48 protein-coding genes and 5 pseudogenes (1 of these 53 running past the window's edge) are annotated in these 57,671 nt (G+C 70.0%); 17 read left to right on the top strand and 36 right to left on the bottom strand.

What is annotated here, in order from left to right; translation table 11 throughout:
* Positions 1-883: the 3' portion of a glycosyltransferase gene (locus WH07_RS05075; RefSeq protein WP_046495816.1), read on the top strand. The gene continues 104 nt to the left of window position 1, outside the view; only the last 883 of its 987 coding nucleotides appear in the window; the start codon falls outside the window, past its left edge; the stop codon is at positions 881-883.
* Between the two features lie 7 nt (positions 884-890).
* Here the strand turns inward: WH07_RS05075 and gltX are convergent, their stop codons facing one another.
* On the bottom strand, positions 891-2,267 hold the full coding sequence (gene gltX, locus WH07_RS05070; RefSeq protein WP_232788724.1) for a glutamate--tRNA ligase: 1,377 nt from the start codon (positions 2,265-2,267) through the stop codon (positions 891-893).
* Between the two features lie 703 nt (positions 2,268-2,970).
* On the opposite strand from gltX, the gene WH07_RS05060 reads away from it, so the two are divergent.
* Positions 2,971-6,009: an N-6 DNA methylase gene (locus WH07_RS05060; protein ID WP_232788721.1), complete on the top strand. Its 3,039-nt coding sequence runs from the start codon at positions 2,971-2,973 to the stop codon at positions 6,007-6,009.
* 665 nt (positions 6,010-6,674) lie between these two features.
* Here the strand turns inward: WH07_RS05060 and WH07_RS05055 are convergent.
* Both WH07_RS05055 and WH07_RS05050 read right to left on the bottom strand, forming a co-directional pair.
* Positions 6,675-8,288, bottom strand: coding sequence for a site-specific integrase (locus WH07_RS05055; protein WP_046495808.1), 1,614 nt, complete (start codon positions 8,286-8,288; stop codon positions 6,675-6,677).
* Positions 8,285-8,938: a helix-turn-helix domain-containing protein gene (locus WH07_RS05050; protein ID WP_046495806.1), complete on the bottom strand. Its 654-nt coding sequence runs from the start codon at positions 8,936-8,938 to the stop codon at positions 8,285-8,287. Before WH07_RS05050 ends, WH07_RS05055 begins: the two co-directional genes overlap by 4 nt.
* 51 nt (positions 8,939-8,989) lie before the next feature.
* Between WH07_RS05050 and WH07_RS40845 the strand changes: the two genes are divergently transcribed.
* Positions 8,990-9,319 (top strand): hypothetical protein, encoded by a 330-nt coding sequence (locus WH07_RS40845; RefSeq protein ID WP_046495803.1) that lies wholly within the window; start codon positions 8,990-8,992, stop codon positions 9,317-9,319.
* A gap of 8 nt (positions 9,320-9,327) precedes the next feature.
* On the opposite strand, the pseudogene WH07_RS40220 reads toward WH07_RS40845, so the two are convergent.
* Positions 9,328-9,414: pseudogene (locus WH07_RS40220) on the bottom strand (IS5/IS1182 family transposase); the annotation flags it as partial.
* A gap of 110 nt (positions 9,415-9,524) precedes the next feature.
* On the bottom strand, positions 9,525-9,902 hold the full coding sequence (locus WH07_RS05040; RefSeq protein ID WP_046495801.1) for a hypothetical protein: 378 nt from the start codon (positions 9,900-9,902) through the stop codon (positions 9,525-9,527).
* Between the two features lie 705 nt (positions 9,903-10,607).
* Here WH07_RS05040 and WH07_RS37080 point away from each other — a divergent pair.
* Positions 10,608-10,813: pseudogene (locus WH07_RS37080) on the top strand (thiamine pyrophosphate-requiring protein); the annotation flags it as partial.
* A gap of 43 nt (positions 10,814-10,856) precedes the next feature.
* On the opposite strand, the gene WH07_RS05035 reads toward WH07_RS37080, so the two are convergent.
* The 3 genes from WH07_RS05035 to WH07_RS05025 all read right to left on the bottom strand — a co-directional run bounded on the left by WH07_RS05035 (position 10,857) and on the right by WH07_RS05025 (position 14,136).
* Positions 10,857-12,596: a SpoIIE family protein phosphatase gene (locus tag WH07_RS05035; RefSeq protein WP_052744250.1), complete on the bottom strand. Its 1,740-nt coding sequence runs from the start codon at positions 12,594-12,596 to the stop codon at positions 10,857-10,859.
* Between the two features lie 669 nt (positions 12,597-13,265).
* Positions 13,266-13,637: a PRC-barrel domain-containing protein gene (locus tag WH07_RS05030; protein WP_046495799.1), complete on the bottom strand. Its 372-nt coding sequence runs from the start codon at positions 13,635-13,637 to the stop codon at positions 13,266-13,268.
* A 337-nt stretch (positions 13,638-13,974) separates the two neighbouring features.
* Positions 13,975-14,136, bottom strand: a complete 162-nt coding sequence (locus tag WH07_RS05025; RefSeq protein ID WP_046495796.1) for a hypothetical protein — start codon at positions 14,134-14,136, stop codon at positions 13,975-13,977.
* Between the two features lie 194 nt (positions 14,137-14,330).
* On the opposite strand from WH07_RS05025, the gene WH07_RS37075 reads away from it, so the two are divergent.
* Positions 14,331-14,504, top strand: a complete 174-nt coding sequence (locus WH07_RS37075; RefSeq protein ID WP_079022950.1) for a CsbD family protein — start codon at positions 14,331-14,333, stop codon at positions 14,502-14,504.
* A 203-nt stretch (positions 14,505-14,707) separates the two neighbouring features.
* Here WH07_RS37075 and WH07_RS05020 read toward each other — a convergent pair whose 3' ends face one another.
* The gene (locus WH07_RS05020) at positions 14,708-14,935 is read right to left on the bottom strand and encodes a DUF5133 domain-containing protein (protein WP_046495794.1); all 228 of its coding nucleotides are present in this window, start codon (positions 14,933-14,935) and stop codon (positions 14,708-14,710) included.
* A 207-nt stretch (positions 14,936-15,142) separates the two neighbouring features.
* Here WH07_RS05020 and WH07_RS41700 point away from each other — a divergent pair, with 207 nt between their 5' ends.
* Together WH07_RS41700 and WH07_RS38665 are read left to right on the top strand one after the other, a co-directional pair.
* Positions 15,143-15,271 carry a hypothetical protein gene (locus tag WH07_RS41700; RefSeq protein WP_269801351.1) on the top strand — a complete coding sequence of 43 codons (129 nt, stop codon included), beginning with the start codon at positions 15,143-15,145 and terminating at the stop codon, positions 15,269-15,271.
* Positions 15,272-15,730: 459 nt separating this feature from the next.
* Positions 15,731-16,550, top strand: a protein-coding gene (locus WH07_RS38665) for an IS5 family transposase (RefSeq protein ID WP_106409506.1) whose coding sequence is annotated in 2 segments (ribosomal slippage) — positions 15,731-16,072 and positions 16,074-16,550 — 819 coding nt in all. Because the reading frame shifts where the segments join, the coding sequence is not laid out codon by codon here.
* Between the two features lie 333 nt (positions 16,551-16,883).
* Here the strand turns inward: WH07_RS38665 and WH07_RS05010 are convergent.
* Positions 16,884-17,598: pseudogene (locus WH07_RS05010) on the bottom strand (IS701 family transposase); the annotation flags it as partial.
* A gap of 332 nt (positions 17,599-17,930) precedes the next feature.
* Between WH07_RS05010 and WH07_RS05005 the strand changes: the two are divergent.
* Complete coding sequence (locus WH07_RS05005) at positions 17,931-18,923, top strand: NmrA family NAD(P)-binding protein (protein ID WP_079022948.1); 993 nt, start codon at positions 17,931-17,933, stop codon at positions 18,921-18,923.
* A 603-nt stretch (positions 18,924-19,526) separates the two neighbouring features.
* Here the strand turns inward: WH07_RS05005 and WH07_RS05000 are convergent.
* The 13 genes and pseudogenes from WH07_RS05000 to WH07_RS04935 form a co-directional block, all read right to left on the bottom strand.
* Positions 19,527-22,979, bottom strand: a complete 3,453-nt coding sequence (locus WH07_RS05000) for a serine hydrolase (protein WP_046495788.1) — start codon at positions 22,977-22,979, stop codon at positions 19,527-19,529.
* On the bottom strand, positions 22,976-23,974 hold the full coding sequence (locus tag WH07_RS04995) for an ABC transporter ATP-binding protein (RefSeq protein ID WP_046495785.1): 999 nt from the start codon (positions 23,972-23,974) through the stop codon (positions 22,976-22,978). Before WH07_RS04995 ends, WH07_RS05000 begins: the two co-directional genes overlap by 4 nt.
* Complete coding sequence (locus WH07_RS04990; protein ID WP_046495783.1) at positions 23,971-25,929, bottom strand: dipeptide/oligopeptide/nickel ABC transporter permease/ATP-binding protein; 1,959 nt, start codon at positions 25,927-25,929, stop codon at positions 23,971-23,973. The genes WH07_RS04995 and WH07_RS04990 overlap by 4 nt, the downstream gene beginning before the upstream one ends.
* A 1-nt stretch (position 25,930) precedes the next feature.
* Positions 25,931-26,926 carry an ABC transporter permease gene (locus WH07_RS04985; RefSeq protein WP_046495780.1) on the bottom strand — a complete coding sequence of 332 codons (996 nt, stop codon included), beginning with the start codon at positions 26,924-26,926 and terminating at the stop codon, positions 25,931-25,933.
* Complete coding sequence (locus tag WH07_RS04980; protein ID WP_232788720.1) at positions 26,923-28,551, bottom strand: ABC transporter substrate-binding protein; 1,629 nt, start codon at positions 28,549-28,551, stop codon at positions 26,923-26,925. The genes WH07_RS04985 and WH07_RS04980 overlap by 4 nt, the downstream gene beginning before the upstream one ends.
* On the bottom strand, positions 28,548-29,957 hold the full coding sequence (locus WH07_RS04975; protein WP_046495778.1) for a serine hydrolase domain-containing protein: 1,410 nt from the start codon (positions 29,955-29,957) through the stop codon (positions 28,548-28,550). Before WH07_RS04975 ends, WH07_RS04980 begins: the two co-directional genes overlap by 4 nt.
* A gap of 181 nt (positions 29,958-30,138) precedes the next feature.
* A pseudogene (locus WH07_RS04970) lies at positions 30,139-30,979 on the bottom strand (serine hydrolase).
* Positions 30,980-31,248: 269 nt separating this feature from the next.
* Positions 31,249-32,922, bottom strand: a complete 1,674-nt coding sequence (locus WH07_RS04965; protein ID WP_046495776.1) for a PucR family transcriptional regulator — start codon at positions 32,920-32,922, stop codon at positions 31,249-31,251.
* A gap of 100 nt (positions 32,923-33,022) precedes the next feature.
* A complete protein-coding gene (gene menC / locus WH07_RS04960) occupies positions 33,023-34,129 on the bottom strand; it encodes an o-succinylbenzoate synthase (protein WP_046495774.1) in 1,107 nt (368 codons plus the stop codon).
* The gene (locus WH07_RS04955; protein ID WP_046495772.1) at positions 34,126-35,022 is read right to left on the bottom strand and encodes a hypothetical protein; all 897 of its coding nucleotides are present in this window, start codon (positions 35,020-35,022) and stop codon (positions 34,126-34,128) included. The genes menC and WH07_RS04955 overlap by 4 nt, the downstream gene beginning before the upstream one ends.
* Positions 35,023-35,107: 85 nt before the next feature.
* Positions 35,108-36,220: a M20 family metallopeptidase gene (locus WH07_RS04950; protein ID WP_198533719.1), complete on the bottom strand. Its 1,113-nt coding sequence runs from the start codon at positions 36,218-36,220 to the stop codon at positions 35,108-35,110.
* Positions 36,217-37,692: an amidohydrolase family protein gene (locus WH07_RS04945; RefSeq protein WP_046495770.1), complete on the bottom strand. Its 1,476-nt coding sequence runs from the start codon at positions 37,690-37,692 to the stop codon at positions 36,217-36,219. Before WH07_RS04945 ends, WH07_RS04950 begins: the two co-directional genes overlap by 4 nt.
* A gap of 223 nt (positions 37,693-37,915) precedes the next feature.
* Positions 37,916-38,221: pseudogene (locus WH07_RS04935) on the bottom strand (NAD(P)/FAD-dependent oxidoreductase); the annotation flags it as partial.
* Positions 38,222-38,342: 121 nt separating this feature from the next.
* On the opposite strand from WH07_RS04935, the gene WH07_RS04930 reads away from it, so the two are divergent.
* Together WH07_RS04930 and WH07_RS40835 are read left to right on the top strand one after the other, a co-directional pair.
* Positions 38,343-38,579, top strand: a complete 237-nt coding sequence (locus WH07_RS04930; RefSeq protein WP_408645802.1) for a hypothetical protein — start codon at positions 38,343-38,345, stop codon at positions 38,577-38,579.
* 241 nt (positions 38,580-38,820) lie between these two features.
* Positions 38,821-38,997 (top strand): hypothetical protein, encoded by a 177-nt coding sequence (locus WH07_RS40835; RefSeq protein ID WP_232788719.1) that lies wholly within the window; start codon positions 38,821-38,823, stop codon positions 38,995-38,997.
* A 278-nt stretch (positions 38,998-39,275) separates the two neighbouring features.
* Here WH07_RS40835 and WH07_RS04920 read toward each other — a convergent pair whose 3' ends face one another.
* From WH07_RS04920 to WH07_RS04910, 3 genes are all read right to left on the bottom strand, one after another.
* Entirely contained in the window at positions 39,276-40,004 is a 729-nt protein-coding gene (locus WH07_RS04920; RefSeq protein WP_046495761.1) for an MBL fold metallo-hydrolase, read from the bottom strand.
* Positions 40,005-40,517, bottom strand: a complete 513-nt coding sequence (locus WH07_RS04915) for an MFS transporter (RefSeq protein WP_332836341.1) — start codon at positions 40,515-40,517, stop codon at positions 40,005-40,007. It abuts the gene before it with no gap.
* Positions 40,518-40,670: 153 nt separating this feature from the next.
* Complete coding sequence (locus tag WH07_RS04910) at positions 40,671-41,039, bottom strand: VOC family protein (RefSeq protein ID WP_046495755.1); 369 nt, start codon at positions 41,037-41,039, stop codon at positions 40,671-40,673.
* Positions 41,040-41,102: 63 nt separating this feature from the next.
* Here WH07_RS04910 and WH07_RS04905 point away from each other — a divergent pair, with 63 nt between their 5' ends.
* Positions 41,103-41,564 (top strand): MarR family winged helix-turn-helix transcriptional regulator, encoded by a 462-nt coding sequence (locus WH07_RS04905; RefSeq protein WP_046495752.1) that lies wholly within the window; start codon positions 41,103-41,105, stop codon positions 41,562-41,564.
* Between the two features lie 12 nt (positions 41,565-41,576).
* Here the strand turns inward: WH07_RS04905 and WH07_RS39570 are convergent, their stop codons facing one another.
* From WH07_RS39570 to WH07_RS04895, 3 genes are all read right to left on the bottom strand, one after another.
* Positions 41,577-41,714 carry a hypothetical protein gene (locus WH07_RS39570; RefSeq protein ID WP_157877225.1) on the bottom strand — a complete coding sequence of 46 codons (138 nt, stop codon included), beginning with the start codon at positions 41,712-41,714 and terminating at the stop codon, positions 41,577-41,579.
* A gap of 105 nt (positions 41,715-41,819) precedes the next feature.
* A complete protein-coding gene (locus tag WH07_RS04900) occupies positions 41,820-42,164 on the bottom strand; it encodes a hypothetical protein (RefSeq protein WP_052744248.1) in 345 nt (114 codons plus the stop codon).
* Positions 42,161-42,622 carry a cupin domain-containing protein gene (locus WH07_RS04895; RefSeq protein ID WP_046495750.1) on the bottom strand — a complete coding sequence of 154 codons (462 nt, stop codon included), beginning with the start codon at positions 42,620-42,622 and terminating at the stop codon, positions 42,161-42,163. Before WH07_RS04895 ends, WH07_RS04900 begins: the two co-directional genes overlap by 4 nt.
* 144 nt (positions 42,623-42,766) lie before the next feature.
* On the opposite strand from WH07_RS04895, the gene WH07_RS04890 reads away from it, so the two are divergent.
* Positions 42,767-43,387: a TetR/AcrR family transcriptional regulator gene (locus tag WH07_RS04890; protein WP_046495858.1), complete on the top strand. Its 621-nt coding sequence runs from the start codon at positions 42,767-42,769 to the stop codon at positions 43,385-43,387.
* Positions 43,388-43,769: 382 nt separating this feature from the next.
* On the top strand, positions 43,770-43,901 hold the full coding sequence (locus WH07_RS41690) for a hypothetical protein (RefSeq protein WP_269801347.1): 132 nt from the start codon (positions 43,770-43,772) through the stop codon (positions 43,899-43,901).
* A gap of 125 nt (positions 43,902-44,026) precedes the next feature.
* Here WH07_RS41690 and WH07_RS04885 read toward each other — a convergent pair whose 3' ends face one another.
* Positions 44,027-44,722 carry a recombinase family protein gene (locus WH07_RS04885; RefSeq protein WP_232788722.1) on the bottom strand — a complete coding sequence of 232 codons (696 nt, stop codon included), beginning with the start codon at positions 44,720-44,722 and terminating at the stop codon, positions 44,027-44,029.
* A gap of 56 nt (positions 44,723-44,778) precedes the next feature.
* Positions 44,779-45,171 carry an ATP-binding protein gene (locus WH07_RS04880; protein ID WP_046495852.1) on the bottom strand — a complete coding sequence of 131 codons (393 nt, stop codon included), beginning with the start codon at positions 45,169-45,171 and terminating at the stop codon, positions 44,779-44,781.
* Positions 45,172-45,996: 825 nt separating this feature from the next.
* Between WH07_RS04880 and WH07_RS04875 the strand changes: the two genes are divergently transcribed.
* The gene (locus tag WH07_RS04875; protein WP_046495747.1) at positions 45,997-46,335 is read left to right on the top strand and encodes a helix-turn-helix domain-containing protein; all 339 of its coding nucleotides are present in this window, start codon (positions 45,997-45,999) and stop codon (positions 46,333-46,335) included.
* A 130-nt stretch (positions 46,336-46,465) separates the two neighbouring features.
* Here the strand turns inward: WH07_RS04875 and WH07_RS04870 are convergent, their stop codons facing one another.
* Together WH07_RS04870 and WH07_RS04865 are read right to left on the bottom strand one after the other, a co-directional pair.
* Complete coding sequence (locus WH07_RS04870) at positions 46,466-47,239, bottom strand: Tn3 family transposase (protein ID WP_106409505.1); 774 nt, start codon at positions 47,237-47,239, stop codon at positions 46,466-46,468.
* A gap of 90 nt (positions 47,240-47,329) precedes the next feature.
* Positions 47,330-47,734: a DUF4158 domain-containing protein gene (locus WH07_RS04865; RefSeq protein WP_052744247.1), complete on the bottom strand. Its 405-nt coding sequence runs from the start codon at positions 47,732-47,734 to the stop codon at positions 47,330-47,332.
* A gap of 516 nt (positions 47,735-48,250) precedes the next feature.
* Between WH07_RS04865 and WH07_RS04860 the strand changes: the two genes are divergently transcribed.
* Complete coding sequence (locus tag WH07_RS04860) at positions 48,251-51,760, top strand: AfsR/SARP family transcriptional regulator (protein WP_046495745.1); 3,510 nt, start codon at positions 48,251-48,253, stop codon at positions 51,758-51,760.
* 87 nt (positions 51,761-51,847) lie between these two features.
* Here WH07_RS04860 and WH07_RS04855 read toward each other — a convergent pair whose 3' ends face one another.
* The 3 genes from WH07_RS04855 to panB form a co-directional block, all read right to left on the bottom strand.
* Positions 51,848-52,702: an ABC transporter permease gene (locus WH07_RS04855; RefSeq protein ID WP_046495742.1), complete on the bottom strand. Its 855-nt coding sequence runs from the start codon at positions 52,700-52,702 to the stop codon at positions 51,848-51,850.
* A complete protein-coding gene (locus tag WH07_RS04850) occupies positions 52,699-53,724 on the bottom strand; it encodes an ATP-binding cassette domain-containing protein (protein ID WP_046495739.1) in 1,026 nt (341 codons plus the stop codon). The genes WH07_RS04855 and WH07_RS04850 overlap by 4 nt, the downstream gene beginning before the upstream one ends.
* 254 nt (positions 53,725-53,978) lie before the next feature.
* Positions 53,979-54,854 carry a 3-methyl-2-oxobutanoate hydroxymethyltransferase gene (gene panB / locus WH07_RS04845; protein ID WP_046495737.1) on the bottom strand — a complete coding sequence of 292 codons (876 nt, stop codon included), beginning with the start codon at positions 54,852-54,854 and terminating at the stop codon, positions 53,979-53,981.
* Between the two features lie 248 nt (positions 54,855-55,102).
* Between panB and WH07_RS04840 the strand changes: the two genes are divergently transcribed.
* Entirely contained in the window at positions 55,103-56,749 is a 1,647-nt protein-coding gene (locus WH07_RS04840) for an MFS transporter (RefSeq protein ID WP_046495734.1), read from the top strand.
* Between the two features lie 309 nt (positions 56,750-57,058).
* On the top strand, positions 57,059-57,664 hold the full coding sequence (locus tag WH07_RS04835; protein WP_046495846.1) for a TetR/AcrR family transcriptional regulator: 606 nt from the start codon (positions 57,059-57,061) through the stop codon (positions 57,662-57,664).
* Positions 57,665-57,671 lie beyond the last annotated feature (7 nt).

Below are 57,671 nucleotides of genomic sequence, written 5' to 3'. Positions count from 1 at the left end.
GGTCCCGGACCACAAGCGCACCTATCGCGTCCGCCGCTGGCGCAAGCTCCGCCACCTCGCCCGCCTGGCCCCGACGGTCCGAGCGCTGGACGGCACCACCGGCACCTTCGTGTGGGACGACCTGAGCTTGCTGCTCTTCACGCCGGAGATGCGGGCCCGCACGGTGTTCCTCCTCCACCACTACGAGCCGCTGCAGCACGACTCCGCTCCCGTCGAGGCCATGCTCTGGGAGCACCTGTTCCGAGTCCTGCCCCAGTGCGCCGCCGTGGTCTGTGTAGCCCCGTACTGGGCGGACTTCCTCCGGGCCCGAGGCGTCGACAACGTGCGGGTGATCTACAACGCCTTCGACATGACCGAGGTCGAGCGGGCCCGCGGCTTCGACCGAACCGAATGCCGCAACGAATTCGGTCTGGCCCCGAACATGATCGGCGTGTACGCGGGCAAGGCCGTGCACTGGAAGGGCACCGAGGAGGTCTCGGCAGCTCTGGTCGAAACTCAGGGGATACGGGTGATCACCAGCGGCAGCAACACCATCGGCTTCGACGGCGCCCACTTCGACGTGGAGCGCGAGCGGTACCTGCGGCTGCTGCGCGCCTGCGACGTCGGCGTCTTCCTCCCCCGGATGCGGGAGGGCTGGAGCCGCTGCGCGGCCGAAGCCCTACTGCTCGGCCTGCCCTGCCTGATCCGCCCGGTGGCGGGTCTGGGCGACCTTGCCGCACTGACCGGCCAGTCGGCCCCGGACCTCGGCCGCCTGCCAACGCAGGTCCGGGAACGCGCGGCAGCGCGCAAGACCGAGGCCAAGGCCGCGTACGAGGCGCTGGCCCGGTTCGATCTGAACTACTTCGGCAACGCCTGGGGCGACCTTCTCGCGAAGGTCGCCTGACCGGCGGCTACGCCTGCGCGGCGGCCAGCTTCTTGGCCGCCGCGTCCAGACGGGCCAGCACACGGTCCCGGCCGAGCAGCTCCATGGACTCGAACAGCGGGAGTCCGATTGTCCGGCCAGTGACCGCGACCCGGATGGGCGCCTGGGCCTTGCCCAGCTTGAGGCCATGCTTCTCGCCGACGGCAAGCAGAACGCCCTTCAGATCGTCCGCCTTCCAGTCCGCGACGGTGGCCAGCTCGGCACGGGCGTCGGACAGGATGTCGTCGGCACCGGCCTTCATCGCCTTGTTCCATGACGCCTCGTCCTCGACCGGCTCGTCAAGGAACAGGAAGTCCACGTAGCTGGTGATCTCCGACAGCAGCGCCAGTCGGGTCTGGGCCAGCGAGGCGGCCACCTCGAAGAGGTCCTTGTCGAACGCCTCCGGGGCCCATGGCGCATACGGGGCGACGAGCCACGGCGTGCAGGCATTGGCGAACTGCTCGGGGGACAGCGCGCGGATGTAGTCGCCGTTGAACGCCGTCAGCTTCTTCACGTCGAAGAAGGCCGGCGCGGTGTTGACGTCCTCGATGCGGAAGAGCTGCTCCAGCTCCTCGTACGGCATGATCTCCCGGTCGCCGCCGGGGCCCCAGCCCAGAAGCATGAGGTAGTTCACCATCGCCTCGGGCAGGAAGCCCTCCGCGAGGTAGTCCTCCAGAGCGACCTTGTCGCGGCGCTTCGAAAGCTTCTGCCGCTTCTCGTTCACGATCACCGGCAGGTGCGCCCACACCGGCGGCTGGGCGCCGAGCGCCTCCCACAGCAGCTGCTGCTTCGGCGTGTTCGACAGGTGCTCCTCGCCCCGGATGACCTGCGTGATTCCCTCGTCCAGGTCATCAACCACGTTGGCGATCAAGAAGACCGGAGACCCGTCGCCACGGGCGATCACAAAGTCCTCGATCGCGCTGTTCGGGAACGCCGGCTCGCCGCGGACCAGGTCGAGCACCACGGTCTCACCCTCGTCCGGCGTCCGGAACCGCAGCGCCCGCCCCTCCTCGAAGGCCAGCCCCCGCTCCCGGCAGAACCCGTCGTACCCGAGATGCTCCGACCCCGTGCGCTCCTTCAACTGCTCCCGGGTGCAGTCGCAGTAGTACGCCCGCCCGGCCGCGAAGAGCTGCAGGCCCGCTTCCCTGTGCCGGTCGGCGTTGTGCGACTGGAAGTACGGCCCCTCGAAGGCCGCGTCCTCACCGTGGATGCCGATCGCCGCGAGCGCGCTGATGATCCCGTCGATCCACTCCGGCTTGTTCCGGGCCGCGTCGGTGTCCTCGATCCGGAGGACGAACGTGCCGCCGGACTGTCGTGCCACGGCCCAGTTATAGAGAGCGGACCGCGCACCACCAACATGGAACATGCCGGTCGGAGACGGGGCGAAACGAACGCGAACCGGGGCAGTAGACATGCGCTCCAGGGTACCGACGCCGGACACCCGCCCTGGTCACTCCACCTACCTCAGTGCCGACGTTTTCCGGACGTCCCAGTCCGTGGCAGACACGGCACGCAGGCTCGGCACCGTCGGAGGCTAGAGTCCGTCACCGAGAACGAGCACGAAGCGTAGATGGCCCACCGCGCGGTAGCGGGTGTATTTTTCTTCGATGGCGTCGACCGAGTGCTGCTTACAGGGCCCTCATGTGCACGACTGCCGCCATATCCGCGCATCCCCGCCGGATACGTCGAGCAGGGTGAGTCTTTCTACAAGCCAGCATGTGCGAGGTCCATGGGGACCTGGCTGTCATGCCGGCCATCGGCTGCCCACTCGTCGTGGACCGGGCACAAACTCGGGAGAAGGGGACGAGGTCCTTCAACCTCTTCGATGGTGGTCGTTTCAACGCGGATGAGCGCTGCAGCAGCGTGCTGCAGGCCGACGAGCCGTGAGAAGCGTGCTGAACCAGGGTGACAGCGCGGCTCCGCCCAGCAAAGACTGTGCTGGCTCGTACCACCTGCACAACAATGGCCAACGGGACCAGACGTCCCTTCGCTGCCCTACACACCTTGACGCTCCTGGAGCTCTCGCCGTGACGCTCTCAGTCCCTCCTTCGCCTACTGCGCTTGAAACCGTGTTCAAGCGGGTCATCGAGCGCAAGGCTGTCCGCGCCGAAGCGACACTGCAGGCAGACATTCGCCAGTTCCTGCTGGATGCGGACCTCAATCTCGGCGAGCAGGATCTTTTGACTCCCGTGCTGGAAGCGCAGGTGGGTGGCGGCACTGGTCACCGCATTGACATTGAGATGGGCGCGACCGTAATAGAGGTCAAGAAGGACATTAGCCGCCCAAAGATTCGCAAGGACGCGGTCCCGCAACTGGCGAAGTATGTGCGGGCCCGTACCGAGCAACGTGAGCGGCGGCACGTCGGCATCCTCACCGACGGCGCTGACTGGCGTGCTTACACGCTGGTCAACAACGAGCTGAACGAGGTTAGCCATTTCGATGCGCGGGAGCGCAACGTCAAGGCGCTGGACCTGGTCCGGTGGCTCGAAGGTGTCCTGGCGACGTCCGAGGGCGCGGCACCCACGCCGGACGCCATCGCAACCCGCCTTGGAGCGGACAGCGTCGCCCACTCCATCGACAAGACGGTACTGGCCGCGTTGTACGAGGAAAACAAGAGTCTGCCGACCGTCCAGCTGAAGCGCGATCTGTGGTCACGGCTGCTGCGCAGTGCCCTGGGCGCTCAGTTCGAGGACAGCGACGATCTGTTCATCGAGCACACGCTCCTCGTGAATACCGCCTCGATCATCGCCCACGCGGTGATGGGCATCGACGTGAAGGACACCCCGCCAGCCTCGCTAGTCAACGGTCAGCTGTTCACACAGGCACGGATCTCGGGTGTGGTCGAGTCGGACTTCTTCGGCTGGCCGCTTGAGATTGAGGGCGGCGAGGGATTTGTCCAAGACCTGTCTCGTCGCCTCGCAGGCTTCGACTGGTCAAGGGTCGAGCATGACGTACTGAAGGTTCTGTACGAGTCGGTCATCGCCGCGGAGACCCGCAAGAAGCAGGGCGAGTACTACACGCCAGACTGGTTGGCGGAAGCGACGGTGGCCGAGGCGGTCCCCGATCCGCTGAACCTGCGGATCATGGACCCGTCGTGTGGTTCCGGCACGTTCCTCTTCCACGGCGTCCGCCGCTATCTGGCGGCCGCGCGGGACAACGGACTGCCGCTGAGAGAGGCGCTGGACGGGCTCCACGACCATGTTGCAGGCATCGATCTCCACCCTGTCGCCGTAGCCCTTGCCCGCGTCACCTATCTCCTCGCTATCGGCCGCGAAACGCTTACCTCTGAGGAGCGCGGCCCGATAAGCGTCCCCGTCTACCTGGGCGACAGCCTCCAGTGGGACCAGCGCACTGACCTCATCGACCATGGCCACCTCGTCATCCAGACCGGCACGGGCAACCAGCTCTTCACCAACGAACTTCGCTTCTCCGAAGCCTTGTTGCAAGATGCCAGCCGCTTTGACTCGATCGTCAACGAGCTCGCTGACAAGGCAGCTGACCCGCACCGAGCTGAAGGCAAGTTGCCCTCCCTCAGCGCCCTCTTCAACCGACACGGGGTCTCCGGCGTGGACGACCGGGAAGAGCTGACGGACAACTTCCGTGTCCTGTGTGACTTGGTCGACGAGGGCCGCAACCACATTTGGTCCTACTACGTTCGCAACCTGGCCCGCCCCATGTGGCTGTCCCGCGCCGAGAACCGTGTTGACGTCCTCGTCGGCAATCCGCCGTGGCTTTCCTACCGGCACATGCCGAGCGACATGCAGACGACCTTCAAGGAGATGATGCAGGCCCGCGGCCTGTGGAAGGGCTTTGAGGTCGCTACCCATCAGGATCTTTCTGGCCTGTTCATCGCTCGCGCTGTCCAGCAGTACCTACGGGATGGCGGTTCTTTCGCCTTCGTCGTCCCCAATCCCGTGCTGGATCGTCCCTACTGGACCGGCTTCCGCAGCGGAGAATGGAGCGACCCCGACCACCCCGTCAAGGTCAACTTCACCGGCTCCTGGGACCTGCGTCGGCTACGTCCGCACTTCTTCCCCCGTGCTGCCGCCGTCATCTTCGGTCGCCGCCGCTCGCTCGCCATCGGTCAGCAGGGCAACAGCGCCGTCGCTCTGCCTAAGCAGACTGAAATCTGGACGGGGAAGATCGCCAAGAGCGCCGCTCGTTGGGAACGCGCCAGGGGCTGGATCACCCGGAAGGCAGGTGAGCTGCGCTACCCCAAGGACGGGCTGATCAGTTCGCCGTACCGGGACCGGTTTGGGCAGGGGGCTACCGTCGTTCCCAAGGTCCTCTTTTTCGTCCAGGAACAGGCTGCCAGTCCCCTCGGGCTCGGCGGCGGTCGTGTCTCGGTCCGCTCACAGCGCAGCGCTATGGAGAAGAAGCCTTGGAAGGAACTCTCCGACCGGGAAGGAACGGTCGAGAAGCAATTCGTTCGGCCCATCTTGCTCGGGGAGCACGTCGTTCCCTACAGGATCATCGGTGCCGACAAGGTCGTCCTGCCCATCGAGGGGACGAATACCATCATGGATGGTGAGCATGACCACCTCGACCGATACCCGGACCTGGCGAAATGGTGGCGCGACGCCGAACGACTCTGGGATGACAACCGCTCCAGTGCCCGGCTTTCCCTGGCCGAACAGCTCAACTTCCGGAAGAAGCTGACCGAGCAGCTTCCCGGCGCGCCTCTACGCGTGGTCTACGGTGCCTCTGGAATGCACATGTCCGCCGCGCTGGTGGACGATCCGAACGCAGTTATTGAGCACGCGCTGTACTGGGCTACGGTCGCCACCCGGCAGGAGGGCATGTACCTCCTTGCGCTACTCAATACCCCACGCCTCACCGAAGCCGTGCGCCCGTTGATGTCCTACGGCAAGGACGAACGGCATATCGACAAGGCCGTATGGGAGCTGCCCATCCCGGACTTCGACCCGGTCGACGTCAAGCACGCACGAATCGCGGAGATCGGTGAGCTGGAGGCACGGCGGATCGCGGAGCTGAAGTTCGAGGGCGGCAAGAGCTACATCCAGATCCGCCGAGCCCTGCGCGACTTTCTCCTCAGCTCTACCGACGCCGAAGAACTGGATCAACTGGTCACCGAACTAATCGGCTGAGAAGCAGCGTCCCGCTTCAATCGTTTGACTCTCTTCCTCGTCTCCAGCCCTGGCGGCGAGGAAGAGAGGGGCCCTGCGGGCCTAACTTGCGTGAGCGCTGCGTGAGCGGACCCGCTGGCATTCGGGCGGACACAGTGTCACGCGAATCGTGGCTGAATCCTCCTGAGCAGCGGAAACGAGATGCTGCGGCATCACGCGACACCGTCTGGGATGATCTTGCAAGCGCTCGTAATGCGTAGGTCTCGGGTTCGAATCCCGAAGGCGGCTCCAAAGAGGCCCAGGTCAGATACTCGCTGACCTGGGCCTTTTGCCTTTCCGTGATCCTTCCTCGGGAACGACGGAGGGCTCGGGAGCCTGCAGACGGCGATGTGCGGCCGAGGTGCGGCCATTTCTGCAGAGCCGCTGCACGGGTGTGGCCAGCGCTGGTGAGCAGCAGTTCGGCGCGTAGGCAGCAGGTTTGTGCGATACCCCCAAATCGGTGTGGCGCTCTGTGCGGTTGCATCGCGAGGGCGACGACGCTGTCGTGTTGACCGCCAGGTGAGTGGCGCTGAGCCCCCGAAGCGGATTGCAGGGGCCGGACAGAGAGGTGTTCGACAGCGCGGTGGGGAAACGCCGAGGGGCTCCAGTCAGATACCCGCTGACCGGAGCCCCTTGTCGCATAGTTGTCAGGCGGTGCCCTTCTCTTCCCTGACCGAGGGGCGCTTTGGAGGGTGCATCCTCGGCAGGGCACGGGACGCGTCGACTGGCTGCTTGTCCGGAACTGCGGTCGGGTGGGAGCGCGTGCGGGGCACGAGTTGGACGACCTTCTCGGCTGCGTCGTGTGCGAGGTCGTCCAGGACCGCCTGGTAGATGTCGCGAGTGATGCGGGTGTCGGAGTGGCCGAGTGTCTCGCTGACGACCTTGATGTCCACTCCCGCCGCGAGCATGAGCGTGGCGGCGACGTGCCGGAGATCGTGAAGCCGGATCGGCGGCAGGCCGGCGGCGGTGACCAGACGCTCGAAGAGGTCGCTGACCTTGCCGGGGTGGAGAAGGGAGCCGTCCTCCTGGGTGAAGATGCGCCCGGTGTCCTGCCAGCCCTCGCCCCACGCCTCCCGCTCCCGCTGCTGGCGTGCCTTGTGCGAGAGAAGCACCTCGTTGGTCTCGTCGTCGAGGGCTATGAGGCGGAAGCCGCTGTCGGTCTTGGGAGCGCCCTCGTGGACGTCCCAGCCGTCTTGGATGAGCTGCGTGGCGATGGCCAGTGAGCGGGCCTTGGCGGAGTGGTCCTCCCAGCGGACGCCGCAGCTTTCGCCCCGGCGCGTACCCCGGAAGGCGATGATCCGCCAGAGCATGTAGAGGCGATCCTGCGCGACGAAGTCAAGGAAGGTGCCAGCCTGCTCGGGGGTCCAGACCATGACGGGCGAGGGCTTCTCGCCGGTCTCTTGCCAGCGGGCGATGCGTTCGTCGGTCCAGATGAGGGCCTTCGGTTTGGTGCCGGGAAGGAGTTCGACGTGCTCGGCGGGGTTGAAGGGGGACATCACCTGCTGGGCGATGGCCACGTTCAGGGCGGCCCTGAGCGTGGCCCTGATGTGCGGCTGGGTGTTGAGGCCGGTGATCCGGCGGAACGCGGGCATGGAGTCGAGCTGGGCCCTGAGCGATGCCCTGCGGGCCCGGTTCTCGGCGCCCTTGTTCGGGGTCGCGTTGAGTTCGGCCTGGAGCGCCTTGCGCTGGGTGTTCTGTTCCTGGATCTCGATGTTGCGCTCGTTGATCGCGTCGAACATCGCGTTCAGGTGGTGGACCCTCAGCTTGTCCAGCCGGATGCTGCCCAGATGGGGCTTGAGGTGGACGCGGACGTCGCAGGCGTAGCGCTTGTAGCCGGTGACGCGAAGACGCTTGCGCCCGGCGAGCCAGGTGTCGAGCCAGTCTCCGACGGTCGTTTTCGAATTGAGCGTCTGGCCGGTCTTGAAGCGACGCAGAATCTCATCGTAATCCGGCAGGGGCTCCTTGGCCGCCGCGCAGGCTTCGAGGAGATCATTGATGACGAGTTGGCCGGCCGGGTCGTCCTCGTCAGGTATCGCCATGAGCGCCGCGACTTTGGACAGCTCATTCTTCGCGTCGGTCGCGGTTTCGAACCCGCCCCGGCGGTAACGGTGGCGGGTGCCGTCCTGCCGGGGGACAAGCTCCTGAATGACGTACCAGAGGCCGTGCCGGGTGTTGGATGCCTTCGGACATGCCGTCCCGTACGGCTTGCCCGTGGCTGGGTTGCGGCAGGCGCAGCGCCTGGAGACCGTGCCCTTCTTCACTCGTTGTCCTCGGATTGGTTCTCGGGGTCGTCGACATGCGCCAGTTCAGCGGGGAGCGCAGGCGGTACCAGGTCGCGGTCACGCATGCGTTCGCGGAAGGCCCGCAGTTCGGCGCAGTCTTCGAATGCGTGCTCCTCGTAGCCGCTGGCCCGTTCCAGGAGAGCGGCCCGGCGTGACCGGTCCAGGGTGGTGCTGGCCTGGCGGCGTCTCTCCGTGGCCAATGCGGTGGACGTCCTTGCGGCGGCTACCAGGTAGCTGTGGTTCCGGAAGGTGTCGAGGACCTCGCGGGGTGTGCCTTCGGGGGCAGGCTGGTGCAAGGGCGTCTCGCCGGTGAACCACGCGAGCGTGTCCCATGTGGACTCCTCGCGTCCCGGGAGGACCTCCACGGTGGAGGAGGCCCCGAGGGGAAAGAGGAGGGTCACTGGGGGGGCGCCCAGGACGTCGGCCAGCACCACGAAGTCCGCGATGGTGAGACTCGCCTTGCGGCCGGATTCCAGGTTCTTCATGGAGTGCTCGCTGATCTCAGGCAGGCCGCGGTCGGCGCAGCCCTGCGCGACCTCGGCCATGGTGAGGCCGGCTACCTTCCGCGCCTCCCGCATTGCTTGGGCGACCCGAGCGGTGAACGCTGTCGGCCATTGATTTGGTGTCATGGCGACACTTTAAGCTCGAAAAAGAGGCCGCTGCAACTACGTGGTACATCTATGGCGGCATGGAAACACCAATGGTCAACGCTAGGGGTTGTCGTGACTGCACCTGCTTCTTCCCGCGAGCCGCGAGGGCTGACGAGCGACGGGCTACTAGCTCTCCCGGCGGTGATCGACCTCGACACCTCGAACCGGGCGCTGATGATCGGACGATCCACCGGGTACGGGCTCGCCAAGCAGGGGGTGTACCCGGTCAGGGTGCTTCGGCTCGGGAACGCCTACCGAGTTGTGACTGCTGACCTACTGAAGCTGCTCGGGTTGGAACGCCGGCAGTTGGAGGGTGACCAGATCGAAGCCGGGGGCGATCTCCATAGCCTGTGCGCTTAGGCGGTGTCCTATGTGGTGAGGCGGAGGAGTCGTTTGTAGCAGCAGAGGGCGGCGGCGAGGCCGGGGAAGGCCAGGTAGTTGCGGGGGCGGCGTTCCTACTCACTACATGGACACCGTCTTGGCTGAGCTTCCGAAACCGGGGCAAACGTTGGCGAGCCCGGACCGATGCGGTCCGAGCTCGCGTTGCGCGTACGGCGGTCGGTGGTCAGCCGGCCCAGACTCCGGTGTTCGCCGAGGTGTGACCGAAGTCGAAGATGAAGCGGGTGTTGTCCAAGACGTCGGTGGCGACCACAGTCCACTGGCCCGCCGGGGCGGTCTTGAACGAAGTCTGGCAGGACCAGCCGCCGGAGGACGGAAGGAAACAGACCGCGATCGTGGTGGTCGTGTTGGGCTTGATGTTGATGTCGTTGCAGTTGCTCGTCGTCAGGAACGAAGTGGATCCGTTGTTCGGGACCCACCGATCGCCCGCCGGCTTGGAGTAGGACTTCGCGCTGCCGTAGCAGGACTGGGCCGTCTGAGGCCCGGCTGCCGCAGTGGACGCGGACGCGGCGCTGAGCTCGCCGGCCGCTAAGGCGGCGGCCACGGTACGGGGCGTGCGTGAACGATTCCCCCTGTGAAACGCGCCGGTGCTTCCGGCGCTCCACCGAAGGTAAGAACCGGCACGCCCATCTGAATAGCCCTGTTCTAGTCAACATTGGTTGAACCATGGCAAATTCCTTGTCGGTGCCCACAAATCGGGTGAATCCGGACTCACCGATGCAGCCGCGGGGCTGGGGTAGCGCTTCCAGGGGCCCGTTTGTCTGCGTCCGCCGCGCACCCCGTGTAGTCGCACGGGAACGCACCCCGGAGACGGGCCACTGGCCGGGGACGCAGTCCTGGCGAGGTCAGTCGGCGGGTTCTCCTGGCGGGGCGGGAGCTCGGCGATCGCCGCGTACAGGCCGCGGAGCTCCGCCCGGGCCAGGGCGGCGGGGACGTCGGCGGTCCAGGCGGCCGTCAGTCTGGATGAGGCGGTGCAGCACGATCGCGTAGCCGTCGGCGCTGGCGTCCTCGACGGCAGGCAGGGCGACGGCTTCGAGCGGGCCGGCCGGTGGCGGCCAGCTCCAGCACGGTTCTCCTCCTTGGCGATGACGGTGCGCCGGGGCGGACGGGGTCGCGGCCCACTCGGCGATGCTCCAGCAGTTCCTGCACGGCGAGCATGGTCACACCCGCATCCCGACACGACACAGCCCCCACCCCGAGCGATCCAGGCCGGGGCCGACGGCGTACGGGCTGCGGACGCCTGGACCGGATCGGCTTCCGGACCGACCCCGCCGTACCGCCGGTCCTGCCCCACGCCGAGCTGGACCAGATCGAGGCCGCGCGGTTTCCGCCGTCGTGCTCGGTGACAGCGATCGCGGCTCCATGGTCAAGCAGGTCCTCAAGGCCAAGACGCAGGAGATGCTCCCGGGCGGGCGGCACCGGGACGGCGGCCACCACGGCAGCACCGACGACTGAGCCGGGCGCCCTCCGCATGCCGCCGACGTGCGGAGGGCGCCTGTCAGGCATCCGGCGGCGTCGCGTCCTGCTCGGGTGTACGCAGGGTCAGGATAGCGATGTCGTCGTCGTTCCTCTCACTGATGGGTCTGAGGCGTTCCAGAAGCAGATCGGTGAAGGCGGCCAGGGGCCGATGGGCCAGCGAGGCGGCGTGTCTGCTCAGCTGTTCCAGGCCGACGTCGATCGGGCGGTCGCGGGTCTCGACGAGTCCGTCGGTGTAGAGGACGAGTGTCGACCGGGGCGGGAGCATTATGCTCGCGTCGTCGCGTGCGGGCCCCGCCGGGCTGGCGCCCAGCAGCAGCCCGTGTCCGTCGGTGAGGTAGCGGGCCTGGCCGTCGTGGGTGATGAGCAGCGGTGGCGGGTGGCCGGCGTTCGTCCAGGTCAGATGCCAGGTTCCGGCGGCGGTCCGCTTCACCTTTCCGAAGACCAGCGTCGCCATGGGTACGCTGGTGAGGTGGGTGAGCGATCCGTCCAGCCGGTGCACGATCGCGCTGGGCGGCTCGTGGCGTGTCCACGCGTAGGCGCGGAGCATGCTGCGGGCCTGGGCCATGCCCGCGGCGGCGTCCAGGTCGTGGCCGACCACGTCGCCGATCGCGACGGCTGTGGTTCCGTCGGCGACGGTGAAGGCGTCGTACCAGTCTCCGCCGACCTGTGAGTCGTCGGGCGCGGGCAGGTAACGCGCGGCCATCTGAAGGCCCGGCACCGAGGGCAGCTGCGGCAGCAGGTGACGCTGCATGGTCTCGGCGACTTTGCGCTGGCGCTGGTAGAGCCGGGCGTTGTCCAGGGCGAGGCCGGTGCGGCGGGTGAGGTCCTCCAGCAGCGACAGGTCGGCGGCGGTCAGCGGTTCACGGTGTCCTGACCGGCCCAGGGTCAGTGCGCCGAGTACGTCGCGCACTCCTCGTATCGGTGCGATCGCCGCCGAGTCCATGCCGGTGGCTTCGAAGAGGCGTCGCTGCTCGATGGCGATACCGGAGTCCGGTGGCCCGTGGTACGTCTCCGGTGTCACCAGCGTGGAGGCCGCGCCGCGCAGCGCCCGTGACAGCGGCATCGGGGAGTCCTCCGGAACCGGTGGCATCGGGCCCTGCAAGTCCTCCCGGGCGACGAACGCGCCCTCTTCGTGGTGCACTACGATGACCCGCTCGACCTCGTCGTGCTCCGTGATCAGATCGACCACCGCCCAGTCCGCGATCCTGGGGACCACCAGCCGCACCAGCCTGCGCAGCGCCTCGTCACTGTCGAGGGTCGAGGTCAGCTGCGTGGTTGTCTCGGCCAGCAGCTCCAGCCGCTCCAACTCCGGCAGCGCTGAGCTGGGCGCGGGCGGCCGTTCGGTGAGATCCGGGCCGCGGTCCGGATCGGTGAAGACGACCATCGTGTCCGTGTGATCACTCGCGCAGGCGCACGGCGCGACGAGCCAGGCGAGATGCACCAGTGATCCGTCGCCGCGCTCGAACCAGCCGACGCCGGCTTGCGCCTTGCGGGCCAGGAACGCCTCGATCATCCGGCACCGGGATCTGGCCAGCGGCTGGCCGTGCTGGTCACGGTGCAGCAGCTGATGCGCGTTCCGGCCGACGAGATCGGCGGCGTTCCTGCCCAGCAGCCGCTGGGCGAGCGCGTTTGCCGAGGTGATCGTCCCGCTTTCGTCCACTACGCACACCGCTGCCTCAATGTCGGGTGTGCCGGCCGGAGGGGCCGGCCTCGGCACCGACACCGGCACGTCGGCGACCCCGGGCTCTATCTTGGGCATGATCTCCCGCGCCTCCAGGTCCTCATTTCCGCGGGCCACCCTCTCATGAGCGGCGGCGTTCGCCGTGTGCCCCGCGATCCGTCCGCCGCACAGTTCCCGGCCCGGCGGCCCGTACTTGAGCCGGCGCTTTACTTCTCGCCGACAGGAGTAGTTCCGGGGACCCGGCGCCGTGAGGGGCTCCTTGTGGGCATGGTGGAGGGGAGGAGTTTCCTTCCCGGCCTCGGGCCCGCCTGACCGCCGAAGCGGGTTTCATTCGCCTCCCCCGCCGGAATTTCACCGGCGGGGGCATTGGGCGCGGGAGAACCCGGCCCGTTTCCGTCGCTTGCGCGTGAAGGGGGAGTCCCCGCATCGCGAGAGGGACGCGGTCACAACGGCCGAGGCGGGGGCTGTGTTCCCTCGTCTGTGTCGGGGCGTGGTGTCGCCTCGTGGCGGTGGGCCGTGTCGGGGGTTGTCCTGCCGGCTGTCTCGCCGGGCGGGGTGGCGGGGTGACGGCGTCTTCTGCTTCGCGTCGGGCTTCGTCGTCGCCGGCCTCGCCCGGGGGCTTGTGAGGGAGGTGTCGGGGTGTGGCGCTTGTGTTCGCTCATGTCGGGTCCTCGCCTTGGGAAGGTGTATTCGTGTGCGGCCTTTCGCCGTCGCTGCAGCGACGGGGCAGCGAGGGGGGCCGCCCCGTCAGAGGGGTCGGCCGTCGAAGGGGGTGCCGCCGGTGCCGTAGTAGGTGCCCAGTTCGTCGGTGTAGGCCGGGTTGTGGAGGTGCTTGTCCCGGTGGAACTCGGGAGCGTTCTTGATCTGTTCCTTGGTGCGGTCCACGTAGATCTTCCGGTCGTCGGTGTCGATACGGGTGACCGTGCCGACGGGAAGGAGGACTTCCTTGCCCAAGATCCACGGGCCGGTGTCGACGACGATGTACGAGGAGTCGACCTTGTCGGAGTGCTTGTCGACCTCGCCGATGGAGCCGTCCGTCGCCTCGACCTTGTAGCCCGTCAGATCGCTGTCGGCCAGGCGGCCGGACGTCTCGTGGTAGCCCCATATGCTGTCGGACACTGAGACCAACCCCTTTCACAGGTGGTGATACCAGCGGGCGCTTTCCCGCCCGGTTTCACGTATTCGGGAATCGGGCGGGTGCGGAACCCGCCGCGAGAATTCGCCTGCCCCCGCAGAACCCTTCCACACATTCGGACCCGCGAATTAGTCTTGGGTGGGCAAAACGGCAGCCGGGCTATGGAGGCAACCGGTTCCCGACTGCGCCACGGCTGCCGTTCCGCCGCACACCGCGTGTGCCCGGAGAATTCCCGCTCCATCAGGGGACGTTCGGGCGCAGCGGTGGGGCCCGCCGAAAGGGCGGGCCCCACCGCTGCGCCAGGGGTGACGGAAGGCCCGTCTACCAGCGGTACCAGCGTCCGCTGCCGCCCTTCGGGCGGGCCACGAACCCGATCAGCCACAGCACCAGAACCGCGATCGCGACCCACCACAGGACCTTCACCGCGAAACCGGCACCGAAGAGAATCAGAGCGAGCAGAAGAACAAGAAGCAGGGGAACCATAGTTATCAACCTCCGGAAAGCCGTGTGCCCCGACCACCGGCACCCATGCACCCGAATTTACGCGTTTCTTATCCGCACTGGCGGCAAGCCGTGCGGGCCGCGTCCCCTTGTGCAGTCACAGCCCGCGTGTCTATATCTCCGGGGCCAGGGCAGACGCGCTTTGTAAGCTTTTTCGACTGCTTGGAGTGATAACCGTGTCGAGTGAAGAGAAGACTCAGGCCAGGGCCGAGCAGGCCAAGGGCAAGGCCAAGAAGACCGCTGGCCGCCTCACGGGGAACGAGCGTCTCACCGCCGAGGGCCGCACGGAGCAGGCCAAGGGGGATGCCCGTCAGGCCAAGGAGAAGGTCAAGGACGTTTTCAAGGACTGACCGCACGGCATGCGTCCTGGGGCGACCCGGTTTCCGGGTCGCCCCAGGACATGTCGGAGACAGGAGATCAGAAGGCATCTGCGGGACCGCGCGGAGGACCTGATCAGGGATGCTCCCGGATTCGACAGGCGCCTCATACGCCGGTACCTCTGTCACATGCCTTGGCAAAGCACGGCCGCGCAGCCGGTCCGCGGTGGCGGGTGTCAGAGAGGGACGAGCGTGTCGTCTTCGGTGGGGGCATCGGGCAGCTGGTGGCGGGCTACGGCGAGGGCGGCGCCGATGTCGCGGGTGCCCGTCGACACGCACAAGGTGTAGGAGACATCGTCCATGCGCCGGCGTGCTTCGGGGCCGCTGGTCTCGGCGTGCAGGGCCGAGAGTGTTTCGTACTGATCGATGAGACCTCTCAGGACTGCGGGGTGCGCCATCAGCATCGGAATCTCCCTCGTCGCCGCTGTACATGGCCCATGCATCCCCCGGGTACCCCGCACTCGACCCGCCATTCGGCTCCGCCGCCGGGGGCTCTGGGACAGGTCGGCTCCGGTTGTCCACGCCTGGTCCGCCCAGCGTCGGGAAGCGTACGCAGCAAGGCGGATCAGGACCCCAGCACCTGGCTGCCCCCGCGGGTCGACGCTCGCTGTATGTACCTGGCGGACTGGGTGTCCACGAAACTGCGCTGGGCTCTGACGGTCGACTCGGCGGAGCGGGCAGCGCTGCACCGTGCTGCGGCCGGCTGCGAAGAACCGGTGGAGTACGAACCCGCGCTGTAGCCAGAGGGCCGCACCCCCCTCATCGTGAAGGCGAGCGACAGAGAAGGCCGGTGTGGGGCCGTACGTACGGCCCCACACCGGCTGTTCCAGATCACCGGCGGAAGGAGGCGAGCACCACCGGCGCAGCACCATCAGCACAAGCCCGGCCGCCGCCAAGGGCTCTTTCGCACTGGGATGGGCGTAGACGAGATACGCGGCGCCTGCCGCCGCCAGGAGCAGCACCACGACCGCGAGCACCACCACGGCGGTGACAGGCGCCCCCTGCGGGGCGACCGGGGCTCGCGGCTGCGGCCCGGCGGGCGGCTGGATAGGTGGGTCGGTTGGGATGGTCGGAGCAGACATGACGGCGATTCCTTAGGTCGGGGCGTGCAAGGAAGCACACGCGGAGCGACTGTGTCCCCTGTTGTTATGTGGGGGTTAAGACCGTGTCCTATGTGGAGATGGTTCGTTGGGCTGTGTATGGGGCGGGGTACGTGGAGTTGGATTGTTCCGGACGGGCTGTGGGAGATTGCGGAGCCGCTGATCCCGCCGTCGAAAGTCCGGCGACAGGGTGGCGGGACGCAGGACACGCCTGATGAGACGCTGTTCGCGGCGATCGTCTATGTGCTGGTGAGCGGGTGTGCGTGGCGGGCGCTGCCGCCGTGCTTCGGGATCTCGAGGTCGACCGCTCACCGGCGGTTCACGATCTGGTCCAGGGCCGGCGTCTGGGGGCGGCTGCACGAGGCTGTTATCGACCGTATCGACGAGTGCGGTCTGCTCGACCTCTCCCGCGTGGTCCTCGACTCCGCGCACGTGCGGGCCAAAAAAAGGGGGCGAACTCACAGGCCCGTCGCCCGTGGACCGGGGCAAACCGGGTTCCAAGATGCACGTCCTGTCGGACGCGGCCGGACTGCCCCTGGTCGTCGGCGTCTCCGCGGCCAGCACCCACGACAGCCACGGACTGAAGCCCATGGTGGCCGGTCTCCAAACGAGACACGACCCCGAGAACGGCTGGCACTACAAGCCCGGCAAACTCCACGCCGACAAAGCATACGATGTCCCTGACCTGCGGAAATGGCTTGGCCGTAAACGCGTCGGCGTCCGCATCGCCCGCAAAGGCATCGAATCCGGCGAACGACTGGGACGTCGAAGGTGGGTGATCGAACGCACGATGTCGTGGCTGACCGGCTACCGCAGACTCAACCACCGCTACGAACGCCACCCCCGCAACTACCTGGCGTTCCTCGGCCTCGCCGCCGTCCTCTGCTGCTACAAACGACTCGTCCGCCTCACCACATAGGACACCGTCTTAGTACTCCAGTTGCACTTCTCCATTTGTCCTGGTCACAGTGCCTTTTGAGAGTCTAGCGAGCTGGCGCTCCGTCAGGGTGGTGGTGGTTCGTGACTCACCCGATCGGGGTGCGTGCGGCGCTGGTAGTGGCTGTGGCGGGCGATGGCCTGGTGGCGTCGGCGCCAGTGGGACCAGCGGAGCCGGTGCGCGGGTGGCCGATGCCGGGCCGCGGAGGGACGGGCAAGGTCCAGGAGTCGCCGGACTTCTGCCACGGAGAGGGGAACGAGGCCGCTCGAACCGTTTCTTCGGCCCCCCTTTCGAGAGCGTGGGCGGTCATGGCTGCCAGGAAGGCGTGCGCGAGCATGGCAAGGGTGATGTGGCGGTACCAGCCGACGTAGCGACGGACTTCGTACTGGTCCAGGCCGCATTCGTTTTTCGCTGCCTGGAAACACTCCTCGATGGCCCACCGGGCGCCGGCCACCCGGACCAACTCCGCGACGGTGGTGTCAGCCGGGGCGAACGCGAGGTAGTAGGCGACCTCCTCAGGACGGGCCAGGCTGCGGCGGGCCAGCACCCATCGGTGGTGGGCAGGGTCTGAGCCCTCGATGGTGGGCAGCTTGGCCGCGGCCCAGTCGTAGACCCGCGGCCCCTTCGCGCCGTCCCCGCAGGAGATTCGCTCCCACGCCTCGGGCGGGGCGCCGGTCAGGACATGGTCGATACGCCAGCTCCCCGCGGGCGACTTGACCTGCTGCGACTTGGGCACGGCCAGCACATAGCCGACACCGGCTTCCTCCAGCATCCGCCGGAAGTGCCACTCCTGCCCGTAGGCCGCATCCGCGGTCACCCAGGCAATCGGCAGGGCAGAGTCCAGCGCCCGCTGAACCATGACGCGTGCCAGCTCCGGTTTGGTAGCGAAGGACTTCTCCTCGGGGATCCGGGCCGCGCGGCACCGATCGGGATCCTGGGTCCAGGACTTGGGCAGGTAGAGCTCGCGGTCCACCAGCGCCCGGCCCCTGGCAGAAGCGTAGGCGGCGAATACCCCGATCTGGCAATTCTCTGTGGCGAGGAAGGCGTGGGCGAGCATGGCCAGAGTGATGTGCCAGTACCGGGGCGGGTAGCGGCGGACCTCGTACTGGTCCAAGCCGCACTCGTTCTTCGCGCTTTGGAAGCAGGCTTCGGTGGACCAGCGGCTTCCTCCGACCTTGACCAGTTGGTCGACGGCCGTCCCGGTGGGGGCATGAACATGAGGCGGCTAGTAGGCCGATCTCGTCGGCCGGGCGTTGCTGCGGCGGGCCATGACCCACCGCCGGTGGGGGCGGATCCAAGACGTACCGCAGTCCGGCCAGATCGACCGATCTTGCCTAGGTGGGATGAGATCCGGCCTGGGCCGTGCACACCGGTGCCGAGACCAGAGTGCTGCCGGGCCGTCCTCCCCCAGCATTCCGCACCGGCCAAGCCCGGCGCCCGCGCGCTGGCCTAGGCAGGCGCCCAGGTGATGACCGGCGATCTGACCGCCTCCGACGATGTCCGCCGCGCGGTTCACGGAGCGGACGCCGTCTTCGCGGTCCCCGTGGGCGGGCCCGAGGAGGCCGCAAGGCCCGCAACGGCCGACTGCTCGTCAAGGCGGCTCAGGTGAGCGGTGTGCGCCACTTTGTGCAGTCCTCCGTCGCCTCCCTCCCCGAACACCTGGGTTTCGGCGACCCCGGCACCGGATACAGCAACGAGCCCTACGCACGCGTGCGCCTGGAGATCGAGGAGACGGTGCGCGCGGCCGGGTTCCGCCACTGGACGATCCTGCAACCGGCGGCGTTCATGGAGAACTTCGCGGGGACCAAGGCGCGGCACATGTATCCGGGAATGCCCTCCGGCCGTCTGGACTCCACGCGCCCCGGCGACGCCCGCGTCCAGCACATCTCCGTCCGGGATATCGCCGCCTTCGCCGTGGCCGCGGTCGACGACCCGGAGCGGTTCACCCGTCACAGCATCGAGCTGGCCGCGCAGGCCCTGACCATGGGTGAGATCGCCGCCGCGCTCAGCGCGGAGACCGGCCACCCCTACACCCACCGCACCCTCACACTGGCCGAGGCCCAGGGCGCCGGCATGTCCCCGGGCGTGCTGCACAGCCAACTGTGGGACAGCCGGATCGGCTATCACGCACCGCTGGCGGACGACCTGGAGAAGCAGTGGGGCATCCGCCCCATCACCTTCAGCCAGTGGGCACGGGAGGACCGGGACGCGATCCCCGGACCGGCAGCACCTGCTCCTTGCGGGCACTCCACCGACGCCCCCAAGTGCCTGCCCCGCAGCGCCAAGGAGCGCGCGGAGGCTGTGCGCCGGCTGCGGCTACGGCGGGATCTTCCGCACCAGCGGCCGGCCCCCTGAGGGCGGGCTCCTGTGCCGGACCTGCTGGGCCAAGCATCCAGCCGCCCACCGTCCCTGCACTCGGTGCGGTTCCGTCGAACGCCTCGAACGCGAGGCCGAACGCTTCCTCGTCTTCGCCGGTACAGCCGCGTCCCTTTTCGGCTGCCGCCGGTTGGCGGTTCCGCAGCCAAAAGAAGCGGCCTCCAGGTGGACGACTTCTTGGCGTGGGCGCACCCGTGCGCAGGACTTCTCGGTGCTCGCCGCGGCGGCCCCGGGCCGGGTCGCCGGTATGAACGCGCTCTGGTCCCGGCTGCATCCGCAACTGGACGTACATATCCGGGCTTTGAGACGGACACCGATCCGGCGCGTCTGTCCGACGCCTTTCCGGAACCGGTTCTGGCCCGGCTGCGCGGCCTGGAGGCCGAGTGGGATCCGGACGACATCCTCGACCGGAACGTCACCATCACACCGGCGCCATAGCAGCAGGGCCTCGCTCGTACCGGCGGCGGAGCAGAACGGACCGGGCACCGCTGGGGTGCCCGGTCCGTCCTCATTGCCGGCGGAGAGCCGGCCGGCGGTCCCTGCCCCACCCCGGCAGGTGCCGCACCGGTCGGCCCCCGAAGGTCAGGAGACCTTCGGGGTCGCCCGCACACCGAGGTGTACGTACGGTTCTCCGGTCGGCAACGAGTAGAAGGTCACCGAGGTCCAGCCTTCGGTCCCGGGCGCCCGGATCGCGAAGAGTGTGTCGGAGACCGGCACCAGGTCGTACTCCTGGCTCTGCTCCGGGAGCAGGTCGGCGAGCGGACCGGTCATGGTCTGGCGTATGCGCAGTCCGCCCTCGCCGCGGAGCACCTCCAGGCGCATCGAGGCACGCTCGTACACGCCGAGGTGCCGTGTCGCGTCGACGGCGGGCGGTTCGGCGGCCGGCTCCAGCGAGTGCGGTACGGGGACTCCGGCCAGTTCGGCGAAGATCTCCCGGAACAGCCCGTCGTACAGGTCGCGCGGGTTCCCGCCATTGGTGAGCAGCGTGACCGCGAGTCCCTGCTCGGGGAGCAGCCGCAGGAACGCCGACTGCCCGATGGTGCCGCCGTCGTGGCCGACGACCCGGTGGCCGTCCCAGTCGAACCGGATCCAGCCGAGGCCCCACGAGTCACCGAGGCCGTGCTTGTCGGGCAGGTCGGTCTGCAGGGCCGCCATCGCGTCGGCCGACGCCCGGGACAGCACCCGCTCGCCGTCCGGGCCCAGACCGCCGGTCAGGTGCAGGCGGGCGAACGCCAGGACGTCCCCGGTCGCTGCGGTGACCAGCCCGGCCGGACCCGCCGTGCGCGGCAGCACCCAGACGGGCGCGGGCCGTGGCTCCTCCTCGCCCGCCGCGACATGGCCGACCGCGGCGCGGAACAGCAGCGCCTCCTCCGGCAGTGTGACCGTGTGGTGCAGGCCGAGCGGTATGAACAGCCGCTCGCGCAGGGCGGCGTCCCAGGTCTTGCCGGTCAGTTTCTCGATCACCCGGCCGGCCAGGGTGAATCCGGAGTTGCAGTACGAGAACGTCGCGCCCAGAGGGTGGTTCTGCCCGACGTCCTTGAGGAGGTCGGCATAGAGCTCCAGGCAGTCGTCGCCGCGGCCGGTGTCGGTGAACACGTCGCCGTCGATGCCGCTGGTGTGGGTCAGCAGATGCCGCATGGTCACCCGCTTGGTGACGTCCGGGTCGGAGAGCCGCAGTTCGGGCAGGGCGTCCACGAGGGGCGCGTCGAGGTCGAGCAGGCCCTCGTCGACCAGTTGCATCACGACGGTCGTCGTCCACACCTTGGTGATCGAGCCGATCTGGAAGAGCGAGTCGTCGGTGACCTCGACACCGGTGCGCTTGTTCAGGACGCCGTGGCTCGCCCGTACCAGCTCGTCGGCGCCGCCGCCGGAGCCGTCGCCGAGCCGCAGGATGCCCAGTGCCGCGCCGGGCACGCGGTACCGCCGCGACAGCTCGTCCAGCCGGCGCTGCCAGTGCGCCGCGTCGATGGGTACCCGTGGTGCGCTCCCGCGCGGACCCGCGTACTGCTCGACCCAGTCGACGACGCGGCGGTTGTAGTCCGCGCGGTGCGAGGGCGGCCCGTTGAGGATGACCAGGTGCGAACTGCCGGGGTAGAGCACCAGCCGGGCCGGTACGCCCCGCTCGCGCAGTGCGGTGAACCACTGCTCGGCCTGCCCGACGGGACAGCGCATGTCGTCGGCGCCGTGCACGATCAGTGTGGGTGTCCGCACCTGGTCGACCCGGGTGAGCGGTGACTGCGCCGCGTAGTCCTCCGTCGCCGCCCATGGTGTGCTGCCCAGTTCGCCGACAGCGAGGTAGTGCCCGCTGTCGGAGGTGCCCGCCATGCTCGTCAGGTCACTTGCCACCCCGCCCGCGACGGCCGCGGCGAAGCGGTTGTCGCGGCTGGTCAGATAGCAGGTCATGTATCCGCCGTAGCTGTAGCCGGCGACGGCCAGCCGCTCCGCGTCGGCGACGCCCTCGGCGACGAGCCGGTCCAGCGGCTCCAGGAAGTCGGGGGCGTCGGCCACGCCCCACGCGCCGATCGCTCCGGTGAAGAACTTTTCGCCGTAGCCGTCGCTGCCGCGCGGGTTGAGCAGCAGCACCGCCCAGCCGCGCGCGGCCAGCACCTGGTGGTACAGGTGGGCGGAGTCGGCCGTACCGCTCCAGGCGTTGTGCGGGCCGCCGTGGATGTCCAGCAGCAGCGGCAGGGGCCCGGTGCGCGCGGGGTCGCGCACCAGCCAGCCCTGTGCGACGGTGCCGTCGGAGATGGTGAACTCGCGCTCCTCGCGTACGAAGAGCTCGACGTCGGCGCCGCTCGCGCCGTGCCGCGTCAGCACGGAGACCGTCCCCTCGGCCGTCACCCCGGCCGGCTCCTCGGCAGCCTCCCCGGCCGTCGCCTCTGCCGACTCCCCGGCCGGAGGAACCGTCGGGGACAGGGTCACGGTCGCGATCTCGCCGTACGACGTCGGAGTGGCGAGGACGACCGCCACCGTGCCGCCCGCGATGGACAGGTCCGAGACGGTGTTCCCCGCGCCGCCGGCCACGAGCCGCGGCACGCCGTCGGCGGGGTCGACGGCGTACAGATGGGTGCACCCCCGGTCGCGCGCGCAGAACAGCACATGACCCGCGTCGGTCTGCGCGGGCAGCCCGCCGGGGTAGCCGGGGCCGCCCCGCATCACATTGCGGTTGAGGGCCGCCGTCAGGTCGACGGTGCCGGTCCCGTCCAGTGGTACCCGCAGCAGGCCGCTGTGCCCGAGCCGGGTGTCCCGGCGGCCGACGACGAGGAGCGCCGCGCCGTCGGCGGTCCAGCCGACAGCACCGACGATCCCCTCGCCCGAGCCGGTCGGGCGCGGCTTCGCGGAACGCTCGGCCAGATCGACGACATAGGCGCCCGACCGGAAGGTGAGGTCGGCGTCGGCGTCCGGCGCGCCAGGGAAGGCCAGCAGGCCGCCGTCGGGCGACCAGGCGGGCCGACCGGCGTGCCAGTCCCCCGAGGTGATCTGACGGATCTCCCCGGTTTCGAGGTCGAGGACGTGTACGTGGGTGCGTACGGTACGCAGCAGCCCGGCGCCGTCGCCCTTGAAGTCCAGCCGGTCGGCCACCACCGGGGCCTTCGCCCTGCGGGTACGGGCGGCGTCGTCCTCACCGTCCGCCGCGTGGAGGTCGACCGGCGCCGTGAACGCGATGCGGTCGCCGTCCGGGCTCCAGACCGGCGTGCCCGCCCCCAGCGGGAGCGTGGTGAGCTGTTCGGCCTCGCCGCCCGCCACGGGCAGGACCCAGAGCTGCGGCGCCGAGCCCCGCGCCCGCAGGAACGCGATCCGGCCGCCGTCCGGCGACCACGCCGGGTCGGTGTCGGCCGTGCCCCGGGTGAGCTGCCGGGCCTCGCCGCCCGCGGCGGCGATCTCCCAGAGCGCGAGCGTGTCCTTGTCCGCCGCGCGGTCCGCGGCCCGCAGGACGTAGACGATCCGGCTGCCGTCCGGTGAGACCGCGGGTTTCTCCGGAATCCTGAAGTCGTACAGGTCGTCGATGCCCTGGCGTCGGGTCTGTCGGCTCATAGCGGACCGTCTCCTTTGGACATGGCGGATATGCCGGGATGTTCGCTGTCGCCTTCGGCGAAGTGGCAGGCCGCTCGATGGCGACGGCGGATCGCGCCGTCGGCCGGATCGGTCGTGGCGCAGACGGTCCGCTCCGCGTTGGTGAGCGGGCCGATCGGGCAGCGGGTGTGGTAGCGGCAGCCCGAGGGCGGGTGGTGCGGGTCGGGCGGTTCGATGTCGGCGGGGCCGCCGTCGTCGCCCGTGCCGTCGGCGCCCATGGAGGGCGCGGCGGCGAGCAGGTCCCGCGTGTAGGGGTGCTGAGGGTCGGTGAGGACCTGCTCGGCGGGACCCGTTTCGACGATGCGGCCGAGATACATGACGGCGACCACATCGCTGATGTAGCGGACCACGGCGAGGTTGTGCGAGATGAACAGCATCGACAGATCGAGCCGCCGCCGCACGGAACGGACCAGATTGAGTACGGCGCCCTGCACCGAGACGTCCAGCGCGGATGTGATCTCGTCGGCGATGAGCACCTCCGGCTGCCCAGCCAGAGCGCGGGCCAGCGCCACACGCTGACGCTGGCCGCCGGAGAGCTGCCCGGGCAGCATGCCGGCGCGACCAGGATCCAGGTTGACCAGCTCCAGCAGCCGGGCCACCTCGGCGCGCCTGCCGGCCCTCCCCGGGTGTGCGCCGCGCGGCATGGCCTCACTGATCGACTCGCCGACGCTCATGCGCGGATCGAGGGAGGAGTACGGGTCCTGGAACACCATCTGGAGCGGCCGTCTCTGCGGCAGGCGCCGTACGTCGACACCGTCGAGCAGTACCCGGCCGGCAGTGACCGGCGACAGACCGACCGCGGCCCGCGCCAGCGTCGACTTGCCCGAACCCGACTCGCCGACCAGTCCGACCACCTGTCCCGCGGGTACGGTCAGGCTGACGCGGTCGACCGCGGTCAGGCCGCCGCGCCTGCCGCCGTACCGCACACTCACGTCGTCGAACACCAGCTCGCTCATTCGGCACCTCCGGAGGCGACGGCTTCCCGGCCGGACTCGCGCCCGGTGTCCTCGTACGGATGCCAGCAGGCGACCCGGTGCCCCGGCCCGACGAGCGCCGGCACCGGGTCCTCGGCCAGGCACCGGTCCGCGGCCCGGGGGCAGCGGGCGGCAAACGCGCAGCCCACGGGCACTTCGGACGGCTCGGGCGGGCGACCGGGGATCACCGCCAGCGGCGCGTCACGGTCGGTGTCCAGCTCCAGCGTCGCGGCGAGCAGGGCCCGCGTGTAGGGGTGCCGCGGAGCGGACGTCAGATCGGCGGTCGGCAGGTCCTCCACGATGCGCCCGGCGTACATCACCAGTACCCGGTCGCAGTTCTGCGCGACAACCGTGATGTCGTGGCTGATCAGCAGGATCGCCGCGTTCTCGGCGTCCCTCGTCCGTGCCAGCAGGCGCAGCAACTGACGCTGCACGGTGACATCCAGGGCCGTCGTGGGCTCGTCGGCGACGATCAGCCGCGGCTGCCCCATCAGTCCCATGCCGATCATCGCGCGCTGCCGCATCCCACCGGAGAACTCGTGCGGATATTGCCGCGCCCGCCGCTCCGCGGCCGGGATCCGCACTGCGCGCAGCCGGTCGACCGCGCGGGCCAGCGCCCGGCTCCGTGACAGCCCCTGGTGCTGCTCGGACACCTCCGCCAGTTGCCGCCCGATACGCCGGGTCGGGTTGAAGGAGGTCATCGGGTCCTGGAACACCATCGCGAGCGAGGTGCCGAGCAGGGGGCGCAGCTCCCGCTCCGACGTCGTCAGCAGCGGCGTTCCGGCGAAGTCGAGCCGGTCCGCGGTCACCACCCCGGGCGCCTCGATCAGCCGCGACACGGCCAGCCCGGTCAGACTCTTGCCCGACCCGGACTCACCGACGACACCGATCGCCTCGCCCACACGCACGGTGAAGCTCACCCCGCGCACCGGCGTCGTCCACCCGGCCGGGCCCGGGAACGCCACCTGGAGGTTCTCCACCACCAGCAGCGACTCGTCGCCGGTCTCCCCGGCCGCCGCCGTACGGACGGGCGGCACCGGCCGGTCCCGTACCTTCGCCGACCGCGTACGCACCCCGACGACCGCCGCGACGGTCTCTCCCACCAGGTTGAACGCCAGCCCCGCGAGGACCACCGCCACCCCCGGCGCGAGCGCGACGGCCGGGTTCACATAGATCCCGTCCAGGCCCTCCCGGAGCAGCCGCCCCCAGTCGTAGTCGGGCGCCTGCACGCCGATGCCGAGGAACGACAGCCCGGAGAAGGCGAGCAGGGCGGCGCCCGCGCCGATGGTCGCGTTCACCACCAGCGGCTCGCCGATATTGGGCAGTACGTGCCGGACGAGCAGCCGGAACCGGCCGACCCCCGCGATCCGCGCGGCGGAGACGAAGTCCCGCCCCACCACCCCGGCGGCGAGTGTCTGCGCCAGCCGTGCGAAGCCCGGGGCCAGTGCGAACGCGATCGCGAGCGTCGCGCCGCGGGTGCCGACGCCGAAGATGACGGCGAAGAACAGCGCCAGCAGCAGACCGGGGAACGCCACGGCGATGTTCACCGCGGCCGTCACCAGCCGGCCCGCCGGGCGCGGCAGCACCGAAGGAAGCGTGCCCAGCACCAGCCCGGCCGTCACGCCGATCACGGTGGAGACCACCGCGAGCCCGACGGAGAGCCGGGTCGCCACCAGCGTCCGGTAGAAGATGTCGCGGCCGAGGGAGTCCGTCCCCAGCAGGTGCGCCCCGGACGGGCCCTGGCCGATCGCGTTCGTGTCGACCGTGGCGGCCCGGTCGCCCCACACGAGCGGTGCCAGGACGGCCAGCAGGACCACCGCCGCCAGCAGGACCGCGGAGCACGCGCCCACCGGTGTTCGTACGGCCGCCAGCCAGGGACTGCCGCGCCCCGTCTTCTCCGGCACCGCCGCCGCCGTTGCCGCCGTCGTCGCCGTCATGTCAGTTCTCTCGAATCGTCGAACGCGGGTCGAGCAGCGCCAGCACCACGTCGACCAGCAGATTCACCAGCAGCACCCCGACGCCGTACATCAGCACGACGCCCTGCACCAGCGGGTAGTCCTTCTGGAGGATCGACTGCACGATGGTCGAACCGAGGCCGGGCCAGGCGAAGACGTTCTCCACCAGGACCGTCCCGGCGACCATCGAGGTGAGCAGCAGCCCGCCGATCGTCAGCGCGGCGGTCAGCGCGTTCGGCAGCGCGTGCCGTACGTACACCAGCCGGCGGGGAAGCCGCTTCGCCCGCGCGGTACGGATGAAGTCGTCGCCGAGCACCGACAGCATCTCCACCCGCACGATCCGCGCCAGTACCGCGGCCGGGCCGATCGCCAGCGCCGCCACGGGCAGCACGAACGCGCTGGCGCCGTCGCTGCCCGCGACCGGGAACCAGCCCAGCCGCACGGACAGCAGCGCGACCAGCCCCACCGCGACCAGGAACTCCGGTACGGCGGCGAGGAACACGCTCACCGAGGTGAACGCCAGCTCGGCGCCGCGCCGCCGGCCGCCCCTGGTCAGCACCGCGAACAGCACACCGAGCGGGACGGACAGGACGGCCACCACGGCGAACGCCGGCAGCGCCAGCTCCAGCGTCGCGGGCAGCCGGTCCCCGATCACCTGGGACACCGGCTGCCCGCTGCCCATCGACGTCCCGAAGTCGCCGGTGAACAGACCGCCCAGATAGTGGCCGTACCGCACCCACACCGGGTCGTTGAGGCCCAGCGCCTCCCGCCGGGCCTCGACCAGTTCGACGGGCGCCGTCAGGCCCAGCGAGGCCCGGACCGGATCGCCCGGGACCAACTGGATCATCAGGAACGCCGTGGTCACCAGCGCCCACAGGGAGACGAGGAACCGTGTCAGCCTGCGCCGGGCGAAGGAGAGCCAGGGGCTGGTGCCCCGGACCCCGGCGCGCGGGCCGGGTGCCACGGCCAGGGTGGTCATCGTGCGTACATCCTGATCGTCGACGGGACGACGGAGCCCTCGCTGATCTCGAACCGCGCGTCTTTGCCGAAGACCGGTGTGACGGCGTCCATGTACGGCACCACGTCCACGTCCTTGATCAGCGCTTTCTCGGCCGCGAGCCAGGCGGGGCAGCTCGCCTCGCCGGTCAGCGCCGCCGCCTTGCGGATCTGTGCCGTGTACTCGGCGTTCTCCAGGTGTGCGAAGTTCGTGCCGTCCGGCGGCTTCGGCCCCGACAGGAACGGCACCCCCTGGCTCGGCAGCGCGAACCCCACCGGGTTCAGCGAGATGTCCCAGTCGCCGGTGCCGAACAGCACCTGGCTGATGCCCGGACCGTCGACGGGCTTCAGCGTGATGTCGGCGCCGATCTCCTTCCACGTCCGCTGCACCAGCTCGGCGGTGGGTGCCGCCGTCGGGCCGAGCTGGGACGGGTAGACCGTGGTGAGGGCGAGCCGCTTGCCGTCCTTGACGCGTACGCCGTCCGGGCCCGCGCGCCAGCCGGCCGCGTCCAGCGCCGCCTTGGCCGCGCCGACGTCGTAGGCGGGCAGGTTGCCCGTCACGGCGTCGCCGGAGCAGGCGAGGGGTTCGGCCGTGACCAGCCCGGTGGCGGGCTTGCCGGTGCCGCTGGTGAGCACCTTGCCGATCTTCGGCAGATCGAGCGCCTGAGCCAGGGCACGGCGGACCTCCTCGTCCTTGCCCACCCGGCCGGGGGCCTGGTTGAAGAACACCTGACCCGCTGCCAGGGAGTAGTCCGCGTGGAACAGCTTCTGGGCGGTCAGCCGCTTCTGGTCGGGGCCGTAGATCGCGGCGGCGCTGAGCTCCCCGGACAACAGCAGGTTCGACGCGGTTGTGGCATTCGGGATGACGCGCAGGACCACCTTGCCGGGCAGCCCCCGCTGGTCCGCCTTCCACTCACCGGGACCCCAGGTGTAGTCCTTGCGGCGGGTGAGCGTGTAGTGGTCGTTCGGCACGGCTTCGGTGAGCGTGAACATGCCGGTGCCAGCCCCGCCCTTGGCGAGCAGCGATCGGTCCTTCAGACCCGCGGGGCACACGATCGCCAGGCTGCCCGCGTTACGGAGCAGGAAGGCGTCCGGCGCGCCGCTGGTCACGGTGACGGTGCGGGTCGCGGCGTCGGCCGTCGCCTTCGTCCCCGGCACGATGGTCACACCGGCCATCGGCGACTTGTTCGCCGGATCACCCACGAAGTTGATGTTCGCCGCGACGTCCTCGGCCGTCAGGGGCGTGCCGTTGGCGCAGGTGATCCCGGGCCGCAGGGTGAAGGCGGCCTTCGTCGTCGTGGCCTCCCACTTCTCCGCGAGTCCCGCCACCGGCTTGCCGTCCGGGGCCAGGCCGAGCAGTGAGTCGTAGAGGTACTTGTCGGCCTGGAGAGCGACTGCCAGGACCGTCATATGCGGATCGAGCGTGCCGGGGTCGCTCGTGAGCGCCTGGGTGAACGTCCTGCCGTCCGCGAGTTGCCGGTTCCCGTCCGCGCCCTGCCCGGACCCGGAACCTCCGCTGCACGCGCTCGCGGTGAGTGCCACGGCGCCGACCAGCATGACGGTGTGCCGCAGCCCCGTCCGGGCGGCCGTGCCGCGGGCGGCACTCACTGCTTCACCCGCCGGTCGGCGCGGCCGGTGTGCAGGAACAGCGCGTGGCCCTCTCCGTCGTCGCCGACGAAGACGTACGGGAGGTGCAACCCCTGGATCGGCTCCGTCGCGATCAGTGTGTCGCCGTCGTAGGCGACCAGTTCGACCTTCTCGGGTGCTTCCGCGGCCACTGAGCTGAGCGCGCCCTTGGGGATGCGTTCGGCCCACAGCCGGCCGTCGGGGTCCTGGCTGATCACGGTGTCGAAGACGGATGACGCGTATGCGCCCACGAACCGGGACGCCCCGGCATCCGCCGCCTGCGCGCCCGGCGTCGATCGCGCGCCGGGGACCGGCAGCGCAGGCATCTCGACTCCGGCCAGCTCGCGCAGAACGCGTCCGACGAGTCCGCTGAAGAGCGGGAACGTGTCGCCGCCGTTGGTCAGCAGCGCCACCGCGACATCGTGTTCCGGCACCACCCGCAGGAACGCCGACTGGCCGATCGTACCGCCGTCGTGGCCGACGACCGCGCCGCCCGGCCAGTCGAACAGCGACCAGCCCAGCCCCCAGGCCGGACCCATGTACCCGAGTTTCGGTACCTTCACCTGGCTCTGCCGCATGGCGAGCGTGCTCTCCGCCGAGAGGACCCGGGTCCCGTCCGGGCCCAGGCCGCCGTCGATGTGCGTGCGCGCGAAGGTGATCAGGTCGCCCGACGACATCGCCAGCATCGAACCGGCGGGTGCGTTCGACCGGACCAGCGCCCAGACCGGCGCCGGGACCGGCCCGTCGCCCGCCGGAGAGGGGAGGTGGCCGGTCGCGGCGCGATGCATGACCGCTTCGTACGGGGAGGGGGCCGCGTGCGTCAGGCCGAGGGGCTTGATCAGATGCTCTCCCAGGCACGCGTCATAGGGCTTGTCCCGCAGCACCTCGACGAGACGGCCGAGCACGCAGTAAGCGGCGTTGTTGTACGAGAACATCTCGCCCGGCGCGAACAGTTGGGGCACGTCGGCGAGCAGCGGCATCAGCTTGCTCACCGCGTCGTCGCCCCGTCCGGTGTCGGGGAAGACATCGCCCTCGAATCCGCTGGTGTGGCACAGGAGCTGCCGCACGGTGATCTCCGCCGCGGCCTTGCCGTCGGCGAGGGCGAACTCCGGGAGATATGTCCGGACCGGCGTGTCGAGGTCCACCGTGCCCTCGTCCACGAGCTGCATCACCAGCGTGGCCGTCCAGACCTTGGTGATCGAGCCGATCTGGAACACGGAGTCCGTGGTCGCCTCGACACCGGTGTTCTTGTTCAGGACGCCGGCCGCCCGAGTGATGACCTCACCGTGCGCGTACACCGCGATTGACGCGGCGGGGACGTGGTGTTCGGCCAGCAGCCGGGGGAGGCGTTCTTCCAGCCAGGCGTCGAGTTCGTTGAGTTTCGACATGCGCACCTCGTGGTCTCGGAGAAGGGAGAACGGGCGATTTCGGGGATGGTAGGACCCGCGCCGTCACCCCCGATTCGTGAAGGACGACGAGAACGGGCAGAACATTCATCGCGCCGGACGAACCGTCCGGGCGCCGGGGGCGGTCACCGGCTGAACCGGCGTTCGCCCCCGGATCCGGCGGTCACCGCCGGAGCCACTCCACGGCCCGGGCGGCGGCGAACCCGATGAAGGCGTCACGCTCGGGGACGATCAACCGGGCGTCGTCGGCCCGGGTGAACACGGCGACCGCGTACCGGCCGCCGTCCGGGTACTCCACGACGCCGGTCTCATTGCGCACGGAGGGCAGGGTTCCCGTCTTGCCGCTGACCTTGACGCCGTCGTCCGGGAAGCCGGAGCGCAGCCGGTGCGGCCCCCTGGAACTCCAGCCAGCGCCGTACATCGGCGCACGCCGCCGGGGGCGCGGCCTCGTCCCGCCAGATCAGGCCGAGCAGCCGGGTGCTCTCGGCGGCGGTGGTACGGCAGGTCCGCTCGGGCACCAGCACACGCAGCCTGGCGAGTTGCGCGGGTGACAGCCCCGCCATGGCCCGTTCCTCGTCCCCGTGGCCCGTCCCGGGATCCCCGCCGTGCGCCAGGTCCTCCCCGAGGACGCGGATCAGTTCCGCGCAGTTCTGCGGGACCGCCGTGTGCGGGAGGCCGGGCCGCCGCAGCGACTCGGCGACCGCGGGCTTCCCCACCTTCCCGAGGATCAGGTCGGTAGCGACGTTGTCACTGACGCCGATCATCAGGACGGCCAGGTCGAACCAGGACATCGTGGCGTCATGGCGGAACGTCGCCAGACCGTACGAACGGGGTTCCGGGGGTCCCGGCGGTACGGTGATCCGCTCGCCGAGGCCGAGTTCGCCGGCCGCGCCCTGGCGGGCCAGTTCCACCGACACGGGAACCTTGAACACGGACGCCGAGACCACGGGCTCGTCGGCGCCGATGCCCACCTGCCGGGGGCCGTCCAGATCCGCCGCGTGCATCCGGACCTGGACGCCCACCTCGGCCGCGCGGCCGTTGATCGTCTCGACCAGCTCCGACGACGACTCCGATTCGATGACCATGAAACGCACGCTCCCGTCTGTCCGCCTTCGCGATCAGCGTCGCCGCGTCGGGGCGATTGGTGCTGTCGCGTTGGTGTTCCATCCTGAACATCCGGTGACGGAACGGGTTCGTGGAGTTCCACAAAGCTACGGGAGGTTTTCGGGCGGCCCCGACCAACAAGGTTTCGCCGGGGTTTCCGCGGGGGGCGCTAGCTTTCGCCGCCCGTGGCCGGACGCGTCGTGCCCGGGTGCAGCCGGAGTTGCAGCATCGCCGCGAACCGTTCGTCCGGGTCTTCGAGGTTGATCCCGCCGACCTCCGCGAGCCGTCGCAGGCGGTACCGGAAGGTGTTGGGGTGCACGTACGCCGCCGCCGACGCCGTGGCCACGTCGCCGAAGGCGTCCAGCCAGCACCGCAGCGTGTGGACCAGCCGCGACTGGTGCCGGGCGTCGTAGTCGAGCAGGCGGGCGACGGGCCCGGTCGCCACATCGCCGCGCGAGGCCACGAGATCGGCGAGGTCCAGCATGAGCGCCTCGATGTGCACGTCCTCCGCGGTGGCGACCCGCCTGGCTCCCGCGTTGGTGAGGAGCACCCGCAGTGCCCTCTTCGCGCCGTCGCGCGAGCGGCTGAGCCCGGTGCCGTCGAGGGCCGGCGGGCCGATGCCGATCGCCGCCGCCACCCGGTGTCCGGTGCGCTCCAGGAAGGTCGAGGCGATGCGGACCGACCGTTCCTGGAAGTCCGCCTCGCTCCCCGGCATCGGCACGATGCCGAAGGCGACATCGCCCACGAGCGCCACGGCCGAGCGCGCCTGGACCGCGCTCAGATGCATGGCCAGCGCGTCCGCGACCCGCTGGCGGTCCGTGATCCTGCGAGGATCGTCCTCCGTCGACGGATCCTCCTCCGAGTCGCCGGACAGGCCCAGGGCCAGGACGATCGCGGGCTGCCCCTGGAGCCCGAGCCGGGCGATCGCCTCCGGCGCCCCCGTACCGCCCTCAAGCGCCGTGCTCACCAGGTCGGCCCGCAGCCGGCGCTCGACATCGGCGCCCGCGCGCAGCCGCAGCATATGGAGCGCGACCAGTTTGCCCGCGTCGATCAGCGCCTGCGTGCGCTCCTCGGACAGCGGGCCCGGCACCGCCGCCCAGATCGAGCCGAGGATCTCGTCGCCGGCCCGCACCGCGAGCGCCACCCGGGGGACGGTCATCGTCTCGTCGTGCATCAGACCGACGTAGACGGGAGCGTGGTCGCGGTAGAGCCGTTCGAAGACGCCGTCGCGCGCCAGGCCACGGGTGAACCGCTCCGGCACCTGGCGGCCCAGGATCGTCTCCACACGGGACTGGTCGGCCTCGTCCTGACGGCCGGAGAAGGCGAGCACCCGCGAGCTGCGGTCCTCGATGGTCACGGGCGCGTCCAGCAGCGCGGCCACCGCGTTGGCCAGCGCGAACAGATCGCCCGACGGCATCCCGCCGAGCGTCTGCGGCGACACGTCGCCGATGTCGCCCTCCACCAGCAGGGTTCTCAGCATGGCGGCGATCTGCGCCCACGAGGCGCCACGGGTGAGCCCGAGCAGGGCGACGCCCGCCGCGCCCGCCGCCCGCCGTACTTCCGCGGTCGGGACGAACGGGGACCGGACGACGAGCGCCGCCGCGCCCTTGCGGCCGAGGTCGTGCAGGAGACGTACGACGTCGTCCGGATCGTGGACACCCACGCCCAGCACGACGGCCCGCGCGGGGAACTCCGATTCGTCGAGCGGATCGTGGATGACCACTCCGCCGAGCCGCCGACGCGTGCTCCGGCCGCCGGCGATCGGCTCCAGCAGCACGTCCCCGAGGTCTTCGAGCACGCGCGCCAGGCTCGTATGGGACGTCCCGGGTACCGGTGTCAGCATCGCCCGAGAATAGCCCGGCCGTCCCCGGGCCGCATTGGTACGGGCCGACGGAAATGGCCCCGTGATTCGTCGGGAGGTACGAATGGGCCCGCGCGCCACCCTACGATCCGAGCCATGCCTTCGCGGTGGTGACGGCGGCCAGCAGACCGGGGACGGGGGCGACTCCGAGTCCGGGTCCGGTGGGCACCGGCAGGTGGCCGTCCTTCAGTACGAAGGGCTCTGTGATGTCGGTCCGGTAGAACCGGTCGGACGCCGAGGTGTCGCCCGGCAGCGTGAACCCGGGCAGCGAGGCAAGCGCCACATTGGCCGCCCGCCCGAGCCCGGTCTCGATCATGCCGCCGCACCACACGGGGATGCCGTGGGCGGCGCACACGTCGTGTACCCGCCGGGCCTCCAGATAGCCGCCGACCCGGCCCGGCTTGATGTTCACGATGGCGCAGGCGCCGAGTCTGATCGCGTCGGCCGCCGAGCGCGCGGACACGATCGACTCGTCCAGGCAGACGGGCGTACGGATGCGGCGGGCCAGTTCGGCGTGGCCGAGGACGTCCTCCTCGGCCAGGGGCTGTTCGATCAGGAGAAGGCCGAACGGGTCGAGACGCGCGAGAAGCGGCGCGTCGGCCAGGGTGTACGCCGTGTTGGCGTCGACCTGGAGCAGTACACCGTCACCGAAGCGCTCCCGCACCGCGCGCACCGGCGCGACGTCCCAGCCGGGTTCAATCTTGAGCTTGATCCGCACATAACCCTCGTCGAGATAGCCGCCGACGACGTCCAGGAGCTGGGGAACGGAGTCCATGATGCCGACCGACACACCGCAGGGCACGGAGTCGCGGGTGGATCCGAGCGCCGTGGCGAACGACTGGCCGCTCGCGCGGAGTTCCGCGTCCAGGACGGCCATCTCCAGGGCGGCCTTGGCCATCCGGTGGCCCTTGTACGCGGCCAGCAGCGGCGCGACCTTGTGCGCGGTGACCTCGTCCGCCGCGAGGAGGGCAGGCACCAGGAAGTTCCGCAGGACGTGCTCGGCGCCGTCCACGTACTCCGAGGAGTAGACGGGGCCCGCCATCGCGCAGCACTCGCCCCAGCCCTCGCCCGTCGCCGTCACCACCCGTACGAGCAGCACGTCCCGTACGTCCTGGGTACCGAACGACGTCCGGAACGGTGCCACCAACGGCATCCGGACACGCAGGAGTTCCACACCACTGAGTTTCACGAGGACCGCTCCTTCGAGACCACGTACCAGCCGGCACGATCGAATCCGACGACCCTGGCCTCTTCGGCCATCAGGTCGCTCAACACCTCGCGCAGCGCGACGCGCCACGCCTGGCTCCGGCCCGGGTCCGCGCGCCGGAGTGCTTCGATGTCCGGCGGTACGGCGACCAGCACGACGGGGCCGTCCGAGGAGCCCGTCTGCGGCCCCCCGTCGGAGGCGACCGACAAGGCGGTCACCGCGCCCCGTTCCCGCAGCGCGGCGGCGTCGACCGTGACGGGTTCGCCGAGCGAAGCGGCGGACACGGCGGGGCGGGTCAGCTCCCAGCGGACAAGCAGCCGGTCGGTGTCCCCCGATCCGTTGATGCCGTCGCGCATCGGCCCGTAGAAGTCGGGGAGGTAGCGCGCCGGGCGGGCACCGAGTTTGGCCAGGTTGAAGTGCGCGTTGCGCCGTACCAAGGGGTCGAACGTCCAGGTGACCAGCGAGACGTCCTGGAGCAGCGCCCAGGCCCGCTGGTGCAGTTTGAGGGCGAACCCGATGCCCCGACCCAGGCCGCGCGGCGAGACCCCGGCGATATGGCTGTGCAGGCTCGCCTTGGCCGGGCTGCCGAAGAACCCGACGCAGGCTCCCAGGAGTTCGCCGTCCTCGTACGCGCCCGCGACATGGTTCCCCGCCACGGCCATGGCCCGCAGCAGCTCGGTCGTCACCGGCCGGGAGCCGGCGCCCGACTGCCAGATCGCGGCGAACAGCGCGGCGACCTCGTCCATTTCGGGTACCTCCGTCAGGTCCCTGATCTCCACCTTCGATGCCTCGGCGGCCGTGGTCGCGGCGGCCACCGCGTCCGCTCTCACGGCCGGTGGGACCGTGCCTGCCGCGTTTGTCGCGAGATGAGTCACGGAACAATCCTTTCCGGACCTACCGGGTATGTCACCGTTGTGCCGCACCAGAGACGTCCGTCCCGTTCGTCGTCGCGCACCGCGTTCACCGCGCCAGCACAGCCTCGATGAGGGCGGCGAGCAGCGCCGTACGCCGGGGCAGTTCCGCGACGACGACATGCTCGTGGTCCGCGTGCGCCCCGCCTCCCACGGCGCCGAGGCCGTCGAGCGTGGGGACCCCCAGGCCCGCGGTGAAGTTCCCGTCCGACGCGCCACCGACGGCGGCGGCGGTGAGTTCACCGAGACCGAGTTCGCGCGCGAGCGATGTGGCGAGGCCGAACAGCGCCGACGACGCCTCCGCCTGGAGCGGCGGGCGGTTGACGCCCCCCGAGACCAGGATCCGCGACCCCGCCAGCACCGGGCGGAGTTCCCGTACGGCCCGGTCAACCCGCGCCTGCTCCGCGTGGTCCCACACCCGCACGTCGACCGCCACGCCGGCCCGCGCCGGAACGGTGTTGGCCGTCGTACCGGCGGAGAGCGCGGTCGGTACGACGGTCGTACCGCGCTCCGGGTCGGAGAGCGCGGCCAGGGCGAGGACCTGGTGGGCCATCTCCACCCCGGCGTTCACGCCCTTCTCCGGTTCGAGCCCGGCGTGCGCGGCCCGGCCGTCCACGTCGATCCGGTAGAGGGAGACGCCCTTGCGGCGGCACTTGAGGGCTCCCCCGTCGGCCGACGCCTCCAGCACGAACACCGCGTCGCAGCCGCGGGCCTCCTCCTCGATCAGGCGCCGCGACGACGGCGAACCGATCTCCTCGTCACCGGTGATCAGGATCGAGAGCCCCGCCGGGTTTCCGGTGGCCGCGGCGGCGTGCAGGGCCATCACCACACCGGCCTTCATGTCGAAGCAGCCCGGCCCGCGCAGCACACCGTCCCGTACCGAGTACGGATGGGTCTCCAGCGATCCCTCGGGCCACACCGTGTCGTGGTGCCCGAGCAGCAGGACACGCGGCTTGCCGCCGGACCGCCACCTCAGATGTGTGACCCCGTCGATCACGATGCGGTCGGGTTCGGCGCCCAGGAGCCTGCGGCCCAGCGCCGTCACGGCGTCCGCGCTGCGGGCGACGGCCCTGTGGTCGGACGACGGCGACTCGCACCGCACCAGGGTCTCGATGTCCGCGAGCAGGTCCCGTAGGGACACATCGGCGGGCGTCACCGTCATCGCGGCTCACCCCGCAGCGGCTGTCCGGGAAACGCGTCGGTCCGCAGCTCCCCGGCGCTGACGACCGGCACACCGGCGACGAACAGGTGCCGTACACCGACCGAGGGGCGGGTGGGGTCGGCGTAGGTCGCGGCATCGGTCACCGCCGCCGGGTCGATGACGACGATGTCGGCGTCCGCGCCCGCACCGAGGTGGCCCTTCGCCCGTGCGCCCGGCGCCACCTCGTCGAGGACGCGCGCCGGCAGGTAGGAGCACCGCCGGAACGCCTCCGGCCAGTCCCAGGCCCGGCTCTCGCGCACCATCACGCGCAGCGTCTTCGCGAACGTCCCCGAGGTACGCGGGTGTGTGGTGCCCCCGGGCGGCAGCGGCCACTCGGTGCTCTCGTGGCTGCCGTCCGGCCAGTTCACGGGCAGCGCGTCGCTGGCGACGACGGTGCCGGGGAAGACGAGCGGGCTGTGCAGCAGCGCCAGGTCGCGCGGATCGTCCTCGTTCAGGAACTCCAGGACGACGGGCGCGGCGGGGTCGCTGTCGCGGAGCTGCCGCAGTCGGCCCTCGTCCGCGACGCGTTCCCCCGTTTCGAGCAGCACGACGCTCGACGGGGACAGGCCCTTCATCTTCAGCCGGCCGGGGTCGATGAAGGAGGCGCCGATGGCCGTACTGCCCGCGCCGTACGGGTACGCCTCGACCGTCACGCGCGAACCGGACCGCCGCGAGCGGTCCAGGACGTCGAGCACGCGGTCGATGTGATGGCCCGAGGTGCTGTTCACATGGCAGTGGTGCATCGCCGCCCCGGTCTCGGCCGCGGCGACGGCGATCTCCTCGGAACCGTCGAAGGGCGTACCGGGATCCACCTCGACCAGTTCGCGCACATGCGTGTACGTCGGCGCGCCGGCCTTCGCGGCCAGCCGCGCGACGGCGAGGAACTCGCGGGGCTCGCTGCCCGGCGCGTACCCGAGGAGCACGCCGATGCCGAGCGCTCCGGCGGCCAGGTCGCGTTCCAGCAGGGCGAGCCACTCGGCGAGTTCCCGCTCGGACGAGGAGCGCTGCCACCCGGGGTTCCCCAGCACGGTGAGAGTCTTCTCGAACCGCGCGTCGGCCTCGGCACCGAGGAGCACCTGCGCCCTGGCCGCGCCCCACGAGGCGGAGAAGCCGTAGTGCAGCGGGCGCCCGGCCACCGCGGCGTCGGCGTACGCCCGCTCAACGGGCATGAGGCCGGCTTCCAGGTCGAGCGCGGTCGTCACACCGTCCATGGCCTGGAGGCGCTGACCCGCGATCGAGTGCACATGGCTGTGCAGGTCGATGAAGCCGGGGCCGACAACCAGGCCGGCGACGTCGACGACCGCACACCCCGGCGGCGCGGCGAGCCCGGCGGCGATGGCGCTGACGACACCGTCGGACACGAGGACATCGGCGACGCCGTCGAACCCGGTGCCGGGGTCGATGACACGGCCGCCACGCAGGAGTGTCTGCATGCTTCATCTCCTCAAGGAGGTACTGGAGCACCCACATTGCTCCAGCCGACCCTAGGAGGGGACCAGGGACCGCCGTTCGTTCAAGCCGACGAATCCACGACGGCAGGTCCATGCGCCCGGACGAACGGCCTTCGGCAAGCGGTCCGCCGAGACGGTGCGTGGAACCGGACGGCGCGGTGGCGTGGGGCGGCACATCGCCGTAACACGGGGGACATCGCCGGACTCATGCCGCCGCGTGGTCGTCGAGCCGGCCTTCGCCGGAACTCCGCGGATCGTCACCCGTCACAAAGGCGTCCCTGGGGTGCTGCACGGACGCCAGGGAGACCAGGTCCCTGCCGAACAGCGCGGCGCTGAGCCAGATGATGAGAACGCGTACCTTCCGCTCCCACGTCGGCACCGCCAGGACGTGATATCCCCGATGCGTCAGCCAAGCGGCGAATCCCTTGATGACGATGTTCTTGTACTGGAAGATGCCCTGCCCCAGACCCAGCGTCGCCACGACTCCCAGGCTGCTGTGGGAGTAGTTCCGAACGGCTGGTGACACGGATGCGGCGCTGGGTGGAGAGCAAGGCGGTCCTGGCGGGGGAATCGCTGCGCAGTCCCTGGTTGACCAGGGCTTCAAGAACGCCGTCGTCGCGCACGGCCAGACGGTGGGCATCGAGGTGGAGATCGTCGAGCGTAACCCGGGCCAGACCGGGTTCGTGCCGATCCCCAAACGGTGGATCGTGGAGCGCGCCTACGGGATCTTGATGCTGCACCGCAGACTGGTGCGCGACCACGAGCACCTGCCCCGCAGTTCGGAGTCACGGGTGTACTGGGCGATGACCACGGTGATACTGCGCCGACTGACCGGGGCCACCGCTGCGGCCTGGCGGCGCAGCGCATGACCGGCGGGGAGCTGACCCTCGGGGCGGTGCTGGTACGGCTGGAGGAGCGGGAACGGGAGATCACCGCACAGGTCGACGCGACGAGGGAGCAGATCGCGCAGCTGACCGCGCGGCTGGACGAGCTCGGGCGGGCGCCGAGGAGGTCCGCATCACCCGCAAGACGCTGCTGGAGCTGCCCGATCCGCGGCCGCCCGCGCCGCCGGCCCCGGAGTTGCCGGACCATCCGGCCTACCAACAGATCATGGCGGTGTTCGCCACGGCCGACGCACCGCTGCGGGCGCGGCAGGTGTGCGAGGCGATGGACATGGAGATCGCGCCCAACAACATCAACAACACCCGCCTGAAACTCAAACGGCTGACCGAGCGCGGAATCCTGGTCGAGACCGAGCAAGGCTCGTTCACCCGACCGCGGCCGTAGCCGCCCGACGACGCCGCAACCAGCACGCTTGCCCCTCCGGAACAGTGAAACGTCACGCACCGCCCTCTCAGAACTGGCGCGTACTGACCCAGCTCCGCCTCGATGAGAAGTGGGCAACCTGGCTCGTCCGCGCGCTGACGGTCCTCGACTGGCACGAGATCCCCGTTGACCGACGATCTTCACCGCAGACAGCCGCCGACCAGCACGAGCATGACCGCACCCACCCATGCCCCCCGTGACCTGCGCGTTCAAGATGAACACAAGTCATTGGGCACGGGTCACAGCGTGAGTGCCTGTCCGGTGGGCAGGATGCGCACGTCGGTGTCGGGAGCCAGATCGCCGGCAGCGTCTTTGTAGTGCTCGGGATGGTTGCGATCGAGCTTCACGAGGATCCGGTCGCCGATTGCGCCGGAGGTGTAGGCGTAGTGGATCGGAACCGCCAGCCTGGGGCGCAACAGGGCGGTGAGTTCTGCGGCCTGAGCCGCGTCCATGACCTCTTGGCGGTTGCCCTGCGGACGGGAGGAGAGCCCGTTGATCGGCATCAGGGCCAGATCGATGTCGGGGAAGCGCTGGGCGATCTCGTTCAGCTCGGGTATGCGGCGGGTGTCGGCGCCGAAGAAGACCGTCGTACCGTCAGCCTCCAGGATGTAGGTGACCTCAGGCACGCCGTGGCTGGCCGACGCGGCGGTGACGCGCACCGGGCCGAGGAGGGTGGACTGCCAGGGGTCGAGCTCGGTGACATTGCGCCACCCCTTCGCGCGGACCTTCTTCCCGGTGCCCCGATTGACCACGATGGGCACGTTCTTGTCGGGGTAACGGGCCAACGCCCCCAGGTCGCAATGGTCGTAGTGGGCGTGGCTGATGAGGATGCCGTCCAGTCGCGGCAGGTCTGCCGCGGTGGCGATGCTGCGCGGCTCGCCCTGGCGGTACAGCACCCTTTCGGAGAACCAGGGGTCGGTAAGGATCTTCGCGCCGTCGAAGAGTTCCGTCGGTTCGAGGTCTGTCAGTCACCCGGTCGGCTTCCACGACAGTCGGTCGGTGAGCACACCGCCGAGCAGCGGGCCGATGACCGCGGTGACGCCGGACACCACGCCGGGGGTGACCACCGACCCGTCCGTCCCCATCCCCTGCATGGCGTGGCCTGGGGTGAGGGCGGGCATGTTGTTGGCCAGAAGCCAGACGAGAGATCCGGCGATGAAGACCATGACGCCTACTGGGAAGATGCGCCTGTTCCCGAACGTGTCGCCGGACTTGCCGGCCAGGACCGCCGCGATTGTCCCGGCGAGCATGTACGCCGTCACGATCCAGCTCGCAGGGGCCCCAGCTACCGCGGCGCCGATCCCGCCACCCTGGCGGCCTGGGTCCGCGGCCACTGGGAGATAGAAAACCGGCTTCACTGGGTCCGCGACGTGACTTATCAGGAGGATAAATCGCTGGTCAGGACAGGAAACGCGCCCCGCGTGATGGCCTCGCTGCGGAGCCTGGCCATCAGCCTGCTGCGCTTGGGGCCAGGCCAACATCGCCGCCGCTAACCGCCACCACGCCCGCGACTAGCAGCGAACTCCAAAGCTGCTTCAAACTGCATGAGCGGCTTTGCCGTGTCCCTGGCGGCCGGCCTGCCGTTGTGGGGCCCGCTCAGGGCGCCTGCCGCGCCGAAGAGCAGGAGGCCCGGCTCAGCCGCGGTCGTGGAGGGTGACCTGGTAGCCGTCGGGGTCCGCGAACGTGAAAGTGCGGCCGAACGGCCCGTCGATGGGCGCCGAGACGATCGTCGTGCCGGCGGCGGCGAGGGCGTCGTGGATGTCCTGCGCGTCGGGGGCGTGCAGCCACAGCGCCATTCCCTGGCCCGGCTGCGCGAGCGCGTCCAGGTCGACGCCCGCGACGACGTCGCGGACGGCGAACGCGATCGGCTTGGTGTCGAACACGACGGCGTGCGGCGGTCCCGCGTCGGAGCGCTTCAGCCCCAGGTACTGCTCGTAGAAAGCGGCAGAGCGCTCCAGGTCGCGCACCTGCAGCGAAATGAAGTCGGGTCCGGTGACGGCCACGATCCTTACCTCCTCATAGTATGTCAGTCTTCTGACACTGGAACCGTATGTCAGACTGCTGACATGAGTCAAGGTGAGCCCGGAATCGAGCTGGACACGTCGCTGGGGTACATGCTGAAGGCCGCCGCGAGCGCCCTGCACTCCGCGCTGGAGGCCGTGCTGAGGCCGTTGGGCATGACGATCACCCACTACTCCTGCCTGGAGCTGCTGGCCCAGCGACCGGGTCTGTCCAACTCCGAGCTTGCCCGCGGCGCCTTCGTCACCCGGCAGTCGATGAACGTGCTCCTGCAGGCCCTCGAACGCCAGGGACTCGTCGTCCGCCCGGCACAGGCACCCGTCGGCAGGGCCCTGCCCACCGAGCTGACCGCCCTCGGGCGCCGCCAGATCAAGATGGCCAGCGCCGCGGTCCGCCGAGTCGAGCAAGACATGCTGGCCAATCTGAATGCTGGCGAACAGGACCAGATGCGGCGTCTGCTCGCCGCGTGCATCGCCTCACTGACCGAACCGCCCGCATCGGCGACGTAGCTGCTCCGGAATTCAAGACTTTGCCGTGTCCCTGATCCAGCTCGGATGCCCCGAGCCACCGAGATCTCCCATGGTCGTCGGCAGCGCACTCAACGCGATCGTCTGGCCCAGGGCCGACAGCAGGAGTCCCAGCAGGATCATGGTGAACACGATGTTCCTCCGGCCCGGGACATGGGACTGGGCCGCGCCCCGGCACCACGGTCAACAGTGCCGGTTGCGTAACTTGTCCGGCCTCCCATCGGGAGTGAGCCGCGCTCACGCGGTGGCGACCGCCGTTGCGACGTGTATCGCGGTCAGGAGCGAGGCACCCGCGATCATCGTCCATTTCCGAGTGGCGACTCCGATGACGGCGTCGCCCACCTGGGCCGCGGCGGCCGCGCACAGGATGAGCGAGCTGGTGGGGCCCGACCACGCGAGCGGTGCGACGAGGGCCGCCACCCCCAGTGGCACTCCTCTGGTCGCGTACATCCAGCCGTAGAATCGTTCGCCGGAGGTCGGCGTACCGCTCTCACTCAGCGCCGCCGGGCGTACACCTCCCACCAGCGCGAAAGCGATGGCGGCGACCGCGGCGACGGTGTTGGCCCCGAGGAGAACGTTCACGAGGCGTACTCGGCCGACGGTTCAGTGCCGTACTTCGTCCAGACCTCTGCGACGGCGCCGTGCGACAACGGCTGCCCGGACTCGACCATGGCCTTGAGGTCACGGAAGTACTGCACGTACAGGTCTGGAGTGAATGTGTTGAGCATGACCGCCGGGTCGTCGGTCACGTTGGCGAAGGTGTGCGGTGCGCCCGGCGGGACCATGACCCACGTACCGGCTCCGGCGTCGTAGTTGTCCTGCCCGACGGTGAACCGCACGCTGCCCGAAAGTATGTAGAAGCCCTCATCGTGCTGTGCATGGCGGTGCTGCGGAGGACCAGCGGTGTGCGGGGGGATGGTGATTTCACCCATCCCCAGGCGGTGGTCGGTGTTGCTGCCGTCCTCAAGGATCCGGATCGTCGACGGCCCGCTGGCGATGAGCTCGCCCTCGCCGGGACCGGTGATCGACACTTTGGCCATGAAGTCTCCCTGACTGGTGGGGTTGCCAACGCCAGGACCTTATGGCCGATCCGAACATCCATGCAAGTCGGCTCTCAAAAAAATAGTCCACCATCACCTGGTGGCCTCGCCCGATAAGCTTTCGGTCGGCACGGAAGGATGATCATGGCCGAGCGGAGTCGCCCGAACGGGCTCAGCAACCAGATGGAACGCACCAGGTCGGCGATCGTCGAGGCCGCCCGCGACCTCGCCGACACCGGGGCGGAGATCACGATGCCGGGCGTTGCGGCCGAGGCACGGGTCTCCGAAGCGACCGCCTATCGCTACTTCCCCGACCTCCTCTCACTCCTGCGCGCCGCCGTGATGACGGAAGATCTGGTCGCGGTCCTGCGATCGGCGACGCGCGGCGACGACCCGGTCGAACGGATCGGTCAGGCCGCGGAGATCCTCGGCCGGGCGGTGCTGCGCAGACAGGGTGCCGTCCGGGTGGTCGTTGCCTCGACCATCGCGAAACCCTCGATGTCCAAGGACCGTCCCGCCCACCGCTTCGGACTCATCGAGCACGCTCTCGCTCCGTGGACCGACAGGTGCGGCTCCGCGCAGCGCGCGGACGTGGAACAACTGGTCCGCGGTCTCGCCCTCGTGATCAGCGCCGAGTCGCTGTTCGCCCTGATCGACCTCTGTGGCCTGACCCCCGACGACGCGATCGCCAGCCTCATGACCACCGCACGGCAGATGACCGCAGCGGCAGTCGCGGCCATCCCCACGAGACCCGCCACCGACTGAGCCGCCGAATGTGATGCTGGCCGCCTCCGCCCACGACAACACCGCCAGGACCGCCCTGCTGAACAAGGTCGCCGCCGGGGCCGACACGGTTTAAAAGGCCCTGGCGGACCAGGGGTTCAAGAACAGAGTCGTGGCTCACGGCGAGCAGGTGGGCATCGAGGTTGAAGTGGTCGAGCGAAACCCAGCTGACCAGGGCTCGTGCCCCAGCCCAAGCGGTGGGTGATGGAGCAGGCCACAGCCAGGAGTCGGCCTTTGGGGCGGTGCTGGTGCGCCTGGAGGATCGGGAGCGCGAATTCGCCACGCAGGAGGCCGAAGGGTCGAGGGACACGAAGGCGCTTACCTGCTCCCTTACGGGTTCTGCTGCTCGGCATGCGACCTCGACGTGGACAGCACGCTGATCTCTCACCTGGGCGACCTGGATGAGGTCGTCCTCCTGGACGACGACCCCTACGACTACCTCGGGGACGAACCGCCAGTGGACGAAGACTTCTACGACTTCTGCCGAGGCCGATGAACCAGCTCACCTGACGGCACTCCGCAGGTTCTGTTAGCCGCAGTTACCGATAACGGCCATGGGAACGTCCCCTTACGGCCCTGTTCTCGTATAGCTACGGCCAGGTGGCGTGTAGCGCTGAGTAACTACACGGGGCTGCGGTCGCGCTGCTGGAGGGCGGCGAAGCCGGCGTGCGCTGTTTCGACGGCCTCCGGGTACGCCTGGGTCTTCTCGTGCTCGGCCAGCGCCCGGTAGATGCTGGAGAGGCTGGGGCTGTGTCCTTTGCGGCGGCCGGTGGCGATGAGCAGGTCGGGCTGGATGTCCTCGACGGTCTCGCCGTTGGCGCGGCGTCGGAGCACGGTGCGGAGCATGTCGTCGGTGATGACCGGGGGCCGGCCGCCGTGGTTGCCCTTGCGGGCCGCGGTGTCGAGTCCTTCGAGGGTGGCCTCGCGAATGTTCTCGCGCTCGGTCTCGGCCATCGCGGCGAAGAACCCGAACAGCAGGCGTCCGGGGCCGCTGGGGTCGTACATCCCCTGGAGGGGTCCGGCGAGCATCTCCAGGACCAGGCCGTGGGCGGTGAGGTGATCGGCCAGGGCTGTCAGCTCTGCGGCATCGCGTCCCAGGCGCTTCATCTCGTACACCGTGAAGATCACCCGGCAGTGCGGGGCGTGGGCCTTGATCTCCCGGGCGGTGGTGAGGGCGGCCTCGAACTGCGGGCGGACCCGGACCCGGGTGCTGATCTTCTCCGAGAAGATCTTGTCCCGGGGGATGTGCTTGGCTGCGAGTGCGTCGAGCTGTGTCTGGAGTTCCTGGGTGAGGGTTGAGCATCGCGCGTATCCGATGCGGATGTCGGCGCTCCCGGAATTCGGTGAGTGCAGTCGGTGCCGCCGTCTTGGCGCTACCGGGTGAGAAGGGCGCTTACGGTCTTGCCGCCGGGCGGCCGGCGGGTCACGGTGGTGGCGCGGGCGAGGTGGTTGACCATGGTCCAGCCGAAGCCTCCGGTACCGCCGTTCAGGTCGGGGGCGCGGATGCGCGGCGCCTGCGAGCTGGGGTCGTCGACAGCCACCTCGACGAGGTCGGGGTGGGCGGTCAGCCGGAGGGTGCAGGTGCCGCCGCCGTGGCGTAGGGCGTTGGTGACGAGTTCGGAGACGACCAGGACGACGGTGTCGGCCGCTTCCGAGCCGGCGGCGGGCTGCCGGAGGGCTTCGAGGAAGGCCCGGGTGGTCTCGCGCGCGTCGGCGACGGCGGTCGCGGAGTGGATGGTCGTGGCGTCGACGCACATCGTGTCCATCAGGTTCCCCTTGGTATGGCTCGTCATGCCCGGTCCTGCCTACCCGACCCTTGTGCCCCGGGCAGCGCCCCTCAACCCGACAGGCCACCCGATTACCTAACCGCCGAACATGCGGAAACCTGTGTCGGATGGAGTAGACATTGGGCAGTGGTGTGGTTATGGTTTCTCTCGTAGCCGAGATCAGCAAGGCCCGGCAGAGACGAACTGGCGGGCAGCAGTGCGCGGTTGCAGGACGGTGCGGTGGTGGAGTTCCGAAGCCGGAGTGGTTGCCTGGTGGCGACGGGGCTGACGACCGGACCGGGTGGCCCGCAGTGATCAGGGGCCGCCGTGAGCAGTATCGCGGTGGCAGTTCCGTAAGTGCAGTTCGCAGTACCAGCAGTGCAGTTGTCAGTGGTTCCTCGGTAAAGGCGTCGGCTGCGGGCGCGCGTACCGGGAGGTTCGGCAGTGGGGTTCTAAGCCGGAGCAGACGCAGGACGGGCGACGGGGCTGGCTGCCGAAGAGTGGCGCTTACTCAGGTCACCAGCAGTTCGCATCACGAGCAGTACAAGCAGTACGCAAGTTCATCCAGAGGGAAGGACGGAGGAGCCGAGCGCCATCAGGATCGCCCGGGCGGAATCGCTGAGCCCGGGTACCGCAGGACATCGATAGTGAGGTGGTCTCCGGTCAAGCAACCGCGATCCCCGCACACCCCGCCAACCCCCCGGCGGCAGTGCGGACACAGAAGGCCGGCGCAGTACCGGGGCCGGCAGATGGTGTAGCAGTTCCTTCGGGGCCCGGGTGCCACATGGCACCTGGGCCCCTCCACGCGTTCCACAGAGAGGTGCAATGACAGCAGACGACTCGTTCGGACGTCTCGATGACGACGACTACCCCGCCTACACCATGGGCCGGGCCGCCGAGTTGCTCGGCACCACACAGGGCTTCCTCCGCGCCATCGGCGAAGCCCGCCTCATCACCCCACTCCGCTCCGCAGGCGGCCACCGCCGCTACTCCCGCTACCAGCTGCGTATCGCCGCCCGCGCCCGCGAGCTCGTCGACCACGGCACCCCCATCGAGGCCGCCTGCCGCATCGTCATCCTCGAAGACCAGCTCGAAGAAGCCCAGCGCATCAACGCCGAACACCGCAGCGCCACCGAATCGGGGAATCCAACGGCCGCGACCTGAGGCGGCTGGGACCTGCGGTTCTCCCAGCGGCTTTGTCGCTGCCGCTCACGCACGTCGTGCCCGGAACGCTCCAGCGTCCCGGGCAACGCCGCCCTCACCAGGCATCCGGCCAGATCCCGGAGCCCGGGTCTCACGCCGGTGCTGCGGCTGCCTCCTCCTGCGGGGTGCGCGGGCCTGGCACCGTTGCCCGGATGGACAGGTCCAGATCGAGACGGCTGTTCATGTTCAGTTCGAACCGGCCGTACGGATCCACATGGGTCCAGAACAGCGGCGAGAGCGCCCGTCGGTCCGCGTCGGTGAGCCCCGCCGCCCGCTGCGGATCGGCCAGGACCTCCTGCATCAGCAGCGTGTTGACGTGCACCAGCGTGGACTGGAGCAGGTGCGGCGCGAGCATGGACACCTCCTGCGACTCCTTGTCCGCACCGGCCAGGCCGCCGTCCTTGCCGTAGAAGAGGTGCTTGTTCGCGGAGTTCCAGTTCTCCACCACCTGCAACCCCTCGTGGATCTCCTGGCGCATCTCCACGTCCGCGAGGCAGTCGCAGACGAACGCCGTACGCACCGCCCGCCCGAGTTCCTCGATCGCCCGGTAGGTGGGGTGCTTGGGCCCTCCCCGGGTGAAGCGCCGGAGGACCTGCTCGGCCTCGGCGGTGCCCAGGCGCAGGGCGGTGGTGTACTTCACGATCTGGTCGTACTGCTGGGCGATCAGGTCCCAGTCGATCGTCTTGGTGGACAGCACCGGGCCCAGGTTCGGCCACTGGTCGTCCTGACCGACCGCCGGCCGGTAAAGCTTCGCGGAGCCGATGTTCCTCAGCCTCGGCATCAGCTTGAAGCCGAGCATGTGCGCGAAGGCGAACCCGACGATGGAGGCGCCGTGCGTGTCGGTGTACTGCCGGTCCACGTCCATGTCGGTTCAGTGCCGCAGCACGCCCTCGATCATCGAGGCGACCTCGGCAACCGCCCGACCTGCCCCGGTGCCGGCGGCTCGATGTGATCATTACGGCACCGGGCCACCGCCGCCGCCAGCCGATCCCGCGACAGCTCCACAGGGGCACAGCTCAGCGGCCAGCCATTCGGCCAGCCGCTCCTGATCCCCCTCGGTGTTCGCCCGGAACCCGTGCGACTCCCGGATCTCCTTGCGGTGCCGCTTGATCCGGTCGCCCTGCCAGTCGTAGTCCGCCCGTGCCCCGGCGGGAACCTTGACCTGCTGGGCCACGTACTCGACTGCTGCGGCGGGCATCTCCTTGGCGGACTCCGGGAACCGGGCCTCGACCTCGAAAAACTTGAGCAACAGCGCGAAGCCCAACCTGGTCGCCCCGGACTTGTTCCGTACCTTCCTCATGGCGTCTTCGAGCAGCGTCCAGACCTCGATCAGGTCCTCCGGCTCCCAGTCCTGCCGCATCCACCCCGCCCCTCGCCATCACTCATTCAGCTCGACGAGACGACCAAGTCAGGGAAACGAGATCTACGGCGGTTACTCAGCGCTACACGACACCTGGCCGTAGCTATACGAGAACAGGGCCTTCCCGGGCCGTCCCGGCGTTTCCCAGCTCGTCCGGCGTTTCCCAGCTCGTCCGGCACTTTGCAGCTCGTCCGGCGCTTCCCGGCTCGTCCGGCGTTTTCGGCACCTCCCGGGCCGTCCGGCGTTTGGGGACAGCACCCGGTCCGTCCGGTACCACCCGGCCAGTCCAGCACCACCCAGCCCGTCCGGCGTTTGAGGACGAACGAGCCGCCGGGCGGACCCGGCAAACACAGCCCGTCCGGCGTTTGAGGACGAACCGGCAGCCGGGCGGGCCCGGCGCGGCCAAGCACCCGGGGTCACACGACCTGCGGGCCCCGCGACCCCGCGACCGCGCGGGCGGGCGCCGCGCCGGGCAACCCGGGCCGCGTTGTCAGACCCGGCGTCCACAATGGCTCCGTGCGGTATCTCATCCTGGGCACCACCGAGGCGCGCGACGAGCACGGCGGAGGTCCGGCGCTCGGCGGCGCCCGAGTCCGGGCCCTGCTCTGCGCGCTCGCGCTGCGGCCGGGGCGGGCCGTCGCCGTCACGGAGCTGGTGGACGACGTATGGGACGACGAGCCCCCGCACGACGCCCCCGCCGCGCTCCAGGCGCTCGTCGGACGGCTCCGGCGCGTCCTCGGCAGGGAGGCGATCGATTCGGTACCGGGCGGGGGCTACCGGCTGGCCGCCGTACGCGACGATGTCGATCTGTACGTCTTCGAGCGCCTCGCCCGCGAAGGCGCCGCCCGGCTCGACGCGGGCGACCCCGGGGCCGCCGCCCGTACCCTCCGCGAGGCGCTCGCGCTCTGGCGCGGACCCGCCCTCGTCGATCTGCCCGGCCACGGCCGTGACCATGCCGTACGGCCGGAGGCCCAGCGGCTGGCCGCGCACAAGCACCGTATCGAGGCCGATCTGCGGCGGGGCGCCACGGACACGCTCGTACCGGAGCTGATGGAACTGGTCGCGGCCCATCCGTACGACGAACCCTTCCGCGCCCAGTTCATCCGGGCCCTGTGGGCGGAGGGCCGCCGGGCCGACGCTCTGGCCGCGTACGAGGACACCCGCCGCGCATTCGCCGACGGGCTCGGCGCCGACCCCGGGCCCGAACTGGCCGCGCTGCACAAGAGAATGCGGGCCGGCGACGGGTTGCCGGCCGGCGGGAACCTCTCCGCCGGTACGAGCCCGCCGCCCGGTACGAGTCCCCTCACCGACACCGGCACCAGTATCGGCACCGGCACCAGTACCGGCGCCGACACCCGCACGCGCAGCGACATCCGCACCGACACTGGCACGCGCACCGACAGCGGCACGCTCACCGGCACCGGTGCGGAAGCCGGTCGCGCCGGCGCCGAGCCTCGCGGCAATCTGCGCCCCCGGCTGACCTCCTTCGTCGGCCGCGAGCCCGAACTCGCAGCCATCCGTGCCGACTTGACCCACTCCCGCCTTGTCACGCTCACCGGCCCCGGCGGCTCCGGCAAGACCCGCCTCGCCGAGGAGTCCGCGCCCTCCGGCGCCTGGCTGGTCGAACTCGCTCCGCTGGAAGCCCCGTCGGCCGTCCCGGGCGCCGTCCTGAACGCGCTCGGCCTGCGCGAGACCCAGCTCTCCACCCATGAGGGCAGGCCCGTCCAGGACGACCCGACCGCCCGTCTCGTCGAGCACCTCGCGCGCCGCGACACGCTGCTGATCCTCGACAACTGTGAGCATGTGATCGGCGCCGCCGCCGCCCTCGCCGAGACCCTGCTTACCCGCTGCCCCGGGCTGCGGATCCTCGCCACCAGCCGGGAGCCGTTGGGGGTGTGGGGTGAGGTGGTGCGTCCGGTGGAGCCGTTGCCGCCGGATCCGGCGTTCCGGTTGTTCGCTGAGCGGGGGCGTGGGGTGCGGCCGGGGTTCGAGGCGGGTGAGGATGCGGGTGCGGTGGGGGAGATCTGTCGGCGGCTGGATGGTCTGCCGTTGGCGATCGAGTTGGCGGCGGCGCGGTTGCGGATGTTGTCGCCGCGGCAGATCGCGGACCGGTTGGATGATCGTTTCCGGTTGCTGACGAGTGGGAGCAGGACGGTGCTGCCGCGTCAGCAGACCCTGCGCGCGGTCGTCGACTGGTCCTGGGACCTGCTGGACGAGCGGGAGCGCGCGGTCCTCCGCCGGCTGTCGGTCTTCGCGGGCGGCTGCGCCCTGCCCGCTGCGGAGTTCGTCTGCGCGACGGATGACGAGCCGGGGCCGGACGGCGTCCGGCACGCCGCCCACAGCCGGGTCGCCTCCCGGGACGTCGCCGGGATCCTCGGAGCGCTCATCGACAAGTCGCTGGTCGTCGCCGCGCCCTCGGCCGACGGCGGTATGCGGTACCGGTTGCTGGAGACCGTCGGCGAGTACGCCGCCGAGCGGCTCGACGAGGCCGGGGAGCGGGGCGCCGTCGAGCGGCGGCACCTGGTCCACTACCGCGAGCTGGCCCGGACCACCGATCCGTTGCTGCGCGGGCCCCGGCAGCGGAGCGGGATGGCTGTGCTGCAACGGGAGTACGAGAATGTGCGTACCGCCCTGCGCCGCGCACACGCCGCCGGCGACGAGCAGGAGATGCTCTGTCTTGTCCTGTCCCTCGGCTGGTTCTGGCTGATGCTCGATCTGCGCGCCGAAGCGCGGCAGTGGGCGAGGGCCGCCGCGCTGCTCGGGCCCGATCCGTTCGCGGCGCCCGTCGTGCCGGCCCCACCGATTCCGGCGCGGTGCACGGACGCGCCCCCGCCCATGACTCCCGAGATGCTCCAGGAGGCCCGGCGCGAGGTACGGCTGATCGAGATGGTCAGCATGGGCCACGACTCCGAGGACTGGACCAGCCCCGAACGGCGCGCCCTGCTGGAGCGGGTGGCCACCGCCTACCGGCCCGGCCTGCCGCAGACCTGCCGGTTTCCCGGCACGCTGAACTTCGTCGCCATCATGCTCACCGGCGACACCGACCGGCTCCGCCTCGTGCTGGACGAGACCGTACGGACCTGTGAGGAGTTCGGTTACGAATGGGAGCTGGCCGGCGCGCTCCACGTACGGGCCAACGTCCTGGCCAACCGAAGCGCCTGGGCGGCCGAGGCCGGCCGTGACGCCGACCGCAGCCTGGCCATCTACGACCGGCTCGGCGATGCCTGGGGCGCGGCCGAGGCGCTCTCCGCCCGGGGCGAGGCGAGGGACAAGCGCGGTGAGTACGCACTCGCGGCCGAGGACTACGCGGCGGCCATCCGGCATGCCGAAAGCCTCGGCGCCCAGAGCCAGGTCGTCCTGCTCCGGTCGCGCCTCGCGGCCACGCTGTTCGAGACGGGCCGCGGCGAGGAGGGCGAGCGCATGCTCCGCGAGGTGCTGGCCGAGGACCGGGAGACGGCACACGACGCGATGCCTGCCGCCCGGCTCTTCCTCGCGCTCTGGCTGGGCCGTACGGGACGCGTCGCCGAGGCGCGTGAGCAACTGGCGCTGCTGCTGGAAATCATCCGCTCCCGGACCCTGCTCATCTTCGACGGCTTCGTGAACGGCGCCTTCGCCCATCTGGACTGTATGGAGGGCAATTGGGCGCCGGCCGTGGAGTCGTCCCTCAAGGCCGTGGAGACCTCGCTGATGCCGCTCTCGCAGATGATCGCGCCGGAGATGGCCGCGGTCCATCTGCTCACGGTCGCCTGGGCGCTGGGCGGTCTGGCGGGCGAGGACGGACGCGAGGGCGGGGGGACGGAGCGGGCCGGTGCCGCCGCCCGGCTGATCGGCGCGTACGAAGGGCTGCTGCCCGCGGGGCACTTCAGAAACTCCGTCGAGCGGGAGCTGCTGGCGCACGCCTGCGAGGTCGTCGACGCCGTCCTCGACGACACCGCCGCCACGAAGGCCCGCGCCGAGGGCGTCGGCCTCACCGTGGAGGAGGCCGTCGCCCTCGTACGGACCGCGATGGCCGAGCGGCCCGCCTGAGCCGGCCGACCGGAGGCGCCCCCGCAACTCCCGTCGGACCGCGGGCCCCAGGAATTCCCGCCCTCAGGATCTCCCGGCCTCAGGACCTCAGGACTTCTTCCGGAACTTCGCCACCGCCAGCGGCGCCGTCACCACCGTGATTCCCGCCGCCCAGGCCAGCGTCATCCACACCGAGTGCGCCACCGGGCCGCCGTTTATCAGGCCCCGGGCCGCGTCCGCCAGATTCGACAGCGGGTTGTAGTCCGTGAAGGTCTGGAGCCAGCCCGGCATCGTGGACGGCGGCGCGAAGATCGACGAGCCGAACTGCAGCGGCATCAGGACCAGCATGGCCACCCCCTGCACCGCCTGGGCCGTCTTCATCGTCAGCCCCAGCAGGATGAAGATCCACATCAGCGAGGCACCGAAGGCCAGCGAGAGCCCGACCGCCCCGGCCAGGTCCAGCACCGAGGTCTTGATCTCCATGCCGAGCAGAAAGCCCATGCCCAGCAGGATCGCGGTGGCGACCAGCATCCGGCCGATCTCGACGACGATCTTCGCGATCAGCACGGAGGACCGCGCTATCGGCATCGTACGGAACCGGTCCATGACTCCCTTGCGGAAGTCGTCGTTCATCCCCGTGCCCACCGCCATCGCGATGTTCATGCCCATCATGGCCATCAGACCCGGGATCACATAGTTCACATAGGCGTCCCGGTTGCCGCCCAGACTCGCGCCGACCGAGCCGCCGAAGACATACACGAACAGCAGCGTGAAGATGACCGGCATCAGCAGGACGTCGAACATCGACTCCGGATCCTGCTTGATCTGAAGGGCGTTGCGGCGCACCAGCGCGCCGATGTGCCGGAAATTGGCGCGCAGGCCGATCCGGCCCTCGTCGGTACGCACCGGGGCGGGCGTGGGCGTCCGCTCGGGGGCGGAGGTGGACAGTGTGGTCGCGCTCATGCCGCGATCTCCTCGGGTGCGGTGTCGGACACGGAGCTCTTCTGGCCGGTGATGGCCAGGAACACCTCGTCCAGGCTGGGCAGATGGGTGCCGATGTGGGCGATGCCGAAGCCGCGCTCGCCCAGCAGGCCGACGACCGCGGTGAGCTGCTCGTCGCTGAGGATCGGCACGTACAGGAGGCCCTCGTCGGGGACGGCCTGGGTGCCGGAGATTCCGTCGAGCCCGGTCTCCGTGATCGCCCGCGCCATCGCCGGGAGCTGCGCCGGATCCACCGGTCTGATCTGGAGGGTGCGGCCGCCGACCTTGGCCTTCAGCTCGTCGACCCCGCCACTGGCGATGACCCGGCCGCGGTCGATGACCGTCAGCTCGCTGGCGAGCTGCTCGGCCTCCTCCATGTACTGCGTGGTGAGCAGGACGGTGGCGCCCTCGGCGACCATCCGCTGCACCTCGTCCCAGACCTCGTTGCGCGTACGGGGATCGAGCCCGGTCGTCGGCTCGTCCAGATAGAGCACCGACGGGCGGCCGATCATCGACGCGGCCAGGTCGAGCCGGCGCCGCATACCGCCCGAATACTGCATCGCGGGCTTCTTCGCCGCGTCGGTGAGCGAGAAACGCTCCAGCAGCTCGTCGGAGCGGTGGCGGGCGTCCTTGCGGGAGAGGTCGAGGAGACGGCCGATCATATAGAGGTTCTCCCAGCCGGAGAGCTTCTCGTCGACCGAGGCGTACTGCCCGGTGAGGCCTATCGTGCGGCGCAGTTGGCGGGGCTGGCGCAGCACGTCGTACCCCGCGACCATCGCGGTGCCGGCGTCCGGCTGGACGAGTGTGGAGAGGATACGGACGAGCGTCGTCTTGCCGGCGCCGTTGGGCCCGAGCACACCGAGGACGGTGCCCTCGCGCACATCGAGGTCGATTCCGTCGAGTGCGCGGGTGCCCTGCGGTCCGCCGTACTGCTTGACCAGCCCCCGCACCTCGACGGCATTGCCGGTGCGGCCGCCGTTGGGGTTCTTGTCGATTCGCGTCATGGCATCAGTGGACCATCCGCCACCGACAATCCACCGACAGTCCGCCGACAAGCCGCTGTCGGCGGGCCGTCAGGCTGTGGACAACCGCATGCGGCAGCCCGCCGACGGGGGATGATCGGCGGGCTGCCGCTCGTGCGGGCAGTGGCTTGAGGGCCGTGCTGCGACAAGCGTTACGGGCCTGCGCACCCGGCCGTGCGGCCGGCCGGGGCCGGGGGCGTGCACATCCGGCGTCCGGCCAGGCCGTGGTGCGGCTGCTAGTGGAAGGTGTGCTCCTCCTGAGGGAACGTTCCGCCAATGACCTCGTCGGCGAACGCCTTCGCCGCGTCGCCCAGTGTCCGGCGCAGGTCCGCGTACTGCTTGGTGAACCGCGGCACCCTGCCGCCCGTCAGCCCGACCATGTCCGTGTAGACGAGCACCTGCGCGTCCGTCTCGGCGCCCGCGCCGATCCCGATGGTCGGGATGTGCAGGATGCGGGTGACCTCGGCGGCCAGCTCGGCCGGAACCAGTTCGAGCACCACCGCGAAGGCGCCCGCGTCCTGGACCGCCTTGGCGTCGCGGAGAAGCTGCTGAGCGGCCTCCTCGCCGCGCCCCTGCACCCGGTATCCCAGGGTGTTGACCGACTGCGGGGTGAGCCCGATGTGTCCCATCACCGGGATACCGGCCTGCACCAGCAACTCGATCTGGGTGTGCGAGCGCTCGCCGCCCTCCAGCTTGATCGCGCCGACCCCGGCGTCCTTCACCAGCCGGGTGGCGCTGCGCAGGGCCTGGGCCGGCCCCTCCTGGTACGAGCCGAAGGGCAGGTCGGCGACGACCAGGGCGCGCTTCGTACCCCGTACGACGGCGGCCGACAGCATCGCCATCTCGTCGAGGGTGACGGGCACCGTGGTGTCGTAGCCGAGATGGCAGTTGCCCATGGAGTCGCCCACGAGCATCACGGGGATGCCGGCCTCGTCGAAGACCGAGGCGGTCATGGCGTCATAGGCCGTGAGCATGGGCCACTTCTCGCCACGCTCTTTGGCCGCGGCGATGTCGTGGACGGTGATACGACGGGAACTCTTGCCGCCGTACAGTGCCTTCGCACTGTCGACGGTGCTCCCCGCGGGCGACTTCCGCGCAGCCTGAAGAGTCATGGCCGATGGCCCTTTCGTCATCTCGAGGCGCCCTGACGGCGTCCCCGGACCGTATCCATGGTGGCATCCCGAGGCCGTCCTCGGGAAGTGGGCCCCCTCACAGGACCCACCGGCTCCGCAAGGGCCTCGCCCGTCCAACCGGACGGCGCGCCCGGCGATTCCCGGACCGGACTCCGTCGAACGCCCGCTCGGTAAAGGTTCTCCAATACGAGACGGTCTCGTATCGAAATCGGTCTAGCCTGTGCGTCATGTCCACACCGTCCGGCGCCGCTGCCGCCGCACCTCGCACACCACAGCCCGAACCGCCCCGCATACCCGAGGCCGTCCACCGCCGCCGCTGGCTGATCCTGGGCGTGCTCATGTTCAGCCTGCTCATCATCGTGCTGGACAACTCGATCCTGAACGTGGCGGTCAAGACCATCGCGGCCCCCGCACCCACCGGCATCGGCGCCACCCAGAGCGAGCTGGAGTGGGCGATCAATTCGTACACGCTCGTCTTCGCCGGACTCCTCTTCACCTCGGGCCTGCTCGGCGACCGTATCGGCCGCAAGAAGGTCCTGCTCTTCGGCATCTTCGTGTTCGGCGTCGGCTCGGCGCTCGCCGCCCTGTCCGGATCACCCGCCGAACTCATCGGCTACCGCGCCCTGATGGGCTTCGGCGCCGCCTTTGTGATGCCCGCCACCCTCGCCGTCCTGATGAATGTCTTCGAGCGCGAGGAACAGCCCAAGGCCATCGGCATCTGGGCGGGCAGTGTCGGTCTCGGTATCGCCATCGGCCCGATCACCGGCGGACTGCTGCTCGAACACTTCTGGTGGGGCTCCATATTCCTGGTCAACGTGCCCGTCGCCGTGGTCGCGCTGGTCGCGATGGTGCTGCTCGTGCCCGACTCCAGGGACCCCCGCCCCGGCAAGGTCGACCCGCTGGGCGTGCTGCTCTCCATCGTCGGACTCGTCCTCCTGGTGTACGGGATCATCCGCGGCGGCGAACTGGCCGACTTCGGCGACACGTCCGTGCTTCTGCCGCTGCTCGCGGGCCTCGCCGTCCTGGCCGGTTTCGTCTGGCACGAGAAGCGCAGCAGCCATCCGGCCATCGACATCTCGTACTTCAAGAAGCCGGCCTTCGCGGCGGCCGTCGCCGCCATCGCGCTGGTCTTCTTCGCGCTGATGGGTGTGACGTTCTTCTCGGCCTTCTATCTCCAGAGCGTGCGCGGCTACAGCGCGCTCGACTCCGGACTGCTGATCGTGCCGCTGGCGGCGGCTCAGATGATCTTCGCGCCGAGGGCCCGGCTGGTCGTGGACCGGTTCGGCGCCCGCGCGGTCTGCACGGCGGGCATGCTGCTGGTCGCGGTCGGGCTCGCGGCCTTCGCGTTCTTCGACGCGGGCACCCCGGTCTGGGTGCTGTGCGTGGTGTTCTTCGTCCAGGGCACCGGAATGGCGCACATCATGCCGCCGGTGACCGTCGCGGTGATGCAGGCGCTGCCCCGCGAGAAGGCCGGCTCGGGCTCGGCGATCAACAACACCTTCCGGCAGGTCGGCGGCGCCCTGGGCATCGCCGTACTCGGCTCGGTGCTCTCCGCGACCTACCGCGGCTCGATCGAGGGGCACCTCGGCGCGGTCCCGGCCGCAGCGCGGGACGCGGCGGGTGAGTCGATCGAGGCGACGCTCGCCGTCGCGGAGAAGCTGGGCCCGGCGGGCAGGCCGCTGATCGGCTCCGCGTACGACGCGTTCCTGCACGCCATGCATGTCACGGCCCTCGGCTCGGCGGTCGTGGCGCTGATCGGCGCGGCGGTCGTCGCGTTCTTCCTGCCGGGACGGCCCCCGGCGCAGCGGCTCGACGGAAGCGGCGAGACGGACAAGGCGGGCGAAACGCCCGAGCCCGCCGCCACCCGGGGCTGACAGCCGCCGTTCCCGGCCGCCCGGACCGCCCGTACAGGCGACCGGTGGCCGGGAACGGCGGGATCACACCCCCGCCATGTACGAGAATCAGCGCGGCGGCGCGGTACGGCGGTACGGCGGTGGTGCCGCGGACGGAACGGCTGACGGGGGCCGACGGAGAGGCGGAACGACGTGCGGGAGCGGGTCCACGAGGTTCGCGAGACCGGCGAGGCCGAAGAGGCCCATGAGCCTCCTGAGCCCCATGAAACCCAAGAGGTCCGCGAGGCCGGCGAGCTCCCTGAGACCCGCGAGGTCCCTGAGGTTCGCGAGATCCGTGAGGCTCGTGAGAAGGAACCCCGGCGCGGCAGGCCGCGCAGCGAGGCCGCGGAGCGGGCGATCCTCGAAGCCGTCGTGCATCTGCTGGAGGACGGTGTGCCGCTCGGCTCCCTCTCCATCGAACGCATCGCCCGCACGGCAGGCGTCGGCAAGGCCACCATCTACCGCCGCTGGCTCGGCAAGGAGGAACTCTTCGTCGACGTCCTCCGGGAGATCGAGCCCCCCGAGCCCGAACTGCCCGGCACCTCCGCCCTCGACGACCTCCGGGCCATGCTGGAGTCGATGCGCCGGCGCGGACTGGCCCAGCGCTCCTCGACCTTCCTCCACAACGTCGTCGTGGAGATGAAGAGCCGGCCCAGGCTGTGGCAGGAGTATCACCGGACGGTGGTCGACCCCCGGCGCGAGGCCATGCTCGCGGTGGTACGCCGGGGGATCGCCTCCGGCGAGCTGCGCGACGATCTCAGCGCGGAGCTGATGCAGGACATGCTGTCCGGCCCCATGCTGCTCCGCACCCTGCACCAGCCCGGCTCGCCCCTGGACGACGATCTGGCCGACCAGATCATCCGCGCGGCACTGGAAGGCCTGGCCCCCCGCCCCTGAGCGCCCG

It is taken from the genome of Streptomyces odonnellii, from assembly GCF_000981895.1.
Lineage (GTDB): Bacteria > Actinomycetota > Actinomycetes > Streptomycetales > Streptomycetaceae > Streptomyces > Streptomyces odonnellii.
This window is presented reverse-complemented; position numbering and strand designations above follow the sequence as displayed.

Bases quoted from the DNA above. Each gene is read 5' to 3' on its own strand.
- WH07_RS04870 (WP_106409505.1), bottom strand. From the start codon at position 47,239: ATGGACGTGGACCGGCAGTACACCGACACGCACGGCGCCTCCATCGTC.
- WH07_RS04915 (WP_332836341.1), bottom strand. From the start codon at position 40,517: ATGTTGGCCTGGCCCCAAGCGCAGCAGGCTGATGGCCAGGCTCCGCAG.
- WH07_RS04875 (WP_046495747.1), top strand. From the start codon at position 45,997: ATGACAGCAGACGACTCGTTCGGACGTCTCGATGACGACGACTACCCC.
- WH07_RS05035 (WP_052744250.1), bottom strand. From the start codon at position 12,596: ATGCCCAAGATAGAGCCCGGGGTCGCCGACGTGCCGGTGTCGGTGCCG.
- WH07_RS04950 (WP_198533719.1), bottom strand. From the start codon at position 36,220: ATGACGGTGACGCCCGCCGATGTGTCCCTACGGGACCTGCTCGCGGAC.
- WH07_RS04905 (WP_046495752.1), top strand. From the start codon at position 41,103: ATGAGTCAAGGTGAGCCCGGAATCGAGCTGGACACGTCGCTGGGGTAC.
- WH07_RS41700 (WP_269801351.1), top strand. From the start codon at position 15,143: ATGTACCTGGCGGACTGGGTGTCCACGAAACTGCGCTGGGCTCTGACG.
- WH07_RS04850 (WP_046495739.1), bottom strand. From the start codon at position 53,724: ATGACGCGAATCGACAAGAACCCCAACGGCGGCCGCACCGGCAATGCC.
- WH07_RS05000 (WP_046495788.1), bottom strand. From the start codon at position 22,979: ATGAGCCGACAGACCCGACGCCAGGGCATCGACGACCTGTACGACTTC.
- WH07_RS04890 (WP_046495858.1), top strand. From the start codon at position 42,767: ATGGCCGAGCGGAGTCGCCCGAACGGGCTCAGCAACCAGATGGAACGC.
- WH07_RS04990 (WP_046495783.1), bottom strand. From the start codon at position 25,929: ATGACGGCGACGACGGCGGCAACGGCGGCGGCGGTGCCGGAGAAGACG.
- WH07_RS04880 (WP_046495852.1), bottom strand. From the start codon at position 45,171: ATGGACACGATGTGCGTCGACGCCACGACCATCCACTCCGCGACCGCC.
- WH07_RS04895 (WP_046495750.1), bottom strand. From the start codon at position 42,622: ATGGCCAAAGTGTCGATCACCGGTCCCGGCGAGGGCGAGCTCATCGCC.
- gltX (WP_232788724.1), bottom strand. From the start codon at position 2,267: ATGTTCCATGTTGGTGGTGCGCGGTCCGCTCTCTATAACTGGGCCGTG.
- WH07_RS40835 (WP_232788719.1), top strand. From the start codon at position 38,821: ATGGCGGTGTTCGCCACGGCCGACGCACCGCTGCGGGCGCGGCAGGTG.
- WH07_RS40845 (WP_046495803.1), top strand. From the start codon at position 8,990: ATGGCGGCATGGAAACACCAATGGTCAACGCTAGGGGTTGTCGTGACT.
- WH07_RS04975 (WP_046495778.1), bottom strand. From the start codon at position 29,957: ATGTCGAAACTCAACGAACTCGACGCCTGGCTGGAAGAACGCCTCCCC.
- WH07_RS04865 (WP_052744247.1), bottom strand. From the start codon at position 47,734: ATGCGGCAGGACTGGGAGCCGGAGGACCTGATCGAGGTCTGGACGCTG.
- WH07_RS05025 (WP_046495796.1), bottom strand. From the start codon at position 14,136: ATGGTTCCCCTGCTTCTTGTTCTTCTGCTCGCTCTGATTCTCTTCGGT.
- WH07_RS04945 (WP_046495770.1), bottom strand. From the start codon at position 37,692: ATGCAGACACTCCTGCGTGGCGGCCGTGTCATCGACCCCGGCACCGGG.
- WH07_RS04840 (WP_046495734.1), top strand. From the start codon at position 55,103: ATGTCCACACCGTCCGGCGCCGCTGCCGCCGCACCTCGCACACCACAG.
- panB (WP_046495737.1), bottom strand. From the start codon at position 54,854: ATGACTCTTCAGGCTGCGCGGAAGTCGCCCGCGGGGAGCACCGTCGAC.
- WH07_RS04855 (WP_046495742.1), bottom strand. From the start codon at position 52,702: ATGAGCGCGACCACACTGTCCACCTCCGCCCCCGAGCGGACGCCCACG.
- WH07_RS04965 (WP_046495776.1), bottom strand. From the start codon at position 32,922: ATGCTGACACCGGTACCCGGGACGTCCCATACGAGCCTGGCGCGCGTG.
- WH07_RS04985 (WP_046495780.1), bottom strand. From the start codon at position 26,926: ATGACCACCCTGGCCGTGGCACCCGGCCCGCGCGCCGGGGTCCGGGGC.
- WH07_RS05020 (WP_046495794.1), bottom strand. From the start codon at position 14,935: ATGCTGATGGCGCACCCCGCAGTCCTGAGAGGTCTCATCGATCAGTAC.
- WH07_RS05050 (WP_046495806.1), bottom strand. From the start codon at position 8,938: ATGACACCAAATCAATGGCCGACAGCGTTCACCGCTCGGGTCGCCCAA.
- WH07_RS04995 (WP_046495785.1), bottom strand. From the start codon at position 23,974: ATGAGCGAGCTGGTGTTCGACGACGTGAGTGTGCGGTACGGCGGCAGG.